Origin of the sequence: Streptomyces sp. NPDC001544 (genome assembly GCF_042894285.1) — a bacterium.
Classification (GTDB): Bacteria; Actinomycetota; Actinomycetes; order Streptomycetales; family Streptomycetaceae; genus Streptomyces.
Map to the genome: position 1 here is coordinate 56,585 of NZ_JBIAVN010000014.1, position 55,990 is coordinate 112,574.

General features: G+C 68.1%; 51 protein-coding genes and 12 pseudogenes (1 of these 63 only partly in view). 21 read left to right on the plus strand and 42 right to left on the minus strand.

Going from position 1 to position 55,990, the window contains the following annotated elements:
• From ACFY0F_RS29095 to ACFY0F_RS29115, 5 genes and pseudogenes are all read left to right on the plus strand, one after another.
• Positions 1-722: the 3' portion of an MBL fold metallo-hydrolase gene (locus ACFY0F_RS29095; protein WP_388800548.1), read on the plus strand. 58 nt of this gene lie to the left of the window's left edge; only the last 722 of its 780 coding nucleotides appear in the window; the start codon falls outside the window, past its left edge; it ends in the stop codon at positions 720-722.
• A 54-nt stretch (positions 723-776) separates the two neighbouring features.
• Entirely contained in the window at positions 777-1,781 is a 1,005-nt protein-coding gene (locus ACFY0F_RS29100) for an SMP-30/gluconolactonase/LRE family protein (RefSeq protein WP_388800551.1), read from the plus strand.
• Between the two features lie 36 nt (positions 1,782-1,817).
• Positions 1,818-2,471 carry an NADPH-dependent F420 reductase gene (locus tag ACFY0F_RS29105; protein WP_388800554.1) on the plus strand — a complete coding sequence of 218 codons (654 nt, stop codon included), beginning with the start codon at positions 1,818-1,820 and terminating at the stop codon, positions 2,469-2,471.
• Positions 2,472-2,562: 91 nt separating this feature from the next.
• Positions 2,563-3,504, plus strand: a complete 942-nt coding sequence (locus ACFY0F_RS29110; protein WP_388800557.1) for an SMP-30/gluconolactonase/LRE family protein — start codon at positions 2,563-2,565, stop codon at positions 3,502-3,504.
• A 91-nt stretch (positions 3,505-3,595) separates the two neighbouring features.
• Positions 3,596-4,681, plus strand: a pseudogene (locus ACFY0F_RS29115) (multidrug effflux MFS transporter); the annotation flags it as partial.
• 519 nt (positions 4,682-5,200) lie between these two features.
• On the opposite strand, the pseudogene ACFY0F_RS29120 reads toward ACFY0F_RS29115, so the two are convergent.
• From ACFY0F_RS29120 to ACFY0F_RS29140, 5 genes and pseudogenes are all read right to left on the minus strand, one after another.
• Positions 5,201-5,545: pseudogene (locus ACFY0F_RS29120) on the minus strand (MMPL family transporter); the annotation flags it as partial.
• Positions 5,439-6,041: a hypothetical protein gene (locus tag ACFY0F_RS29125; RefSeq protein WP_388800560.1), complete on the minus strand. Its 603-nt coding sequence runs from the start codon at positions 6,039-6,041 to the stop codon at positions 5,439-5,441. The pseudogene ACFY0F_RS29120 and the gene ACFY0F_RS29125, both read right to left, overlap by 107 nt.
• 240 nt (positions 6,042-6,281) lie before the next feature.
• A pseudogene (locus tag ACFY0F_RS29130) lies at positions 6,282-6,641 on the minus strand (aldehyde dehydrogenase family protein); the annotation flags it as partial.
• Between the two features lie 414 nt (positions 6,642-7,055).
• Positions 7,056-7,748, minus strand: a complete 693-nt coding sequence (locus ACFY0F_RS29135) for a type 1 glutamine amidotransferase domain-containing protein (RefSeq protein ID WP_388800563.1) — start codon at positions 7,746-7,748, stop codon at positions 7,056-7,058.
• Between the two features lie 33 nt (positions 7,749-7,781).
• Positions 7,782-8,642, minus strand: coding sequence for an SDR family NAD(P)-dependent oxidoreductase (locus tag ACFY0F_RS29140; protein WP_388800566.1), 861 nt, complete (start codon positions 8,640-8,642; stop codon positions 7,782-7,784).
• A gap of 186 nt (positions 8,643-8,828) precedes the next feature.
• Between ACFY0F_RS29140 and ACFY0F_RS29145 the strand changes: the two genes are divergently transcribed.
• Positions 8,829-9,710, plus strand: a complete 882-nt coding sequence (locus ACFY0F_RS29145; protein WP_388800569.1) for a helix-turn-helix transcriptional regulator — start codon at positions 8,829-8,831, stop codon at positions 9,708-9,710.
• A 31-nt stretch (positions 9,711-9,741) separates the two neighbouring features.
• Here the strand turns inward: ACFY0F_RS29145 and ACFY0F_RS29150 are convergent, their stop codons facing one another.
• A complete protein-coding gene (locus ACFY0F_RS29150; RefSeq protein WP_388800572.1) occupies positions 9,742-10,218 on the minus strand; it encodes a GMC oxidoreductase in 477 nt (158 codons plus the stop codon).
• A 231-nt stretch (positions 10,219-10,449) separates the two neighbouring features.
• Between ACFY0F_RS29150 and ACFY0F_RS29155 the strand changes: the two genes are divergently transcribed.
• Positions 10,450-10,671 (plus strand): hypothetical protein, encoded by a 222-nt coding sequence (locus ACFY0F_RS29155; protein WP_388800575.1) that lies wholly within the window; start codon positions 10,450-10,452, stop codon positions 10,669-10,671.
• A 162-nt stretch (positions 10,672-10,833) separates the two neighbouring features.
• Positions 10,834-11,088 (plus strand): hypothetical protein, encoded by a 255-nt coding sequence (locus ACFY0F_RS29160; RefSeq protein ID WP_388800578.1) that lies wholly within the window; start codon positions 10,834-10,836, stop codon positions 11,086-11,088.
• Between the two features lie 436 nt (positions 11,089-11,524).
• Here ACFY0F_RS29160 and ACFY0F_RS29165 read toward each other — a convergent pair whose 3' ends face one another.
• The 9 genes from ACFY0F_RS29165 to ACFY0F_RS29205 form a co-directional block, all read right to left on the minus strand.
• Positions 11,525-11,827 (minus strand): hypothetical protein, encoded by a 303-nt coding sequence (locus ACFY0F_RS29165; RefSeq protein ID WP_388800581.1) that lies wholly within the window; start codon positions 11,825-11,827, stop codon positions 11,525-11,527.
• A gap of 80 nt (positions 11,828-11,907) precedes the next feature.
• A complete protein-coding gene (locus ACFY0F_RS29170; RefSeq protein ID WP_388800584.1) occupies positions 11,908-13,074 on the minus strand; it encodes an OmpA family protein in 1,167 nt (388 codons plus the stop codon).
• Positions 13,075-13,093: 19 nt separating this feature from the next.
• Positions 13,094-13,789 (minus strand): VWA domain-containing protein, encoded by a 696-nt coding sequence (locus ACFY0F_RS29175; protein WP_388800587.1) that lies wholly within the window; start codon positions 13,787-13,789, stop codon positions 13,094-13,096.
• Between the two features lie 32 nt (positions 13,790-13,821).
• Positions 13,822-15,090 carry a hypothetical protein gene (locus ACFY0F_RS29180; protein WP_388800590.1) on the minus strand — a complete coding sequence of 423 codons (1,269 nt, stop codon included), beginning with the start codon at positions 15,088-15,090 and terminating at the stop codon, positions 13,822-13,824.
• A gap of 103 nt (positions 15,091-15,193) precedes the next feature.
• Positions 15,194-15,856: a hypothetical protein gene (locus ACFY0F_RS29185; RefSeq protein ID WP_388800593.1), complete on the minus strand. Its 663-nt coding sequence runs from the start codon at positions 15,854-15,856 to the stop codon at positions 15,194-15,196.
• Positions 15,853-16,662: a hypothetical protein gene (locus ACFY0F_RS29190; protein WP_388800596.1), complete on the minus strand. Its 810-nt coding sequence runs from the start codon at positions 16,660-16,662 to the stop codon at positions 15,853-15,855. Before ACFY0F_RS29190 ends, ACFY0F_RS29185 begins: the two co-directional genes overlap by 4 nt.
• A 27-nt stretch (positions 16,663-16,689) precedes the next feature.
• Positions 16,690-17,805, minus strand: a complete 1,116-nt coding sequence (locus ACFY0F_RS29195; protein WP_388800599.1) for an ATP-binding protein — start codon at positions 17,803-17,805, stop codon at positions 16,690-16,692.
• A gap of 628 nt (positions 17,806-18,433) precedes the next feature.
• Complete coding sequence (locus ACFY0F_RS29200) at positions 18,434-18,805, minus strand: fic family toxin-antitoxin system, toxin component (protein ID WP_388800602.1); 372 nt, start codon at positions 18,803-18,805, stop codon at positions 18,434-18,436.
• Positions 18,802-19,050: a hypothetical protein gene (locus ACFY0F_RS29205; RefSeq protein WP_388800605.1), complete on the minus strand. Its 249-nt coding sequence runs from the start codon at positions 19,048-19,050 to the stop codon at positions 18,802-18,804. The genes ACFY0F_RS29200 and ACFY0F_RS29205 overlap by 4 nt, the downstream gene beginning before the upstream one ends.
• Positions 19,051-19,972: 922 nt before the next feature.
• Here ACFY0F_RS29205 and ligA point away from each other — a divergent pair.
• Positions 19,973-22,066 (plus strand): NAD-dependent DNA ligase LigA, encoded by a 2,094-nt coding sequence (gene ligA / locus ACFY0F_RS29210; protein WP_388800608.1) that lies wholly within the window; start codon positions 19,973-19,975, stop codon positions 22,064-22,066.
• A gap of 135 nt (positions 22,067-22,201) precedes the next feature.
• Here the strand turns inward: ligA and ACFY0F_RS29215 are convergent, their stop codons facing one another.
• Complete coding sequence (locus ACFY0F_RS29215) at positions 22,202-23,596, minus strand: hypothetical protein (protein ID WP_388800611.1); 1,395 nt, start codon at positions 23,594-23,596, stop codon at positions 22,202-22,204.
• Between the two features lie 1,289 nt (positions 23,597-24,885).
• Between ACFY0F_RS29215 and ACFY0F_RS29220 the strand changes: the two genes are divergently transcribed.
• Positions 24,886-25,356 carry a hypothetical protein gene (locus ACFY0F_RS29220; RefSeq protein ID WP_388800614.1) on the plus strand — a complete coding sequence of 157 codons (471 nt, stop codon included), beginning with the start codon at positions 24,886-24,888 and terminating at the stop codon, positions 25,354-25,356.
• A 5-nt stretch (positions 25,357-25,361) separates the two neighbouring features.
• The gene (locus ACFY0F_RS29225; RefSeq protein WP_388800617.1) at positions 25,362-26,057 is read left to right on the plus strand and encodes a hypothetical protein; all 696 of its coding nucleotides are present in this window, start codon (positions 25,362-25,364) and stop codon (positions 26,055-26,057) included.
• 15 nt (positions 26,058-26,072) lie between these two features.
• Here ACFY0F_RS29225 and ACFY0F_RS29230 read toward each other — a convergent pair.
• A pseudogene (locus ACFY0F_RS29230) lies at positions 26,073-26,884 on the minus strand (IS5 family transposase).
• Positions 26,885-27,150: 266 nt separating this feature from the next.
• On the opposite strand from ACFY0F_RS29230, the gene ACFY0F_RS29235 reads away from it, so the two are divergent.
• Positions 27,151-27,633: a hypothetical protein gene (locus ACFY0F_RS29235; RefSeq protein WP_388800620.1), complete on the plus strand. Its 483-nt coding sequence runs from the start codon at positions 27,151-27,153 to the stop codon at positions 27,631-27,633.
• Positions 27,634-27,680: 47 nt separating this feature from the next.
• Positions 27,681-29,861, plus strand: a complete 2,181-nt coding sequence (locus ACFY0F_RS29240) for a tetratricopeptide repeat protein (protein WP_388800623.1) — start codon at positions 27,681-27,683, stop codon at positions 29,859-29,861.
• An 805-nt stretch (positions 29,862-30,666) separates the two neighbouring features.
• On the opposite strand, the gene ACFY0F_RS29245 is transcribed toward ACFY0F_RS29240, so the two are convergent.
• From ACFY0F_RS29245 to ACFY0F_RS29255, 3 genes and pseudogenes are all read right to left on the minus strand, one after another.
• Positions 30,667-31,311, minus strand: a complete 645-nt coding sequence (locus tag ACFY0F_RS29245; protein WP_388800626.1) for a transposase — start codon at positions 31,309-31,311, stop codon at positions 30,667-30,669.
• A 619-nt stretch (positions 31,312-31,930) separates the two neighbouring features.
• Positions 31,931-32,800: pseudogene (locus tag ACFY0F_RS29250) on the minus strand (IS5 family transposase).
• Positions 32,801-33,388: 588 nt separating this feature from the next.
• The gene (locus ACFY0F_RS29255; protein WP_388800629.1) at positions 33,389-33,592 is read right to left on the minus strand and encodes a cold-shock protein; all 204 of its coding nucleotides are present in this window, start codon (positions 33,590-33,592) and stop codon (positions 33,389-33,391) included.
• Between the two features lie 549 nt (positions 33,593-34,141).
• Here ACFY0F_RS29255 and ACFY0F_RS29260 point away from each other — a divergent pair.
• Positions 34,142-34,263 (plus strand): annotated as a pseudogene (locus tag ACFY0F_RS29260) (Tn3 family transposase); the annotation flags it as partial.
• Between the two features lie 682 nt (positions 34,264-34,945).
• On the opposite strand, the gene ACFY0F_RS29265 reads toward ACFY0F_RS29260, so the two are convergent.
• From ACFY0F_RS29265 to ACFY0F_RS29285, 5 genes and pseudogenes are all read right to left on the minus strand, one after another.
• Entirely contained in the window at positions 34,946-35,254 is a 309-nt protein-coding gene (locus ACFY0F_RS29265) for a hypothetical protein (protein WP_388800632.1), read from the minus strand.
• A gap of 120 nt (positions 35,255-35,374) precedes the next feature.
• The gene (locus ACFY0F_RS29270; protein ID WP_388800635.1) at positions 35,375-35,911 is read right to left on the minus strand and encodes a hypothetical protein; all 537 of its coding nucleotides are present in this window, start codon (positions 35,909-35,911) and stop codon (positions 35,375-35,377) included.
• Positions 35,912-35,921: 10 nt separating this feature from the next.
• Positions 35,922-36,743, minus strand: a pseudogene (locus ACFY0F_RS29275) (IS5 family transposase).
• A 38-nt stretch (positions 36,744-36,781) separates the two neighbouring features.
• Positions 36,782-37,084: a tyrosine-type recombinase/integrase gene (locus ACFY0F_RS29280; protein ID WP_388800638.1), complete on the minus strand. Its 303-nt coding sequence runs from the start codon at positions 37,082-37,084 to the stop codon at positions 36,782-36,784.
• Between the two features lie 668 nt (positions 37,085-37,752).
• The gene (locus tag ACFY0F_RS29285) at positions 37,753-38,112 is read right to left on the minus strand and encodes a winged helix-turn-helix transcriptional regulator (protein WP_388800641.1); all 360 of its coding nucleotides are present in this window, start codon (positions 38,110-38,112) and stop codon (positions 37,753-37,755) included.
• Between the two features lie 143 nt (positions 38,113-38,255).
• On the opposite strand from ACFY0F_RS29285, the gene ACFY0F_RS29290 reads away from it, so the two are divergent.
• Positions 38,256-39,050, plus strand: a complete 795-nt coding sequence (locus ACFY0F_RS29290; protein ID WP_388800645.1) for an enoyl-CoA hydratase/isomerase family protein — start codon at positions 38,256-38,258, stop codon at positions 39,048-39,050.
• A 201-nt stretch (positions 39,051-39,251) separates the two neighbouring features.
• On the opposite strand, the gene ACFY0F_RS29295 is transcribed toward ACFY0F_RS29290, so the two are convergent.
• Together ACFY0F_RS29295 and ACFY0F_RS29300 are read right to left on the minus strand one after the other, a co-directional pair.
• Entirely contained in the window at positions 39,252-40,193 is a 942-nt protein-coding gene (locus tag ACFY0F_RS29295; RefSeq protein WP_388800880.1) for an IS4 family transposase, read from the minus strand.
• Positions 40,191-40,322 (minus strand): annotated as a pseudogene (locus tag ACFY0F_RS29300) (IS5/IS1182 family transposase); the annotation flags it as partial. The gene ACFY0F_RS29295 and the pseudogene ACFY0F_RS29300, both read right to left, overlap by 3 nt.
• 532 nt (positions 40,323-40,854) lie before the next feature.
• Here ACFY0F_RS29300 and ACFY0F_RS29305 point away from each other — a divergent pair.
• Complete coding sequence (locus ACFY0F_RS29305) at positions 40,855-41,250, plus strand: transposase family protein (protein ID WP_388800883.1); 396 nt, start codon at positions 40,855-40,857, stop codon at positions 41,248-41,250.
• 37 nt (positions 41,251-41,287) lie between these two features.
• On the opposite strand, the gene ACFY0F_RS29310 is transcribed toward ACFY0F_RS29305, so the two are convergent.
• From ACFY0F_RS29310 to ACFY0F_RS29360, 11 genes and pseudogenes are all read right to left on the minus strand, one after another.
• Positions 41,288-42,547, minus strand: coding sequence for an amidohydrolase family protein (locus tag ACFY0F_RS29310; RefSeq protein WP_388800648.1), 1,260 nt, complete (start codon positions 42,545-42,547; stop codon positions 41,288-41,290).
• Between the two features lie 177 nt (positions 42,548-42,724).
• Positions 42,725-43,168, minus strand: a complete 444-nt coding sequence (locus ACFY0F_RS29315; protein WP_388800651.1) for an RrF2 family transcriptional regulator — start codon at positions 43,166-43,168, stop codon at positions 42,725-42,727.
• A gap of 307 nt (positions 43,169-43,475) precedes the next feature.
• Positions 43,476-43,703: pseudogene (locus tag ACFY0F_RS29320) on the minus strand (ISL3 family transposase); the annotation flags it as partial.
• A gap of 130 nt (positions 43,704-43,833) precedes the next feature.
• Positions 43,834-44,049 (minus strand): hypothetical protein, encoded by a 216-nt coding sequence (locus ACFY0F_RS29325; RefSeq protein ID WP_388800654.1) that lies wholly within the window; start codon positions 44,047-44,049, stop codon positions 43,834-43,836.
• A 293-nt stretch (positions 44,050-44,342) separates the two neighbouring features.
• Positions 44,343-44,741 (minus strand): hypothetical protein, encoded by a 399-nt coding sequence (locus ACFY0F_RS29330; protein ID WP_388800657.1) that lies wholly within the window; start codon positions 44,739-44,741, stop codon positions 44,343-44,345.
• A 178-nt stretch (positions 44,742-44,919) separates the two neighbouring features.
• Positions 44,920-45,474 (minus strand): hypothetical protein, encoded by a 555-nt coding sequence (locus ACFY0F_RS29335; RefSeq protein WP_388800660.1) that lies wholly within the window; start codon positions 45,472-45,474, stop codon positions 44,920-44,922.
• Positions 45,475-45,557: 83 nt separating this feature from the next.
• Positions 45,558-46,202, minus strand: coding sequence for a transposase (locus tag ACFY0F_RS29340; protein WP_388800663.1), 645 nt, complete (start codon positions 46,200-46,202; stop codon positions 45,558-45,560).
• Between the two features lie 224 nt (positions 46,203-46,426).
• Positions 46,427-46,744 (minus strand): transposase, encoded by a 318-nt coding sequence (locus ACFY0F_RS29345; protein WP_388800665.1) that lies wholly within the window; start codon positions 46,742-46,744, stop codon positions 46,427-46,429.
• Positions 46,745-47,176: 432 nt separating this feature from the next.
• Positions 47,177-47,539, minus strand: coding sequence for a DoxX family protein (locus tag ACFY0F_RS29350; protein WP_388800668.1), 363 nt, complete (start codon positions 47,537-47,539; stop codon positions 47,177-47,179).
• A gap of 75 nt (positions 47,540-47,614) precedes the next feature.
• On the minus strand, positions 47,615-48,100 hold the full coding sequence (locus ACFY0F_RS29355; protein WP_388800670.1) for a carboxymuconolactone decarboxylase family protein: 486 nt from the start codon (positions 48,098-48,100) through the stop codon (positions 47,615-47,617).
• A 90-nt stretch (positions 48,101-48,190) separates the two neighbouring features.
• A complete protein-coding gene (locus tag ACFY0F_RS29360; protein WP_388800672.1) occupies positions 48,191-48,673 on the minus strand; it encodes a carboxymuconolactone decarboxylase family protein in 483 nt (160 codons plus the stop codon).
• 175 nt (positions 48,674-48,848) lie between these two features.
• Between ACFY0F_RS29360 and ACFY0F_RS29365 the strand changes: the two genes are divergently transcribed.
• A complete protein-coding gene (locus ACFY0F_RS29365) occupies positions 48,849-49,787 on the plus strand; it encodes an RNA polymerase sigma-70 factor (protein WP_388800674.1) in 939 nt (312 codons plus the stop codon).
• Between the two features lie 10 nt (positions 49,788-49,797).
• Positions 49,798-50,469: pseudogene (locus ACFY0F_RS29370) on the plus strand (IS5 family transposase); the annotation flags it as partial.
• Positions 50,470-50,478: 9 nt separating this feature from the next.
• Here ACFY0F_RS29370 and ACFY0F_RS29375 read toward each other — a convergent pair.
• Together ACFY0F_RS29375 and ACFY0F_RS29380 are read right to left on the minus strand one after the other, a co-directional pair.
• Positions 50,479-51,549 (minus strand): CehA/McbA family metallohydrolase, encoded by a 1,071-nt coding sequence (locus ACFY0F_RS29375; RefSeq protein ID WP_388800676.1) that lies wholly within the window; start codon positions 51,547-51,549, stop codon positions 50,479-50,481.
• A gap of 336 nt (positions 51,550-51,885) precedes the next feature.
• Complete coding sequence (locus ACFY0F_RS29380) at positions 51,886-52,437, minus strand: TetR/AcrR family transcriptional regulator (RefSeq protein ID WP_388800678.1); 552 nt, start codon at positions 52,435-52,437, stop codon at positions 51,886-51,888.
• A 122-nt stretch (positions 52,438-52,559) separates the two neighbouring features.
• Here ACFY0F_RS29380 and ACFY0F_RS29385 point away from each other — a divergent pair, with 122 nt between their 5' ends.
• Positions 52,560-52,994, plus strand: coding sequence for a nuclear transport factor 2 family protein (locus ACFY0F_RS29385; RefSeq protein ID WP_388800680.1), 435 nt, complete (start codon positions 52,560-52,562; stop codon positions 52,992-52,994).
• Between the two features lie 68 nt (positions 52,995-53,062).
• A pseudogene (locus tag ACFY0F_RS29390) lies at positions 53,063-53,898 on the plus strand (IS5/IS1182 family transposase).
• Positions 53,899-53,925: 27 nt separating this feature from the next.
• On the opposite strand, the pseudogene ACFY0F_RS29395 reads toward ACFY0F_RS29390, so the two are convergent.
• Positions 53,926-54,231: pseudogene (locus tag ACFY0F_RS29395) on the minus strand (TetR/AcrR family transcriptional regulator); the annotation flags it as partial.
• 156 nt (positions 54,232-54,387) lie between these two features.
• Positions 54,388-54,978 carry a TetR/AcrR family transcriptional regulator gene (locus ACFY0F_RS29400; RefSeq protein ID WP_388800682.1) on the minus strand — a complete coding sequence of 197 codons (591 nt, stop codon included), beginning with the start codon at positions 54,976-54,978 and terminating at the stop codon, positions 54,388-54,390.
• Between the two features lie 85 nt (positions 54,979-55,063).
• Between ACFY0F_RS29400 and ACFY0F_RS29405 the strand changes: the two genes are divergently transcribed.
• Positions 55,064-55,963: an alpha/beta fold hydrolase gene (locus tag ACFY0F_RS29405; protein ID WP_388800684.1), complete on the plus strand. Its 900-nt coding sequence runs from the start codon at positions 55,064-55,066 to the stop codon at positions 55,961-55,963.
• Positions 55,964-55,990: the final 27 nt, after the last annotated feature.

Here is a 55,990-nt window from a genome sequence, read left to right on the forward strand (position 1 = left end):
CCCCGGCCGACACCTTCCACACCACCACCCAGCTGATCGAGACCCCGGCACGGATCATCGCGATCGACGCCCAGCTGCTGCCCGCCTACGCAGACGAGGCCGTCGCCTACGCCAAGGGCCTCAGCAAGCCGATCGACCGGCTCATCGTCACCCACGCCCACCCGGACCACTACAACGGCGCCTCCCGCTTCGGCGCCCCCGTCCACGCCCTGTCCCAGGTGACCGAGCAGATCATCGCCCGCGGCGACAGCCACCTGCCGACCGGACAGGTCATCCCGCTCGCCGACTTCACCCCGAACGTCGCCCTCGTCCCGGGCACCGAGGTCATCGACGGCGTCCCCTTCGTCTTCGAGGCCGTCTCCGGCGGCGAGGCCGCCGACGAACTCCTCATCAAGCTGCCCCAGCAGCACGTCCTGATCGCCCAGGACCTCGTCTACAACGACGTCCACCTCTACCTGGGCAACAACGACATCACCGGCTGGCAGCAGGCCTTGGACGCACTGGCCTCCGAGACCGGCTATGACACGATCCTCGCCGGCCACGGCGCCCCCACCGGGCCCGAGGTCTACGAGGACATCCGCCGCTACCTCGACGACGCCCGCGAACTGCTCGGCGACGACGGCGACGGTTACAAGAAGGCGATCGTCGACAAGTACCCGGCCCACGTCGGCCCGTTCATCATCGACATCGCCAACCGGTCCCTCTTCCCCGCCGCCGGCTGAGCCCCGCTCGTCTTCCGCCTTTCATCGACACACGCTCATCCGGAGAGATCCGTCATGTCCTCAGTACGTCTCCGCGGCCCCCTTGCCACGGCCGTCGCAACGGCCGCCCTCCTCGTCCTGGGCGGCGCCGCCCCGGCCCTCGCGACCACGGATGGCACCCTGCCGCACCACGCCCACCACCCGGCGCCCCTGCCCACCAGCTACACCATTTCCGGCGACAAGACCTACCCCGAGGGCATCGCACGCCAGCAGGGCACTCCGTACTTCTACGTCGGCAGCACCAACGACGGCACCATCTACCGCGGCGACGTCCACCACAGCGCGACCAAGGTCTTCCTGCCCGGCGGCAAGGACGGACGCGTGTCGGTCGCCGGCATGAAGACCGACCGCGCCGGCCGGCTCATCGTCGCCGGAGGCGCCACCGGCAAGGTCTTCGTCTACGACACCCGCACCCGCGCCCTGCTGCACGTGTTCGACACCGGCCGCACCGACACCTTCCTCAACGACGTGGCCCTCGCCCCCAACGGCAACGCCTACGTCTCCGACTCCCTCCACCCGGCGCTGTGGCACATCACGACCGCGGAGCTGAAGAGCCGCACCGTCGAGCAGCCCCTGCGCGTGGGAGTCGACTTGACCCGCTCGCCGATGGTCTACAACGCCGGTTTCAACGGCAACGGCCTGGTGGTCACCGGAGATGGCCGCTACGTGCTGCTCGCCGACTACAACGACTACGCGTTCTACCGCGTGGACATCCGCTCCCACGAGGTCGTACCGATCACCCTCGGCGGCGCCAAGGGCATCTCCGGCGACGGCCTGCTCCTCAGGGGCCACACCCTCACCGCCGTCACCGAACTGGACAACCCCGACGGCCAGATCGCCGTACTGAAGCTGAACGGCGACTACACCAAGGCCCGCCTCGTCAGCACGGTCCACGGGCACGGCATGCACAGCCCGTCCACGGCCGCCTTCGACGGCCGCGACCTGCTGATCGTCAACTTCCAGTTCCAGATCACCGACCCGAAGCTGCCGTTCAACGTCGTGCGGGTGCGCGCCCAGTAGCGGTGCGGCACCCGGCAGAGAGAAGGGACCACACCCATGAAGATCACCATCATCGGTGCCGGGAACATGGCCCGCGGTATCGCCACCCGGGCCCTGGCCGGCGGCCACACCGTCACCATCACCGCCAAGGACCCGGGCAAGGCCGTACTGCTCGTCGACGAACTACGCGAACAGGCCGACGGCGCCGGGCGGGTGGGCGCCGCCGACGAATCCGCCGTCGACCAGGCGGACATCGTGGTCCTCGCGGTGCCCTTCGACGCGGCCAGACAGCTCGCCACCTCCTACGGGCCGCGGCTCGGCGGCAAGGTGCTGATCGACATCAGCAACCCCGTCGACGCCTCGCTCGACGCACTGGTCGTCGCCCCGGACCACACGTCCGCCGCCGAGCAGATCGCCGAGGCCGCAGGAGCGGAGGTGCGTGTGGTCAAGGCGTTCAACACGACGTTCGCCACCACGCTCGTGGCCGGTCAGGTGAACGGCACTCCCCTGGACGTCTTCATCGCGGGCGACGACCAGGGCGCCCGGAAGGAAGTGGTCGAACTGGTCGCCTCCGGCGGACTGAACCCGGTCGACGTCGGCGCGCTCGAGCACGCACGCCAGCTGGAGGGCTTCCAGCTGCTCCATATGGCGCTCCAGCTCCGCGACGGCGGCCACGGCTGGGCCAGCACCATCAAGATCGTCGCCCCCTGAACCGGTCCATCGCCCCCATCGAGCTCCACTGCCGGCCCGCCTCTCCCCCCGGGCCGGCAGTGGTCCCGACAGTCACCAGGAGAACCACCCCATGCCCGTCCGCACCACCGTCACCACGCTCGCCGCCGCCGCGGCCCTGCTGACCTCCGTGGCGACCGCCACGGCGGCGACCGAGCCGCTCTCCGCGCCGCATGTCGCGGCCCACTTCAGCCTGGCGGCCGCGCAGCAGCCCGAGAACATCACCGTCGACCGCACCGGATCGGCGTACCTGACCTTCTCCTTCGCCCGGCAGCTCGTCCGCGTCGCCCCCGGCGGACGCACTCAGGTGCTGGCCACGCTCCCCGCACCCGCGAAGGCGAACACCCCCAACCTGGGTAAGGCGTTCGTCGGCGGCATCGCCCGCGCCGAAGACGGAACCCTCTACGTCACCTACGCCACCGGCACCGCCGACCTCACCGGCGTCTGGGCACTCCGCCCCGGTGGCCGTCCGCACCGGATCGCCGCCCTGCCCGCCGACGGGCTGCCCAACGGTCTCGCCCTCGACCAGCGCACGCAAGAGCTCTATGTCACCGACTCCGTCCACGGCGTCATCTACCGCCTCCCCACGCGCGGCGGCACCGTCACCGTCTGGGCCCGCGGTGAGGCGCTCGAACCCAGCACCTTCGCCGGCGCCAACGGCCTGAAGCTCCACAACGGAGCCGTCTGGGCCACCAACCTCGACAAGGGAACCGTCCTGCGCATCCCGGTCACGGCGCGCGGCACCGCGGGCAGGATCCAGGTGCACGCCAGCGGCATGCCCTCCATCGACGACTTCGCCTTCACCGGCCACGGCGACACCCTCCTCGCCGCCCGCGACGACAACCAGGTCGACCTCGTCCGCCCCGACGGCACCCACACCGCGGTGCTCACGGCCGCCGACGGCCTCCAGACTCCGACCTCCGTCGCGGTCCACGGCCACACGGTGTACGTCCCGAGCGCGGCGTACCTCACGAACGAGGACCCCAACCTGCTCGTCGCCCACCTCGACCGCTGACACGGCCGTACCGGCCAACTCCTCTGCGGCGGCCGCGAGCGGCAGGCAACCCCGCCGCTCGCACCGCCGACCGACGCAGTCTGGAACACAGATGGACGCAACTCCTCAGACCGGCACCCCCGCGGACGACACTCAACGACGCGAGGCGCGAGGCCGCCGCCCCCGCCACCTCCCCCTCGTCCTGGTCCTCGGCTCCCTGACCGCACTCGGTCCCCTCACCATCGACCTCTACTTGCCAGCCCTTCCCCGGGTCAGTACGGACCTGCACGTCTCACAGGCCGTCACGCAGCTCACCTTGACGGCTTTCATGGTCGGGATCGCCCTGGGCCAGCTGGTCATCGGCCCGCTCAGCGACGCCTTCGGCCGGCGCCGGCCGCTGCTCACGGGCCTGTCGGTGTACGTGGTGGCGGGTGCCCTGTGCGCCCTCGCCCCGGATCCGGCAGTGCTCATCGGCATGCGTCTGGTCCAGGGCCTGGCGGGGGCCGCCGGCATCGTCATCGCCCGGGCCGTCGTACGTGACCTGTACGACGGACTCGCCGCTGCCCGTCTGCTGTCCTCCCTGATGCTGGTCTCCGGCACCGCGCCGATCCTCGCCCCTGTGCTGGGCGCCCAGTTGCTGCGGCTGACCTCCTGGCACGGCGTGTTCGTCACCCTCACGCTCCTGGGGCTGGCCATCCTGGCGGCCACCGCCCCCGTGCTGCCCGAGACCCTGCCGCGTCCGGAACGACGACACGGCGGGCTCCCGGCGACCCTGCGCACCATGCGCGATCTGATGGGCGACCGCTCGTTCACCGGCCACCTGCTCACCGGCAGCCTCGGCTTCGCCGCCCTGTTCGCCTACATCGCCGGCTCCTCCTTCACCCTCCAGGAGATCTACGGCGCCTCCCCGCAGATGTACAGCCTGCTCTTCGGCCTCAACTCCCTCGGCATGGTCGCCACCGGACAGTTCAACGGCAAGCTGCTGCTGGGCCGTTACCCCTGGCTCCGTGTGCTGACCACCGGCCTGGCCGTGCTCGCCACCGCGGGCGCGGCCCTGGTACTCCTGGTCACCACCACGCACGCGGGTCTGCCCTGGATCGCGGTCGCGCTCTTGTTCACCGCCTGTCCGGTCGGCATGATCCTGCCCACCACCACGGCCTTGTGCCTGCAGCGGGCCCCGCACGCGGCGGGCAGTGCCTCCGCGCTGCTGGGCACCACCCAGTTCCTCATGGGTGCCCTCGCCCCGGCCCTCGCCGGTCTCGGTGGGTGGGACGCTGCGGCGGATGTCGGCCAGCGAGGTGCCGCCGTCGGCGCTGCCGACCTCGTGGTACGGGATCGCGATGACCATCGCGCTGCCCCCGGTGTGCCAGGCCGGTCCTGCCGGGGCTGCGGCGCCGCGCAAGCTGGAAACGGTGTCCAGGGCGTTCACGGTGTTCCCCGCGTCGATGGGGTTCGGGACGTACACCGGCACTGCGGTCAACGTCCCGGACGGGAATCCGTCGGTTTCCAGGGTGTGCAGGCCGTCGGTGTAGGCGCCGGCGGTGGCCAGTGCGTGGCTGCTCGGCCTGCTGATGTCGATGGTCGCGGCGGTGGCGGTCAGCGCGGCCAGGATGCCCAGGCCCGCGACCGCCGAAGCCACGCGGTGCTTGATCACGAACTTCGACCAACCGGTCCAGAACCGGCTGTCCGCCTGCCGTCGCGACGCCCGCCGCGGCCAGTCCACCCGCGGCCCGATCTTGGACAGCACCGCGGGGAGCAGCGTCAGCGCGACCAGGGTCGCGGTGGAGGGGATGAACAGCCCGGACACACCGATGCCGCGGACCATCGAGTCGGGGATGACGGTTAGCGCGCACAGGCCGAGCGAGGCCACCATGCCGCTGAACCAGACGCTGTGCCCGGCCCGCTGCACGGCCGCGCGCACCGCTTCGTCGTTGCTCATGCCGGCCGCGCGCTCCTCACGCCAGCGGGTGACCACCAGCAGCGAGTAGTCGATCGACAGGCCCAGGCCCAGCAGCGCCACGATGTACTGCACGGCCGGGTGGATCGGCGAGGACGACGGCATCAGAAACGTCAGCCCGTAGACGAGCAGTTGCATCGTCAGTACACAGCGCCAGCAGCGACCCGAACACCCAGGCCAGGACAACCAGCGCGCCGATTGCTCCGATGATCAGCTCACCGGTGACGCTGGGGTTGCCGCCGCCGGTGGTGTTGCCGGCCTCCAGGGCCCGCAGACTGGTGCCGTGTACGGTCAGACCTGGCGCCGCGGCTGTGGCAGCCCTGGTGAGGGCGTTGATCTGATCGGTGTCCATGTCGTCACTGGGCTTCGGCGGATAGGCCAGGACGATCGTGCTCGTCCCACCGGTCCCGACCAGCGTCCGGCTGCCGGTCGAGGCGTAGGAGACCAGGCGCAGGCTCGGTGCCGCCGTGGCGATGCCCCTGTCCACCGCCCGCAGTTTCGCCTGCGCTTGCGGCGAATTGACGGTCTGTCCGGTCGGGAGGTCCAGGACCACGACAGCGGGGTCCTGGGACGCGCCTCCGTAGCTCCGGGCGATCTGCACGTTGGCGGTGTAGCCGGGGCCGGTGACATGGGGGTGCCTGGTTGCAGCCGGCCCGAGAGCGACGGCGCCACCAGCATGCCCACCACCGTGATCACCAGCCAGCTGAGACCCACCACCAGCCGATGGCGGATCACCCATCCGCTCAGCTTCTCCACGATTCCCTCCCAGTGATCGGCAGCGGCGGCAGCCGCTGCTCACCTCACTGACGGAAGGTAGGGAGAGCTTCCTTACCGGACGCTTTCAGAGCCCGGCACGGACCGGCACACGCTTGTGCGGTGCCGCGTCAGGAACGTCCGGTTCCCGGCCCGACGGCGCGCGCCTCACGGTCACGCCGACATGTCCTGCTCGCCGCCTTCGGCGCCTCCGTGCACGATGCCGTCGCGCACGGCCGACCGGCTGACGGGTGACCAGTACTCGGGCGGTGCCGTCCTCGCCGACCTTCCAGCTTCCGTCGATCCGGACGGTTTCCTCACCGAACCAGCGCAAGTAGTTCGCGCCGTACTCGACCTCCGCCCGGGACTCGGCCAGTGACTTGCCCATCTCCAGGGTGATCAGCAACGCGAACTCGTCAATGCGCTCGATCAGCAGGTCGCGGGCACGCCGAAGGCTCTCGCCCCGTCGGCGCGGGGCTACCGCAGCCCACTTCGCCTGTGCCTTGCGGCATCAAGGGCGGCCAGCGCATCCCTCGCGGTCGCGTCCGACACCTCGCACAGTGTCCGCCCGGTGACCGGATCCTCCACCGAGAAGCTGCCCCCGCCGGATGCCGATCGCCATCGACCACCGATGACCAAGCCCTTCTCGACACGTCCGACGGCATCGGGTTGAGACAGAGATGTGATCACGGATTCCACGCTTCTCCCCGAGCGATCATGATGGGGACCATCAGCCGACGGATGCGGTTGGTGCCGCCGCTCCCGGACCAATGGGGGCGGGCGGCACAAACTGCGGCAGCCGGGGAAAGACCGGTTAGAGGGCAGGCTGTCGGCTTCCCGGCTGGCTAGCTGGTGGACACTGCTACTTGAGCGCGCCGATCATGGCCTCGGCCATGGGGGCGCTGGAGGCCGGGTTCTGGCCGGTGAAGAGGTTCCGGTCCTGCACGTTGTACGGCTGGTACGCCGGTCCTCCGGAGTGCTTCGCGCCCTTTTGACGCAGCGTGCCGGCCAGCAGCCATGGAGCGCCTTCGGCAGTGCCGAAGCTCTGCTCCTCCTCGTCGGTGAAGGCCGTCAGCTCCCGACCTGCGAACAGCCAGTTGCCGTTCTCGTCCACGGCGGACAGAAGGCCGGCCGGGCCGTGGCAGACGGCGCCGATGATCTTTCCTGCCGCGTCCGCCTCGGTGAGCAGGCGGCCGAGGTCGCGGTCCTGGTAGAGGTCGACCACGGGACCGTGCCCGCCGGGGATCACCACGGCGACGTAGTCGTTGATGTCGATTTCGTCCAGCTTGAGCAGCGGACCGAACTCACGCAGGGCCCGGGCGGCGTGCTCCACGTAGTGCGCACAGTCCGGCCCGGCGATCTCCGGGTCGGCACTGTGGGCGTCGAGCGGCTGCAGAATGCCGCCCGGGGAAGCGAAGTCGACCGTGAAGCCGGCCTGCACGAACCTCTCGTGGGGCGCGGCGAGCTCTTCGGCCCAGTACCCGGTCGGGTAGTGCGAGCCGTCGTTGCGTTCCCAGATGGCGGCGGCGGACATGACGATCAGAATCTTGCGCACGATGTGTTCCTTCCAGGGACCAGCGGCGAATTCTCAGGCGTCGGCGAAGTCAGTGGCGTTGGCGGTCTGCGCGGTGGCCTCCAGGTTCGCGCGCAAGGCATCGACCTTCGCGGTGGCGTAGGCGTGGGCGTCCGAGCCGAGCAGCTGGCGCAGCGGGCCCTCGCCGCTGACAACCTGGCGGATGATCGCCTCCGCGCCCTGGACCGGGTTGCCCAGCTGGCTGCCCTGGAGCTTGAGGTGGTTCTCCGTCATCTCGCGCAGAGCCGGGTACGCGTCCGTCGTCGAGGCGGGCAGCGCAAGCGAGTCGGTGGTGAGGAAATCGGTGCGGAAGTAGCCGGGTTCGACGATGGTGACCTTGACGTCGAAGCCGACCATCTCCTGGGCCAGCGCTTCGGTGAAGCCCTCGAGCGCGAACTTGCCCGCGCAGTAGAGGCCCCAGCCCGCAACCGCGGTCAGCCCGAGAATCGACGACACGTTGACCACATGACCGCTCTGCTGCTCGCGAAGCACCGGCAGCGCGGCACGCAATACGTTCCACACCCCGACGACCTGGACGTCGAGCATGTCGCGAACCTCGCGGGCACTCGTCTCCTCCACCGCGGCCAGGTAGCCGTAGCCAGCATTGTTGACGACCACGTCGAGCCCGCCGAATCGCTCCGTGGCCTGGCGCACTGCCTGCCGGACCTGCTCGTCGTCACGCAGGTCAACGGTCAGCGGCAGCAGCCGCGAAGTGTCGACGCGGTCACCGAGGGCTGCCAGCAGCCGCTCCGTGGAACGGGTCGTAGCGGCGACATGGTCGCCGCGCTGGAGCAGCTGCGTGACCAGCTCCAGGCCCAGACCGCGGGAAGTACCGGTCACGAACCAGGTCGCGGGCCGATCCGTCGGGAAACTCATGGGGGGGTCCTTTGCTCATGATTTCGGGGATGCGCCTCCGGGCTGTTGCCGTAGTGGCGTGCCTCAACAGTGACCCGCCGCAAGGCCCTCCGGGGGCCCATCTCGCGCCCTGTGGAGGCGCGGTCTCCGGAAGCTAGGACTCGCCGGTCCACCCAGGTCCGCGCCGGCTCAGAGATACTCGAACCCGTGAACAGGACCAACCAGGAACTCGCCGATTTCCTACGGCGCGCCCGCGGCCAGGTCGACCCCGCCCGCGCCGGCCTGCCCCCCGACGGACGCGTCCGCCGCGTACCCGGACTCCGCCGCGAAGAAGTCGCCCGCCTCGCCGGCGTGTCCACCGACTACTACGCCCGCCTCGAACAAGGCCGCCGCATCACTCCCTCCGCCGCCGTCGTCGAAGCCATCGGCCGCGCCCTGGGCCTCGACGCCGCCGGACGCGCCCACCTCAACGACCTCATCGGCATGACCTCGGCACCCACCCCCCGCCGAAACCACGACGTCCAACGCGTCCGCCCCGGCCTCTATCAGCTCCTCGACGCCCTCGACGGCGAACCCGCCCTCATCCTCGGCCGCCGCACCGACATCCTCGCCGCCAACCGCATGGCCAGGGCCCTCTTCACCGACTTCGACCAGCTCCCCGCCGCCCACCGCAACTACGCCCGCTGGATGTTCCTCGACGACGACGCCCGAGCCCTCTTCCTCGACTGGCCCGACCAAGCCCGCGCCGCCGTCGAAAGCCTCCGGTTCGAAGTCGGCCGCAATCCCGACGACCGCGCCACCACCGACCTCGTCACCGAACTACGCGAACACAGCCGCGAATTCGACCAATGGTGGGAACAACACCGCGTCCACCAGCGCACTCACGGCTCCAAACGCCTCCGCCACCACCTCGTCGGAGACCTCACCGTCGAATACGAAACCCTCACCCTCCCCGGCGACCCCGAAACCACCCTGTTCATCTACACCACCGAACCGGAATCACCCTCACGACGAGCCATCGACATCCTCGCCAGCTGGACCGCAACCACCCCCACCCTCGAACCGAACCCCAACATCACCGAGCAGTAACGCCCATCCGAGTTCGCCGGCAACAACAGCATCACGGGTCGATATCGACCTGCGACAGGCCGCCGGATCGGCCCTTGCGTCGTTCGCCGACCAGCTGCTGATCAGGCGCAGCGCCCTGTAACCGCCCCGGAATCACAAGGGGTTGTTCACTCACACGGTCAACGACCATGGACCGCGCCCAAGTCTGGGCAGCGCCGATCGCGGGCACAACAGATGCGTTGGCGACCATGAAGTTCTCCACGCTGTTCACCGCAAGTTCCGGCCCCACCACCGTCTGCGGATCATTATCGATGCGGCAGGTGCCGACCGGCTGCCACTGCGTCTGCGCGTCCCGCCGAATCGAGTCCGCCACATCGCTGCCGTCGGCGCCATCCGGCGCAGAGATGTGTGCCGCACTCACCTCTCGCGCGGCGTCGTAGCTGATCTCGTCCATTGACGAGAGGTCGAGCAGCACCCGCACCGCCGGGTCGCTCGTGAAGTTCTCGAAGCAGTGGCCGCCGCTGCGCACCGCGACCGGCGCCTGGCCCGCACCGCTTCGGCCACCGCACCACCTGATCGGTCGAGCCGACCACGCGGATCTCGTCCGGCCGTCCCACGCGGGAGCGGCGAGGGCTCCGGAGGCGTCAGCGCTGGCAAGCAGCACCCGGCCTTCCTCGACCTCGGATCGAGATCGGAGCAGGTGCCCGCCGCCCTGCACTAGGCCTTCGCCGAGATTGACGTCGTCGAGCGGGACCCTGGCATGCTCGCGGAAGCCGACGAAGCCCTGGACGGCCTGCCTGACACGACGGTGCTGCCGCTGCTGGAGGACTGCACGGCCACGGACGTCACCATCGTCGTCATGGGAGACGGCAGCCTCTGGACGGCCCGATCGGCATGGACGGTCGCCCCCTACCGGGAAATCCTCACTGGATCCGCCTTTTTGAGACCGCCCGAAATAGTCACCTCTTCAACTTTTACGTGAGGTTCGCGAAATAGAGTCCACGGATACGCCGAATTGCCATTCAGGTAATCGGATTCACAGATCTAAATAATCTCCAAAAAGAAAAATCCGGTGCGTAAAAATCATGTAACGGAAGTAGTGTTGTAAGTAAAGGCCGCGCTGCGGAACGAAGAGGAGTCTGCCATGGGAGGCCTGGTCGCAGCACTAATAGTTGTCTACGTGTCAATCATCATCGGCCTAGCCGCCTCAAAGGGGAACGCCATGATCCTCTGGTGGCTGGTCCTGCCACTTGTCCCCTTCCTGCTTGTGGCCGCCCTCTTCACCTTGATCTTCGGAGGGTTGTTCGGAGGAGCCGCTACATCGGCAGTCAAGCAGGAAACCGGCTGGGGAGCTGACGGTTCGAGGGCATATCCTTACCACGTCCGAATTAAAGAGTAGATGCCTTTGTCTCCATCTCAGGTCACCCACGAAGCGCCCCGCCGCGGAATCGTCGGCAGGGCGCTCGCGCGTTCATTGCATCCAGACGTCAGGTCCGCCACCTCGCCACTCCACCCATCCTGAGCAGGCCACGTCCTCCGGCTCGGCGTCGTCCAGGCCGGCACGGCGTAGGAACTCGGCGATCTCGAGCAGCACGTACACCATTCCGATGAACGGTCGCAGACGCGGACACGCCGGTCGCCGCCCTCGGCGGGCGGGTATACGAGGACGCGTGGAGTTTCGAACATGCTCAGGGCTACTGCGGAAGTCTGCCATGCCCCGAGGAGCCCGGGGATGAGGAGACGTGGGAGCCCAGGGAGCACCCCGGCCAACGTCCCGGCGAGCAGGAACGGTCCGAACGGGATCCTGCTCGTACGGTCGGCCCGGCCCGCAAGCATCAAGCCGATCCCGGACAGCGCGCCGAAAGGTACCCGGCGAACGTCCCGACCAGGATGATCGCCCAGCTGTACCAGCCCAGGACAGCGCTCAGGACGAGGGCGAGCTTGACGTCGCCGAATGAAATCCTTGCTGAGCAGGAAGAGCACGAAGTAGCAGGCTGCTCCCACACCGTTAGGCCGGTGTCGCGCTCGTCGGCGGGCAGGGAGAAGCCGGGCGCGAACCGGTGTCTGGGCAGCGTCTCCACCGCCGCCCGCCAGTCCGCGTCGGTCAGGACGTTGTCCGCGGCGAGGGTCTTCAGCATCGCCTCGCGCAGCCGTCGCGAAGTTGGACAGGTCGGCTCCGGGTGGAATACGGAGCCGACCGCAATGCCCGTTCAGGTGATCAGTGAAGGGTGCAGGTGATCACAACCCTCCTGTTTGCCTGGCGTCCCTCCTCGGTACTGTTGCTCGCGACGGGGTCTTGGAGTCCGCGGCCTATGGTCTTCAGCCGTGAGGAGGAGACTCCGTGCGACTGGAGGTACTGGCTGACGGCCCGGGCCCGCGCCCAGGACAGAGCCAGTGCCTTGTCAGCTGAGCCGCCGGGGACCGTAGCCGCATACCCGGCCACCTCGACGGCGGCCGTCGGGTAGGTGCGGGTGAGAGTGGCGACCGCCTTGTCGAGGTCGCGCCGCGCGGTAGTACGGAGGGTGGCGCGGTCGCCGTCAAAGAGGACGCCTGCACGGAGCGGCACGATCACCTGGTGCTTCTTCGCCCAGTCAGCTGGGGCCACTTCGGTGCTGGCCCCGGGGAAGGAGATGAGACGGTCGCTACTCCACTCGACGAGATGGCCTCCGCAACGGTGGAAGAGCTGGCGGAACATTTCCCGCAGCTGAACCTCTCTCAACGAGTCGAGGGGCCCGTCAGGGGTCTGGGTGGCGCCGACCATGTGAACGTTCCAGCCGCGACATTCGGTGATCATGCCCTGCCGCTCGAGAGTGTCCAGGGTGGTCGTCGTATCACCCAAAGTGATGGGATCGGTCAGCTGGAGCGGGGGCGTGTCCTGCAGGCCGCTCCCGAATAGGACGATCTCGGTGGTCCGCGGGTGATAGGGGAGGGCGTGGAGGTTGTCGGCAAGGTGGCGGATGCTGCTGAGAACATCGACGCGGCCTCGAGTGGGTGCGGCCCGCTGCGCCGAGATGATGGCGTCCTTGAGGTCGCGCTGGACCTTCTTCCGATGCGTGGTCTTGATCAACTCGTTGGGTCCGTCGCCGGCGACCTGCTGGTTGAACATCGTCGTCTGGGCCTGACTGCCGGTGAGCTCGTTGAGGATCACGTGCGCCCCGCTGTGGCCCGCTTCCTCTGCGATGGTCGACGCGTCCGCCGTCTGCTGCTTCTCCCACTCGGCATCGTGACTGGTCGGGTTGGTCCCGATGACCAGGCCGATCACGGGCGTGTCGTTGCTGCCGTCGTCCGCGCTCCGGGAGGTTGAGGCCGCGGTGGCAGTGTGGCTGGTCAGGGCCAGGAGGAGCGCCATCAGGGCGCCGAGGAGGGTGAGGATCTTGGCTTTCACAAGGGTCTCCTTAGTGGTGTCAGGGGGAGAGGGTCAGGGGCCGCAGCTGGAGCCCGAGGGCACCGGCCAGAACGGAACCGCAGGCCAAGGCGAGTGCCTGGTTCTCAAAGGACGGCAGCCGTGTGATGGAGGCGAAGGGCAGGGCCTGCCAGCCGACGTCCTGGTCGCCATCGCCGACGATCAGAACGTGCACAGCGCGCTCGGGAAGGAGGGCGAGGGCTTCGGCGAGGCCCTCGCCGCAGTCCTCGGCATCTGTGATCAGCAAGACGGCCTGGACCTCGTCAGGGGCCGGTGCAGGGAGCATCCGGGCCGCGCGCTGCAGGGCGGCAGCCGGCGCCGTCCATCCCAGGGACGGCCTCCGGTTCAGGGCCCGGCGCAGGGTGCGCATCTTCCGGTTCACGAGCACCGGCCCCACGGCGAGGTATGCCGGGGCGGTGCCGCCCCAGTGCACGACCCCAGCCTGTCCGCCGCCCTGACGGCTCATCCACTCGATCACTGCGCGTGCTGCCGCGTAGCGGACGGCGTGCGGGTCGGTGCCGCTGGTGGAGCCGGAGTCGTCGATCGCGATGATCACGGTCAGGCGGCGGAACGCATCCTCGATGGCAGCCGGCGCCCCAATGACGCCGGGCAGGCGGACAGGGGCAGCTTCGGAGAGGGTCGGAGGCTTGGGGGGTGCCGGCAGGGGGAGGGTGCGGCCCTTCACTCGGGCGGACACCCCACGTAGCCTGACGGTCCGGGTCCAGGCGGTCATGCGTCCTCCTCCTCGTAGTCGGTCTCGTCGTAGACCACGTGGAGTCCGGCGTGGGGGGCAATCAGCCCGGACTGGAGAGCCGCCCATCGGCGGTCCAGGTCGTCGCAGTTGACCCGGGCGGGGGCGCTGAGGGTGCTGTCGGCCGCGAGGGCGGGGTACTCCTGCAGCTCCTTGGCGCTGACGGGCAGCTCGGTGTCGGGCAGGTCTTCGTCGAGGACGGGGTCGGAGGTCGGCTCGGGCAGGCCGTGCACGATCTCGCGTAGATAGAGGTAGGCGGCCCGAACGGTGTCACCCGCTATCGCGTCCACGGCGCCGCGGGCGGCCGTGACCATGCCGCGGTGCGCGGCGACGATGGCGTTGACCTTCGCGGCAGCGTGCCCTGCCTGCTTGCGCTGGCGGTGGAAGCGCCTCTCCACTCGTGCGAGCTGCCACTGCTGGTGGCGGTACTGGGCGCCGAAGGGGTGTGCGCTGTGTACCGAGATCGCCGTCGCGACGAGGAACAGTCCGAGCTGCAACGCGACGAACCACAGCGTCATCGCCTGGATCCCGTTCGCCCGCAGAAACGCGCTACGGATCGCGGCGACACCGAAGGCGAGCATCAGTGCCCCGCCGACCCCGGCGGCGGTGATCACCTTGACGTGGCCCTTGATCCGCTGGTCCGCGTCCCGGTGTTCGCGGATGGCCTCGCCCAGGGCGTGTGCGGCCGCGACCATGCCGGTCACGACCGGAGCTGCCGCCACCTGCACCTCACTGAAGGGGAGCCAGGAGACGAAACGGTGATCGCTCACGCCGAGCACGGCCATCGCGACCGACGTCAGGGCAAGGTCGCCCAGGACGATGAGCGTGAGGAAGCAGATCGCCGGCCAGCGGGAGCCCGGGCGCCGCAGACCGTGATCGGCGATCGTCTGGTTCAAGGAGCGGCGTTCGGCAAGCTCCTGTGCGGCGCTCGTGATCGCCGAGCTGGCCCGGTTGAACGCGGAGTCGAAACGGGACTTCGCCTTCTCGTAGCGAGCCTGGATCGGGATGAGCCGTTCTTCCAGCCGGATGCGGATGGCGGCCGTGTGGGGCACGACTGTCTGGAGCGCGGCCAGCAGTCCCCACAGGACCTTGTTCGGACCCCACCGGGCCCCGCCGGCGGCGGCGACGCTGTCGCGCGCGCCCATCTTCGCGACCGTGAGGTCGTCGTAGTGCGTTGCCAGTTCGTTGCCCGGCCGCGTGCTCAGGGGGAACCAGCGCCGGCGGGTGAGCCTATTGGTGTTGATCATGTGAACCCTCGTGTGTGCGTGAGGCGATTAATTGGCCTCCAGCACACCCGACCGGTTCATGCCGTGTCGTGGCATATATTCCACTTTGGCTCACGTGGAGAGATCAGACAGTTGGTCTGCTTGCGGACTGCCGTCCGCTGACAGACGAGAGGCAAACGCGCAGTGTCACCGACTCCGGCGCCCATGGCGTCGGCAGCGGCCTCAACTGCCGCCAGTCGTAGGGAGGATGTCCGAGCTGGGGATGCCGGCGGTCGTAGACGTTCGCCATGAGCCACGCGAGTACACAGCACAGCGCAACCGCTTTGCCGGCAGCTGCTGCCCCGCCGGACCGCTGACTGAAGGCGCCGCCGACCACAGCCGTCCAGGACCAGTAACCGAGCAAGGGATAGACGACCAGCTGGTGGTAGATCTTGGTGGGAGCGATCGCCTGGCGGGTGGTGTAGAAGCCGACCCGGAGTTCTGCACGCCACTGCCACAGGCCGAAGAACAACCATCCGACAAGGCTGGCGATGCCGAACGGGGCAGAGGCGGCGCCACGCGGAGGCGCGCCATCCAGCAGCCACGCCCCCAAGCCGATGGCGACCGCCAACAGCGGGTCCCCGTACGCGACGGCCGTGAACTCGCCGCGAGGGATGAGCCAACGACGCTCCAACAGGCGAGCCAGCAGGAAGAACCCACCCGGCATCACGATGAAGGAAACAGCCCCGGCAACCCACGCACCATGAGAGAGCACCGAGCCGAGTACGGGTACGTATCCGTCATTCATCGGTCGTGGCGCCTTCCGAAGCGTCTTCTCCGCCGAACACCACCAGCCATCTCCGTCTCTCGAGGTCCCGCGAGCAACTCGTCGAGCTCTGGGTCGTTGAAGAATTCTGCTTGGATCATGGCGAAAGCGTGCAGCGGGGCTAGCCTTGGGACGCGGACGTCTTCGCCGCCCTGCTGGACAATCGCGCGGACCACGTCGTGCTCAAGGCCAAGGAACCTCAACCGAATATCCTCGACGACTGGAAATTTCTCGTCAGCGAATTTAGAGACCGTACCAGCAGCGACGTAGCTTTTACTGGCGATTGCGTTCCTCTCGCTGTGCTGCGTGAGCGAGCGCCATATACGCAAGTCGCTTTCTCTTTTGAGTAGTTGGCCGATCAGAGGCGCGGCATCGTTGAAGGCGCCACCTGCCGCGAAGGCTGGAGCCTGCCTTCCATCGCGGGCGGCACCCACCACAGCGCGTATCTCCTCGTCGGGAGCGCTCTTGGACAGTACGGCGAACGGACTGAAGTAGTAGTAAGACGCTAGAAGCAGAAGCACCCGATTGTCCTCCTGCTCGTTGCTGTAGACCACCAGCCTTGTCGATGGCGAGGAATCCGATATTACGCGCTCGGCGGTCAGCCCTGTCGCTTTTCTTCTGCCGTAGTGCAGGTCGATAAAGGCGAGGTCGAACGTTTCTCCCTTCAAAGCGTTCTTGACGTTTTCCGGGTATTGCACCCACTTAGTGCGGCAGTCCTGCCAGTCCTGCACTGCATGCGTAACTTGCAGGTTCGTGGAGAATAGGTCATCGACGACGAGCAGTTTCATTTTAATTTGCCGCTTCCTGTGTATCGGCTAATCTGGGACGGATTTCCACCGCACGCAAGCGCAAGTGCCAGTGACCGGTCCAGGATGGTGCTCGATCCTGCCCTCATAGCGGCGCAGGTGACTTTCGAGGACCCGCAGACTCCCGTGCGGATCCACCACTGCCCCTGAGGGCATACCCGGCCCGTCATCCTCGACCCGCACGGCCACCCACGACCGCGTCCGGGTCCCCTCAACCTGGACGTTGACGCCGACGTGTTGGGCCCCCGCCGTCCACGCGTTCGTGATCAAGTCGGGCAGCACCCGGCGAACGAGCCCGTAATCGGTTCCACTCAGGTTTTGAGCCACGTTGAGCGCCACGGTCTGCTGCTGATCATGCGGCATGATCTTCTGGATCCGTCCTACCAGAGTCGAGACGCTGCATGGCTGCTCGGGAAGACCTAGCAGGATCATCCGGGCCTCCTCAACGAGGAGCGCCAGCTCGTTGACCCACGCCCGGGTCTCGGCTCCGGCGCCTGGGTCAGCGGCGACCTGCCTCATTACGGCGCGCACCCCGTTCTTCACGAGGCTGTGCAACGTGATCGCATCGTCCCGACGGACGGCAACGACCTCGACGAGACATGTGGCAACTGCTGACCGAAGGAGCGCTTCGACGATGAACGTGTATGGCCACAGCAGCAGGAAGGAGGCAGCCAGCAAGGACGCACCGAGGACGCCCATGGGAGCATTTTCCCCCTCGACGTACAGCGGCCAGGCGAACAGCGCGAAACCCAAGACGGACAGACCGGGCGGTATGAGCGGACGCAGCCGGACGAGCTGCCGCGCCGGCGGCGCATCCGGGTTGTACCAGCCAGCATCAATCATCGCCTGGGACATCGCTGTCCAGACGTGCACGGTGGACACGGCAAGGCCGAATACGTAGACGGGCGCAGGCAGCGGGCGGACAGCCACCGGTCCCACGTACAACAAGAGCGCCGCAAGAATGCCACCGCACTCCAGAACGCCCGAAAGATCAACCGTTGCCCGTCCCTTCGCCCCGCTCAGGTGCCGTCCGAGCCACCTGAGCGCGGCAAAGCGGCTGGCTACCAATCGATCCAGTACGCCCGGTCGGTAGTGCGCCCACGTGGTGATTGCTCCCAGGGTCACCGGGAGCAACTGTGCCGAAGCCCGTGGGACCGAGTAGGGCGGGAACCAGGCCAGCAATGCCCACAGCGCGCAGACACACAGGCCCCGCACGGCCGCTCCCCACTGGTAGGCCTCGCCGTTGTACCGGAGGGCTGTCGCGTAGGCCACAGGGTTCCGCAACGCTGGATCAAACATGATCGAAGCACCACTTCAAGGCTTCCACACCTCTGCCAAGAAGTGGAATCGGCCGGAACCGGACCACTGGCCTCGACGTTGTCGTGCACTCCGTACCGTGTCGGTACAGCGCGCGGCAGCAGGCAGGCGGCTTGTCATAGGCGCAGTGCGGTCCGAGGCCGTGGCCTAGCGTCGGTCACGGGTCATGTCGTCGTGGACCAGCACGCGGGACAACTCCACCGTTTGCCTGATCGCCGGAAGTGGAGACGGCGTGCAGCCGGAGAGCCCTTCTGCAGGGCCACGCGCCAGCACACGGCGCCGTCCGCGCGGACCACGGCCCGACTGTTGCCGCCGGTGTCCACTGCATTCGAGGGGCGGGCTGTCGCTCTGCTGACGGATCACGCCGACACGGGCGGCCTGATCGAGCACGCGCGCTTCGATGTCCTGATCGCCCGCCGCCCCTGACCCCTCTGGTTCAGGGTTTCCAGGTGCGTAGGAAGGAAGCGATCCGGTCAGCGGTACAGCGCGGGTTATTCAGCTCGTGGGCAAGCGCGGTGAGCTGTTCGCGGGTGGGACTGACCGGGATGTTGCTGGCCTCGAGATACATGACGGCGACGGCGCAGGCGACGGTGAGGTTGGAGCGCTCCAGCCAGCGACAGCGGCCCAGGTTGTGCACCAGAGCGGCGGCGCGGGCGTAGGCGCCGTCGTAGACCGGGGTGTCGAGGAGTTCACCGCGGTGGCGGGCGACGGCGGCGATGGGCACGCCGTAGTCGTCGGCGGCCGGATCGCGGTGCCCGGCCCGTTCCGCCACCTCGAGGATCCAGGATTCGTCAACGTGCAGGATCACGCGGCGGCGCCCGGCTGCGGATCGGCGTACGGGGCGTCGAGCTGCTGCTCCAGATCGTCGAGGAAGGAGCCGTGCTCATCGATGAGCCGCTGGGCCGCAGCCATGCCGGCGGCGCGGGCACCGGTGGTGTCCTCGATGATGAGACGCTCCACGTACTTGTTGAAGTCCAGCCGACGGGCACGCGCGGCGGCCTTGCCGGCCTCCAGCACGTCCTCTTCCAGCCGGACCTGCGTCTGCTTCTTCATGGAAGTCACATCTCATGGTAGCAGGGTGGTAGCAGGAAGGCGAGGTGGCGTGAATGCGAAGCTCTGGCCGCGTCGCCTCCCCGCGTCACCGCGGGGAGGCGACGTACGGGCCAGGGACCCGCGTCACCTCACCTTGCCCAGGTCCGGCCGGACGGGGACAAGAGCCATCCCCGGGCTTAGCGGGTGGCCAGTTCGCTGGGCAGGCGTGCAGTCTTGATGAAGGTGCTGAGCTCGTTTCCCCAGGGCACGACGCGCGCGAACCCTTCGGCGAGATCCGTGCTGGGTCGTACGGGCTGCGGGAGGTGTCGGTCGCAGGTAAAACCCAGCATTCGGGCTTGAGCCCGCCACAGGCGGGCGTCCGGGCTGATTCCGACAGCGGCGTGGTGGGCGGCGAGAAGGTGGGCAGCGAGGGGGTCCTCTCCGCCGGCGGCGAACCGCCACCAGTAGCTGCCCCTTCGGGTGGTATTCAATGCCCGCCGGGGTCGAGGCCATGGGAAACCGCACAGAGTTTCGGGGCTACCCCCTGACCCGCCAAAGTCGCTGCGGCTCGCCAACCGGCCAGCCGCACCGACACCTTGGAGGCCGCCCGTGTCCCCTGCCCCCGACAACCGCACCGCCCTCGCCGTCGCGCTCTTCGGCTCCGGTCTTGTGGTCCTCGTCGCCGTGCAAGCGCCCGCGACTCGTCCCTGCACTGTCCCTGGGCCTGGGCGCATGGGCCGCGCTGTACCTGTTCCTGCGACTGTGACGCCCCACCGTTCACGACGGCCGGGGAGGATGCGCGGCAGAGGCGAGCCGCCTGCGTGTCCTCTCCGACCGGCCGGGCCAGCGCCCGCTCGTTGACAGGCGGACTCCGGTGGGTGCCCACGACCGCCGGAAGCCTCTACCAGTAGCAATGTCAGTGGTGGCAGGCAGGATGACGGGCATGACCACACCAGTTGCGCAGATCGTGGATGCCGCTGCCTACGCGCAGGCGGTCGAGACCGTGGTGAAGGGCGCGGCCGCCTACTACGCGGACGGCACTTCCCCGCTGGACGATGACAGCTACGACCGGCTGGTGCGGGGCATCGCCGCGTGGGAGGCCGATCATCGTGATCAGGTGCGGCCCGACTCGCCGACCGGGAAGGTCACCGGCGGTGCCGTGGAAGGCGACGTGCCGCACACCGTGCCCATGCTGAGCCTGGACAACATGTTCTCGCCCGAGCAGTTCACGGCCTGGACCACCTCGCTGGCGCGCCGGATCGGACACGAGGCGGAACGCTTCTGCGTCGAGCCGAAGCTCGACGGGCTCGCCATCGCCGCCCGCTACACCCGCGGGCGGCTGACCCGGCTGATCACGCGCGGCGACGGGACGGCCGGGGAGGACGTCTCCCACGCGATGGGAACCGTCGAAGGCCTGCCCGAAACGCTGTCCCAGCCGGTCAGCGTGGAGGTGCGCGGCGAAGTCCTCATGACGAACGCGCAGTTCGAGCACGCCAACGAGGTGCGCACCGCGCACGGCGGGCAGCCTTTCGCCAACCCCCGGGGCGCGGCCGCCGGCACTCTGCGGGCCAAGGACCGCGCCTACACGGTCCCGATGACATTCTTCGGCTACGGCCTGCTGCCGCTGCCCGACACCGACGGCGCCCTGGCCGACCGGCTGGGCAGCCTCGCCCACAGTGAGCTGATGACGCTGGCCGGCCAGCTGGGCGTGAACACCACCGCCGGTACAGCGGTGCCGGGCATCACCGTAGCCACCACCGGCGAGGTCCTGGCCCGGGTGCGGGAGATCGCCGCGGCGCGCGCCGGGCTGCCGTTCGGGATCGACGGCATCGTCGTCAAGGCCGACCTGGCCGCCGATCAGCAGGCGGCCGGCTCTGGTTCACGGGCGCCGCGGTGGGCGATCGCCTACAAGCTGCCCGCCGTCGAGAAGATCACCCGGCTGCTCGAGGTGGAGTGGAACGTGGGCCGCACCGGCATCATCGCCCCGCGTGGCGTCCTGGAACCGGTCGAGATCGACGGCTCCACGATCACCTACGCCACCCTGCACAACCCGGCCGACATCACCCGCCGCGACCTGCGTCTGGGCGACCACGTGATGGTCCACCGCGCCGGCGATGTCATCCCGCGCATCGAGGCCCCGGTCGCCCACCTGCGCACCGGCGACGAGCAGCCGATCGTCTTCCCCGAGGTGTGCCCGCGGTGCGGCTCCGGCATCGACACCAGCCAGGAACGCTGGCGGTGCGAGCAGGGCCGCAACTGCCACCTGGTCGCCTCGCTCTCCTACGCCGCGGGCCGTGACCAATTGGACATCGAAGGCCTGGGCACCACCCGCGTCGTGCAGCTGGTCGAGGCGGGCCTGGTCGCGGATCTCGCCGACCTGTTCACCTTGTCCCGCGACCAGCTTCTCGGGCTGGAGCGGATGGGTGAAACCAGCACGGACAATCTGCTGGCCGCGCTCGCCACGGCCAGGACACGGCCGCTGTCGCGGGTGCTGTGCGCGCTCGGCGTCCGTGGCACGGGCCGCTCGATGTCCCGCCGTATCGCCCGGCACTTCGCCACCATGGACAACATCCGTGCCGCCGACGCCGAGGTCCTGCAGCAGGTCGAGGGCATCGGCGCCGAGAAGGCACCCGCGATCGTCGCCGAACTCGCCGAACTCGCCGGGCTGATCGACAAACTCACAGCGGCCGGGGTGAACATGACCGAACCCGGCGCCACTCCCCCACCGGCAGCCGGCGAGGACACGTCCGGGGCCGCCGCGGGCTCGGGTGGCGTCCCGGCCGGCGGTCCGCTCGCCGGGATGACGGTGGTGGTCACCGGCACGATGACCGGACCGCTGGGGCAGCTCAGCCGTAACCAGATGAACGAACTCATCGAGCGGGCCGGGGGACGCTCCTCCTCCAGCGTGTCGCAGAAGACCGCTCTCGTGGTCGCCGGGGAAGGCGCTGGATCCAAGCGGGCCAAGGCCGAAGACCTCGGCGTCCGGCTGGCCACACCCGACGAGTTCGCCCTGCTCGTGGCCGACTACCTGGGCTGATCCAGGCCAGCGGACAGCCGCACGCCGCATCGACCGCCTGCTCTAACGCGCGGGCTGTTGGGCATGGGCCTCCCCGGCCGAACAGCCGGGGGCCCATGCGCGTGGCTGCCAGGCAGCGGTTTTCGGTTGTGCCTGTCAGTGGGTCTTCTCCGGTGGCAGGGCCAGGTCGAGGTACGCGGTGAGGCTGGCGCTGTCGAGCGTGCCGTCCATCGACAGGGAACGCAGCAGGGTGTCGGCCACGGCGTCGCGGGGGATGCCGAGACGGCTCTGGGCCTCGCGGACGATGTCGCCGATGGCGTACTGGCCGTAGTCGGGGTGATGGCGAATGAGCCAGTCCAGGGTCTTGGCGACGGGGGTGGTCAGGGCGTAGAAGTGCGTGCGGCCGTCGCCTTCGTCGCTGTCCCAGCCGTGCTGTTCCGTCAGTTCGTCGAGGACGGCGTGACGGATGGTGGCGGCCAGGTGGTCGGTGGGGATGATGTCGTCCAGGCGCGTGGCGACGTGCAGTGCGAGTTCGTTGGAGATCTCCCGAACGTCCGGCTCGCTGCGGTGGCGCAGCACCCAGCGCTTACGGGTCTGCGGGCGGCCCCACAGCAGGGCCTGGAACTTGGCGGTGAGGCGTTCACGCAGGTCGCTCACGCCGGCGGGCAGGGCGTCGGGGGCGGGCCCGGCCACGGCGGCCGCGACGTTCTCCGGGGAGCGGCTGCGCTGGGTGACCCAGTCCTGGGCGACCGGGCGGGACCAGGCGCTGCGGCCGCTGACCGTGGCCTGGGGCAGGGGGACGTTCCCTTCTCCGCGGGAGGCGTACGAGCGCAGGGTGGAGGCGGCGATGCCGGCCAGGCCCGCGAACTCGGTGACGCCCAGCAGCTGGTCGGCGGCGAGTTCGGGAGCGGAGAGCTGGACCACGCACTGGTTGAGGGGGAAGTCGCCTTCGCGGTCGGTGCGGTGCTGCGCCCAGAGTGCGAGGTGGTCGCTCCATCGTCCGGCGAGCGGTGCGTCCGGGTCGAAGGCGGTGACCTTCAGAATGTGGCCGACGTTGGGGTGGGCGGTGGCGTCCAGGAGCTGGTCGGCGGTGACGGCGATCGCGGCCGGGGCCGGGGTGCGGACGAAGTCCTCGTCGGCCGCATCCCAGATCTGTCCGGGCCGGTACCAGGTGGCTCCGTCCCACCAGTAGCCGCCGGCCCGGAACAGCAGCGGGCCGCCGTGCCATGCAGCGTGCAGTTCGTTGGCGTCCTCGTCGCGTACGAGCAGGACTGTCCGGCCGTGGTCGGGGTGGTAGCGCACGCACCAGGCGAACTCGTTCCGCTGGGGGTCGGTGGTGTAGGCGCGCCATCCGCCTGCGGAGCGCTCGAGGTCGTAGCGGCCCCACATGCCGCCACCGCGGTTGCGGCCGACGGCTTCGAGCTCGCGGGGGTCGTCGAGGGGGATGTGGGAGTCGTCGACGAACGGCAGGTCGGGGACGGGGTGGTCGGTTCGCAGGCCGTTGGCCAGGGGGCGCAGCGTGTACACGAGGAGTGTTGTGTCCTTTCCCACTGTAGCGCTGTAGATATCTACAGCGTACCGCTTCGGCTTCTACAGCTAACCCAAGTCATCAGGATTGGCGAGAAGTTGCCACATCGCGTCCAACCGCACGGCACATCGTGGAAGGGTGCGCATAGGGCGCCGCGCTGCTGGTCCGCGACCTGCCGGGCCACCCCCGGCTTCCTCGGCTTGGACTGTGCTCTCTGGCTGGAAAACGCACAGCCGGATACATCGTCAACTGCCCGGGACCACCTCGCAGGCGCAGGGAGGAGACGCCGACCGCACGCACTCAAGCCCGGTTCTCACCATCCCCGCAGACGCGGGCAGCAGCGGCCGTCACCGAGTGCGCCGACGACGCCGCGACGGGCTGGGACCATCTCCGCGGGCGCGGGGAGCAGTTCACGGAGGAGCCCCTGGGCGTTTTCGTCTTGGGACCATCCCCGCACGCGCGAGGAGCAGCCGGGCCGGGCGTCGTTCTTGATGAACGTCACGGGACCATCCCTGCGGGCGCGGGGAGCACTCATCAGCGCGGTACTCGAAACGAGCGACCGGGGGACCATCCCCGCGGGCGCGGGGAGCAGAGCCGCTGTCCGCCAGCGAACTGCATGTCGACGGGACCATCCCCGCAGGCGTGGGGAGCAGACGCCGACCCCGACCGGTCGCCCGATCATGTCGGGACCATCCCCGCGGGTGCGGGGATGGTTCCTACGTCGTGCCCGCGGGCGGCGACGTGAAGGCCTGCTCCCCGCGCCTGCGGGAATGGTCCCTGGTCGGGGTCACGGCCGTCCACTCAATGGCGCTGCTCCCTGCACCCGCGGGGATGGTCCCCAGGAGTCGGGCGGCAACCTCAAGGCCGTCAACTGCTCCCCGTGTCTGCGGGGATGGTCCCAGCACGGCGAACAGGTCGCGCGGGGCGTGACCCTGCTCCCCGCACCCGCGGGGATGGTCCCATCACCGTGGTCGGGGTCACCGCGACCGACACGCTGCTCCCCGCACCCGTGGGGAGGATGGTCCCGGCGTCTCCCGCGTATCCGTCGCCAACACGGCCTGCTCCGCGCGCGTGCGGGGATGGTCCCGACAAGCTGGTCGACACCAGCACCAAGAACGGCTGCTCCCCGCGTCCGCGAGGATGGTCCCGCGGCATCGTCGAGGGGGTCTGGGCCTACATGCTGCTCCCCGTGCCCGCGGGGATGGTCCCCAGCTCGGGGCGCCGGCCACCACGCGGCCGCGACTGACGGAACAAACATCAGGAAATCGGGAAGATGGCCACATGTTCGTGGCACCGTGCCTAGCATCAAGGCATGACCTTGCTGGGCGCGGCATTGTGGGGGCTGTTTGGTGGCTTCGCCGTCGAGTCGCTGGAGTTCTGGACAGCCGTGCGGCGCCACCAGCGCTGGCCCTGGGAGAATCCGGGCGACGGACCAACCCTGGGACTTCTGGCCTACATCCTCGCCACCACCTTACGGCTCGGCGTCGGGGCGGGTGTGGCCGTCGCAGCGCGCACATCCGAGCAAAGCGCCACCGCCTGGTTGGCGATGATCGTCGGGGCTGGGACGCCTCTGCTGCTGGAAAAGGCGACGGCCCTCATCCCCCTCGTCCTGCAGGTCGGCGTCACCGCGGTCACCGCGACCTCCCCGCGCGAAGGGGAGAGTGGCGAGGCCGCGTTCTTTCTCGAGCCGCAGCGCCCGCGCTCCGCCGGGCGCAACCGCCCTGACACGTCGGCCCCGGACAGCGAGACCGCCCTGGCCGACGGCGAAGGCCAAAGGAGTTGATGGTCGTGCGCGCCAACTCCCTACCTGGCCGGGTCGTGGCCATCGTTTCGCGCCGTGCTCCCGCGTTCCAGCCGCGTCCAAGCGAACAGACCGGTCTGGCCTGGGCCGTACAGGCGGCGTTGCCGGGCACGCGTCGCCAGGAGCCGACCGAGGCCGCCTCCACATCCGAGGCCGGAGCGCTTCCAGGTTCACGCGTTGGCCCACCGTCCGATCTCGTCGTCACGGTCGAGCCGTGGCGCTGGCATCAGACCCGGGCCGCTTCCCCCAGCGTCGGTAACGCCCGGTCTATGAAGGTCATGTCGACCCTCGTCGGGCTCGTCGCCGCCTGTCTCCTGGCAGCGGGCGGCTTCACGTTGACAGCCCTGGCGCCCGGCGAGACGACGGCGCCGGCCGGGCCGCCGTCGCCCACCGCGACCCTTGGACCTACCCAGACGGTCGTGCGGTATTTCGATGCGATCAACAAGAGGGACTACGGGACAGCCTGGTCGCTGGGAGGCCGCAACCTCGGTGCGAACTATGACACCTTCGTGGCGGGCTTCGCGCACACAGAAACAACCTACGTCACCATCCTGTCCGTCACAGGTGACGTCGTAACCGTGGAGCTGAACGTCCACACCACGGATGGGAGCAAGAAGAACTATCACGGCACGTACACCGTCAGCGACGGCGTGATCACGGCAGCCAACGTGAAGGTCGACTAGGGAACGTCTTGCCGATCATGTGTCGAGCCAGATGAGTGTGCTGGCCAGGGTGATCGCGGCTCGGTAGCGGCCGGGTTGTTTGTCGTAGCGGGTGGCGATGCCGCGCCACTGCTTGAGGCGGTGGAAGCAGCGTTCGACGACGTTGCGGCGCCGGTAGACGGCCTTGTCGAAGCCGCAGGGCCGTTCGCGGCGGCGTGCCCGGCCTGCGAGTTGGTCGATGCGTTCGGGGATGGTCGCTTTGATTCCGCGTCTGCGCAGGTAGGCGCGGAAGGTGCGGGCTGAGTAGCCCTTGTCGGCCACGACTCGTTCGGGCCGCCGGCGGGGGCGTCCCGGCCCGGGCCGGGCGACGCGGATGGCGTCGATGACGGTTTCGGCCTGGGTGCAGTCGTTGCGGGTGCCGGCCGTGACGGTGAAGGCCAGCGGCCGTCCCCGTCCGTCGCAGGCGAGGTGGATTTTGCTGGTCAGCCCGCCGCGGGAGCGTCCGAGTCCTCGTTCCTCGAGCCCCCTTTGGTGGCCGTGTGCTGATGAGCTCTGACGATCGTGGAGTCGAGCGCGACCAGCCAGTCCACCTCGGCCTGGCCCTGGGCTGCGGACAGGAGCCGGTCGAAGGTGCCGTCGGCCGTCCAGCGGGCGAACCGTCCGTGGACCGTCTGCCAGGGCCCGAACCGTTCCGGCAGATCCCTCCAGGGCACACCGGTGCGGAACTTGAACACGATGCCTTCCAGCACCTGGCGGTGATCGCGCCATCTGCCCCGGGCACGGCCCACCGGCGGCAGCAACGGCTCGATCACCGCCCACGCGGCCTCAGATATCTCCCCATCCCTCACGACCAGTCCAACGATCGGATGATCGGAAAGACACTCCCTAGGGCCACCCCTGTCTTGATCAATATCGATGAGTTTGGGAGTCGCTGGACCCTCATGGTGGGTCGATGAGGGTTTCTTGAACGCCAGTGGCCTAACTCGCTAGGTCTATGTCTGCTCGGACGCCGAGCTCTGCAACGTCTTTGTCACGTGCGGCATTTGCCAGGTCGGGGCCCGGGCGGTGTGGGTACGGTTGAAATGCCATGTGTCAGGCTGGTCAGGGGGTAGTGATGACGGGTGTGGAGATCGCGGTCGGGTACGTGTTCGCGTGGTTAGTGGGCAAGGCCAGACGGGTGGCAGTACGGGCGGATACGGAGGTCGACCGGGGGCTGGATGCGGGCATGGACCGGCTGCACGAGTTGATCAGCGCAAAGCTGGGGCAGGATCCCGCGCTGGAGCGCGCTCGGGAGGAGGCTGATGCCGGGCAGGAAGTGCCGTCGGAGCGCACGCGACGCCGGCTGGTGGACTCCTTGGAGGACGCGGCTGAGCACGACCCGTCCTTTGCTGAGGCACTTGAAGACCTGGTGAGGAAACTGCAGTCTGCCGTCGCTGCGGGGAGCGGCGGGGTGTCGGCGACCGGCGACGGGCAGGCCATCGGCGGAAGTGTGGGCATTCGCGCGGATCGTGGGTCGGCGGCCGCGCTGAGGATGGGGAACGTGACCATCGGATCCACTGAGAACCCTCCTCCGCCGCCGGGTCCGGAGCAGGGCTGACCGAACCCGGCATCACTACCCACCCCTCCACCACCTCGTACGGTGCTGTGCGTGACGCGACCATCACCTCGGCCTATGGCGGGGTTAGTGCTTTGACTATCGGCGCGGTTCACCAGCATCGTCATGCCGCGTTCCGCAAGCCGGCCGCTTGGCCGCACCAGGTTGGGGTGATCCCGCGACGGGCGGACTGTTTCCAGGTTCGGGCCGAGATGGGGCTGTTGCAGCGGGCCGTGACAGAAGGTGGGACGGCGGTAGCCAGCCATGTCCTGGCCGGGATGGGCGGGGTGGGCAAGACCCAGTTGGCTGCCGACTACGCTCGCTACGCCCAGGAAAGCGGCACGGTTGACGTGCTGGTATGGATCGCTGCCGGCAACCGCACGGAGGTCGTTTCGGGCTATGCGCAGGCCGGGGTCGAAGTGCTGGGCGCCGATCCGGCCGATCCGCAAGCTGCGGCGCGGGAGTTTCTGGCCTGGTTGGCGCCCAAGACCGGCGCCAAGCCATGCCGGTGGCTGGTCGTGCTGGATGATGTCGCTGACCCGGCGGACCTAGCTGGGTGGTGGCCGCCGGCCAGCCCGCATGGCTGGAGCCTGGTCACCACCCGCCGCCGCGACGCGGCCCTGATCGGCAACGGGCGTCGCCTGATCGAGGTCGGACTGTTCAACCGATCCGAGGCAATGGCCTACCTGGCCAGCGTGCTGGACGCCCATGGTCGCACCGAGCCGGAGGAGGAGCTAGGCGCCCTCGCCGACGCCTTGGGTTGTCTGCCGCTGGCCTTGTCTCAGGCGGCTGCGTACGTCGTCGACGCCCACCTGGCCTGCGCCGACTACCAGGACCTGCTGGCCGACCGGGCCACCACGCTCGCCGATGCCGTTCCCGATGCCCTGCCTGACGACCAGACCGTCACCATCGCCGCAGCCTTGTCCCTGTCCATCGACCGTGCCGACAGCCTCCGTCCGGTAGGTCTGGCCCGGCCCATGCTCCACCTGGCCGCCCTCCTGGATACCCACGGCATCCCAGCCGCCGTCCTGACCGGCGAGCCCGCCCGCGCCTACCTCACCGCACACTGCATCCCCACCGTCTGTGGAGATAACCCGCCACAGAGCGGCCTGGTCACCGACAGGAACGCAGTCGGCGCTCTACGAGCCTTGCACCGTCTGCATCTCATCGATCACACTCCCGACTCCCGCTGCAGAACTGTCCGCATCCACCGGCTCGTTCAACGCGCCGCCCGTGAAACCCTCACTCCCTGCCAGCGCGACCAAGCTGCCCGCACCGCCGCCGACGCTCTCCTGGCTGCTTGGCCAGCCATCGATCGTGACACCGCTCTTGCCCAGGCCCTGCGCGCGAACACGACCGCTCTTACCGCCTGCGCCGAAGACGCCCTGTACCGGTCGGATGCGCATGCAGTGCTCTACCGCGCCGGTGAAAGTCTCTTCGATAGCGGCCAGCTCACTGCGGCCCTTGGCTACTTCCAGTGCCTCACTGACGCCACACGCCGCCGCCTTGGACCCGACCATGCAGACACCCTCGCCGCCCGTTCCTACGTGGCCCATTGCCAGGGTCATGCGGGTGATGCGGCAGGGGCTGCCGCCGCGTTCGCCGACCTGCTCAACGACTACCTGCGAGTGCTGGGCGAAGACCACCCCAGCACCCTCCGCGCCCGGCACAATGTGGCCTGTTGGCAAGGGGAGGCGGGTGATGCGGCAGGAGCTGCCGCCGCGTTCGCCGACCTGCTCAACGACTGCGTGCGAGTGCTGGGCGAAGACCACCCCGACACCCTCAGCTCCCGCGCCTACGTGGCCCATTGGCAGGGTCATGCGGGTGATGCGGCAGGAGCTGCCGCCGCGTTCGCCGACCTGCTCGACAACGAGCTACAGGCGCTAGGCGAAGACCACCTCGACACCCTCGGGACCCGGTTCAACATCGCTTATTGGCGAGGAAAGGCCGGTGATGCGGCAGGGGCTGCCGCCGCGTTCGCCGACCTGCTCGACAACGAGCTACAGGCGCTGGGCGAAGACAATCCCAAAATTCTCCGGACCCGGTTTAACGTGGCCTATTGGCAGGGGGAGGCGGGTGATGCGGCAGGGGCCGCCGCCGCGTTCGCCGAACTGCTCAACGACTACCTGCGAGTGCTGGGCGAAGACCACCCCGACACCCTTGCCGTCCGGCATCACCTCGCCCGGTGTCAGGGGCAGGTTGGAGGAGGGGGCAGCCCAACAGTCGTGTAGTGGGCGTTCGGAGGCGACGAACATCGAGAGGCGTTCAGTTCGGGCTCTGACTCAACTTCCGTGCAGCGAATGCTAAGAGTTAGATGCTTGCCATTTCATGTTGCCTTTGCCGATGGTGGCTGCCCATGCTGTGCCTGCCGGATGCGCTGGGCAAACATACGGGTGACAGAGTTCAGAACCTTGGGATCCGCTGCGGCTGGGCCGTCTGTGTTGATGTTCACGTGGCAAAAACAGTATCCAGGCGGAGGGTGATCGAAGTGCTGCAATGGTTCTTGCCGATGCAGTAGGAGGCTGTGAACGCTGCGTCGACGTCCGGGATCTGCGCGGGCCCAACTTGGGCGCTTGCCATCTGAGACCTGCTCTCCGTGTACCTGTCGATAGCCTGAGCCCGGGTCCGGAAAGATTGGAGACCGAACCCAACTGTGCCTTCGAGATCAGTCGCAGCGTAACCCTGAGTGCCGTAGGCCAAGCTACCGCCGTCTTCGGGATTGGCGCCGTGGAGACGCAGCGTGCCAGATTTCTCCCAACCCGGAGGCACATCACCCGAGTCCGTTAACACGACTTTTACTTGATCTTTACCTAGGGCTCTGACGACTTGAGACGAAGGCGAACCGCTCTGGGTGGGGCTGTGTTCTTCAGCGTCGGTCCCGGTCACGCACCCAAAAGGAGTGAAATGGCTCCAATCGCGCATAGACCCCTAACTGCCCCCTTGTCCCGCATCAGTTCCCCTTCTACGGCAAGCGATCATCCTGACGATCATATGGGCCCCGAGTGGGCTCAGCAGTCAGAGGGTCGCAGCTGCTCGTCACGACAGCAGGACTCTTTTCCGAAGGAGCTGGAACCCTGCGCGGCCGAACATCTGGCGCTTGAGCATCTTGATCCGGTTGACATGACCTTCGACGACGCCCGAGTTCCACCGCAGGGTGAGGCCAGCAATGACGGCGTCACGGTCTCTGTCGATGCCGGCGGCGAGCTTGTGCAGGCTGGGCAAGTCGTCCTGCCGGACAGCGTCGAGCCAGTCCGGCAGGCGCTCGCCCTGCCTTCCGGTAAGCATGGTCGCAAAGGACCGCACGTACCGGGTCAGAGCATCGAGTTCGGGGCAGCGCGTCCGGATGGCTTTGAGCTGGAGCTGCTCGGTCTCGGTGAGGGTTTCCAGGTGCCGGAGGATCCACCCGGCGACGGCCCGGGGCGTGGGTGGCCGTGCGATCACCGACTGCGGTGATGTGCGCTTGTCGTGCAGATACGCGCGAACCCGCTGGTAGCTGCCCTTGTAGCCGAGCGGGATGATCTCCTCCCAAAGCTTCCACGCGTTAGTGCAGCCCTCCCTCCAGCGGTCGTCCAGGTAAGGCTTGTAGTCGTCGAGGACGGAGGGCCGGTTCTGCCACTGACCGGTGAACAACTCCTCAGGCGCCGCAGCCGGGGCTAACTGCTTGACGGTGCGGTAGGTCATCCCGAGTTGTCGCTGGACCGAGCGTCGGCTGTGTCCTGCCTTCACGTACCGTCCGGCAGCGCCGCGCCTTAGAGGAGCCCGAGATTCTCGTCGATGAAGGACACGCAGCCCGAGACGGAGATGAAGTCGCCGACGGCCAGGAGCGTGGCAGCCGGCGGCAGCCGGCGTCCAGGATGCGGCGGTGGAGAGTGGACCAGGATGCGTTGGCACGCCGCGGACCCGGCGGCGAAGGCCAGTAGCAGCTCCGGCCGAGCTCGCCATCGTCCAGCGACGGGTTCAGCTGAAGGAATCCGTCGTCGGCGAAGGAAAAGGGCAGGTAGTGGCAGTACCCGGCGATCAGAGCGTCGACGTTCAACTTCCGGCAGTGGGGCCCGGATCCGGGGCCCCTTCAACCTGGTTGGCCACCACCTCCGGCCGCGTACGGCGAATGAGGTCGACCGGGCTGTCCAGGTCCGGGGCGAAGCGGGCCCGCTATTTCGTGGCCGGTGGTCCGATGACGCAGATCCGCTGGCCATCTTTCCGGACAGCTTCGACCGCAACGTCTTGCTCAGCGCCCATCCGGGGCGCATCGACACCACCCACCGTGTGTGCCTCTTAGGGGCCGCTTTCTCCCGTTGTTTCATCCCGGTATGCGGATTTGATCCGGTGATGTCATGTCGCGCCAGGAGATGGTGTTCTCTCCGGTGAGGCGGCGGGCCATGAGGTCGGTCATGGCGAGTTGGATCATGGCTTCGGAGCGGGCTGGGAGGGTCTCGTAATCGCGGGCCAGGCGGCGGTGGAGCATGAGCGAGCCGTAGGTCCGTTCCACGGCCCAGCGTTTGGGCATCGGGGTGAAACCCCTGGTCCCGGGGGTGCGGGCGCTGATCTCCATGTCGATGCCGAGGGTGGCGGCGTGCTCGACGAGGTGCTTGCGGTAGCCGCCGTCCACCCAGGCCTTGCGGATCGTGGGGTGGTCGGCGGCGACCTGGTCGAGCAGGCGGGTGCCAACGTTGGAGTCCTGGACACTGGCCGCGGTGACCAGGACCGCGAGGAGGAGGCCGAGCGTGTCGGTCGCGATGCTGCGCTTGCAGCCCACAATCTTCTTGGCGTTGTCCGTGCCCTGGCTCGCGGCGGGGGCGCTGGTGGAGGTCTTCACGCTCTGTGCGTCGATCACGCAGGCCGAGGGCTCGGTGTTACGGCCCTCCTGTTCGCGGACCAGCTCCCGTAACAGGCCGTTGAGCTGGGCGAAGATGCCGTCCTTCTGCCACTTGGCGAAGTAGCCGTAGACGGGGTTCTAGTGGGGGAAGTCGTGCGGCAGGTAGCGCCACTGCACCCCGGTGCGGTCCACGTACAAGATCGCGTTCATGATCTCGCGGAGGTCGAGCTCGGCGGGCCGGCCGAATGCCAGCGCCCGGCCATGGCGCTCGTAGCGCCAGGCGGCCAGGACTGGCTCGATCAGCTCCCAGCGGGCATCGGACAGATCACTCGGATACGGGCGACGGTCAGCCATGACCTGGAGATACCGCCGTTCAGGGGCGTGCGCCCAGGCGTGCGTGCGGCCGCCTCGAAGCACGCGACGGACCCGGACGTCCTGGAATGAGACAGGCGCAAGCCGTCCTCCGCCCCAGGCGTCACACCATTTGTCTCGGCGTCCACCACCAGCCCGACAGCCCCACCAGCACCAGATCACCGGACGGCGGAAACGCTGCCATACCTCAATGAACAGGTGAAAACGACCTCTTAGAGGGCGATCTTCACGCCGAAGAGGGCGGCCCCTGCCCAGGGCGCGGGAAGCGGGGCCGCCGGGTCCTGCTGTCCTGTCAGTGCAAGGCACCACAACGCTACAGTCCGGCCGCCGTTCTCACCCGTCCCGTTACGGCGGCTGGGTGAGGACAGTGGATGCTCGACTAGGTTTGCTCCGATCAATCCCAAATGGCATTCATCGGCAGCTCAACCCACAGGGGCCGCAAGCAGTCTGAGCGGCGTTCCGCCTGGCGGCATTACCCAGGGGGCAGCCGCCGTCTGTCCAGCTGGAGCTGCCACGGCGCCTGGAGAGCGAATGCTCAGAGGCGCCGTGCAGGTCGTGGCGGGCGCGGGATTAGGCGGGGGTGATGTTCTCCGCCTGCGGGCCCTTCTGCCCCTGGGTGATGTCGAAGGTGACGGCCTGGCCTTCCCGGAGCTCGCGGTAGCCGTTGGCGTTGATGTTGGAGTAGTGCGCGAAGACGTCGGGGCCGCCTCCGTCCTGCGCGATGAAGCCGAAGCCCTTTTCGGAGTTGAACCACTTGACGGTTCCGCTGGCCATGCCGGTACCTCTCGGTTTGTTTCGGGTCCGCACCGCGCGGGCCCGGATGTGATCGCCCTGGTCCTGCACAGCACAGCAAAACGCCCGCACCAGGGCGCGGGCAGGTACTGCGAACCACGACAACTGCTGGTGACGCTACACCGCAGGGCGGTCCCTCTCCACCGGAAATGACCATGACCGGCAGGACTGTAGGCCAGCCAGACGTTCCTCAGTTGGCTCGGGATAACGATGTAGCGGGAACCCGGACGCCGTGACACATGCCAAGGTGGTTGGTGCCAGCGACCGGGGGTGTGTGGGGCGACGCCTGCGGTGCCCCCGGCCCGGCACGGCCACAAGGAGCGCCTCATGCGAATTGGCCGACTACTGGCCCCAGCAGCGTGTGTTCACCCCTAGGAAGGGTGGACGTCAGCGCAGGTTGGGGAAGACGGCGCCTGCTCAAGGTGAAGTGGCCGTCGACCTCTCCCGGGACAGCGCTGGGCGGTGACGACATCCGGCCAGGCCGCAAACGCCCGCACCAGGCGGATCGCGAAACCCTGCACATTCTGCGCTGGCCCAAACGCGCTCGCCCGGAAGATCTTCCACGGCCGGGTGGGCAGCTCTACCAGCGCTACAAGGACGGCATGGAGGATCAGATCGGCGCCCTCGGGCTGGTTCTCGCCGCCCTGTTGCTGAGGGTGGCCCCTGAAGGATCCGCAGCCGCGCCGCGATGCTGCGTTCGGCAGCCAGCCGCTCGCGCAGCAGTCCAGCGGCCGGTTCGGCGTCGTCGAAAGAGCCCGTCGGCACAGTTCGGCCTGCTACGGGGTGGGGAAGCCGACGGGGCGCTCAGCGGCTTCGTCAAACGTCCCTTCGCCCACTCCTCGGCCGCCTGAGGGTCGGCGAGCACCGCGTGCAGGGCGCCCCGGACCTCCTGCCGGGTGGCGTCGCTGATGCGCTGCCCTGCCTGTGCTGTCAGCTCGCCAGCCTGCCGGACCAGAGCGAAGGTGAGTTGGGTGCTGCTGCCTCTCAGCCGCTCACCGTCCAGATCCCGGTGGGCCTGCCGCAGCGCCTCACCCAGCTGCAACAGTCACTGCACCTCCTCCGTCACGCACCAGCAGATTGCTGGCCCACGCAGCCTGGGTGGGGCGGCGCAGCCGGCGGATCCTCTCGGCCAGCTTGAGGTCAGCGCGGCCTGACTTCACCCGTTCGTCCGGGCAGCGGTGAACTCGCTCGGCGACAGACCGTAAAGCTCATCAGCGACAGCATCCAGATCCACCTTCCCTCCCACCCGCCAGGCCCGATATGCCCTCTATCGCGACCGCCACGGCGCACCGTGCCTGTCCGGCAGGATTCACCGGTGTCCACTATCGCAACCAATCACAGGCGTACGCCGATGGCCGATGCCGCGCTTTTGGTGATCGTCAGCCGTACAGCCGTTGCTCCCAGGCTTTGCGCCCGGTCAAGGCGGTGGCATGGACGTCTAGTTCGGGTCAGCGCGCCGGGGTACACGCGCTCGTAAGCCGTGTTGTAGGCGCTGACGAGGGCGGCGACGCCGAGCAGCCACGGCGCGGGGACGTGGTCGAGGTCAAGCCCAGCGAAGGCGCCTTCGTAGCGGATGCGGCCGTGGAGGAGGCCGCGTTCGAGCAGGGTGTGCCAGCCGCGCCCGATGCGTTCGACCTCGGTCATGCCCTTGGCGGTGTCGATGACGGAAGCGACGTCGAACCGGCGGGGCGGATGCGGGCATAGAGCTTCGCGTCCCGGCTGGTTGAACCGGGCTTGCCGCCCCGGCCCTTTAGACACCGTTTCTTATGGCGCGTCTGAGCATGCCCGTTGGAGGGCAACGAAGGCCGCACTGGCGTAGTCGGCAGGGAACAGACGCAGGATGGTGGCCCGGTTCGGCGTCGTGATGACGTAGCGCCGCGCCTGGTAGGAGAGATCTCCCCAGCTTTCTCGGGCATGGGCGCGCATGAGGACCTGGCCGCATCTCGTGCAGGTGATCCAGGGGACAAGGACGAGACCGTCCAGGTCCTCGGCCATATCCATTGCCTCGGGGACGGTGCTTCCGTCGCCTTCGATCAACTTCATGGGGCCCGGTATGCCTTCAACACGGCACTGAAGGATCTGGGGTGTGAGGGCCTCCCGCTCGCCCCAGGTCTCTGCGAGTACGGAGATCTGGGCCCTGACCGTCTCACTGATCAGCACCTTGTGGCCGAGGATGCCGGAGACGAGCAGGCCTAGCCCCGCCTCCTGCTCTCCGATGTCCCAGCAGTCTTTGACTTCCTGGGCTTCGGCCTGCGGCAGCAAGGCAGCGAGCCGGTTCCAGATGACGGTGTCGTCGGTCACCTGGCAGACGCTACCGGCCGGCGCTGACACCCAGACGCCGCAGGCAGGTGAGCATGACCGCGATCGCAGTAAAGCCAAGGAAGTGTTCGAGTTTCCGCTCGTAGCGCCGATGGAGCCGACGGCACCCGGACAGCCACGACATGCTCCGCTCGACCACCCAACGATGACGGCCGAGGCGGGTTGAGCTCTCGACCCCGCGGCGTGCGATTCGCGGGACGATGCCGCGTTTCCGCAGCCATTTCCGCAGGTGGTCGTAGTCATAGCCCTTGTCACCATGCAGCTTGGCAGGCCGTCGACGGCGCGGTCCCCGGCGGGATCGAATGGGCGGAATGCCCATTACCAAGGGTTCCAGGGCCTGGCTGTCGTGCAGGTTGGCGCCCGAGACGGCGACCGAGATCGGCAGGCCGCTGCGGTCGCAGATCAGATGGATCCTCGACCCCTTCTTACCCCTGTCGGTCGGATTCGGTCCCGTCAGTGGCCCCCCTTGACGGCGCGGACGCTCACCGAGTCGAGGGCGCACCGGGACCAGTCCAGCTCGCCCTGGGCACCAAGCTCGTCAAGGATGACTCGGTGCAACCGGGCCCACACCCGATCCCGGCTCCACTGGGCAAACCGGCGATAGACCGTCTGCCAATGGGCTCCGAAGACCGGGGGGAGCTGGCGCCAGGTGCAGCCGGACGTGGCAACGAACACGATCGCCGCCAACACCTCCCGGTCGTCGGCCCGCCGCCGGCCACCACCCTGCGGCCGCTGCACGACTGTCGGCGGCACAACCCGTCGAAGACAACTCCCATAGACCGTCTGGAACCAGGTGCTCTACAAGTCTCTCCACGAGGGCTTAACGCCCCGCCCCGCCAAAAGAAACGGTGTCTAAGCCTGAGTGGTGTTGAGATCGAGATGGCCAAGGAGCTTCGCGGCGATGTGGATCGGCAGTCCGCCGTTGACCGTCTCCGTTGAGAAGATTCGGCGGAAGTCATGCGGTGTGAACCTCAGCGGTGTCCCGTCGACATCGACGATGTCGGCCCTTAGCGCATGGTCGGTGAGGAGCTCGCGGATCCGGTTGGGAGAGATGACCTGCAGCCGGTGCTGCGAAGGGCACTGGAATAATGATCCGGCGAATGATCCGGGCGAGGACGGCGACCAGGTCCGGGTCAGCGGGGATGACGCGCTCACGGTCGGTCTTGGATGGGCTGATCTGCAGCAACGGCACTGTCTCGCCAGTGGGTGCCTGGTACTGGCGCAGGCTCAGGTGAGTGAGCTCCAGGAGTTCCTCGATCCTGGCCCCGGTGCGTCGCAGGACCTCGATGCTCGCCCAGGTCCAGAAGGCGTTGTTCTCCTCGCATTCGGCATCGAACCGGGGACCGGGCTTGTCGACCGGGGCGAGGAACAGTGCGGTGGGGCGCCAGTGGCTGCCGTTCCGGCCGGTGCGTCGATAGCGTGAGTCCTCGATGGTGCACTCCTCACCCGGCTCTGCTGAGCGGGCTGCCTGCAGCAGGAGTGTGGGAGTGTGGCGGGCTTCAGCCGGGTCTCGGCAGCGCGGACGAGCTGCGGCAGGACGGGAACCAGGGTGCGGGTGCGCTGCTGCATCCGTGCCTGCCGGTGCCGGGTTTCCTTGATGTAGCCGCGGATGTCGGCCTCGCTGATCGGGGACGTGTCCGCCTCCCACAGCGTCACCACCGACATCACCACGGCGATCGCTGTGAGCGTGCGCCGGCCGAGGGCAGGGCCCGGCAGGTCCTGCTCCAGTGCCGTGCGGATCGCGGACTCGGAGTACGGCCGGCCCGCCGCGAAGAGCCTGCCGCTGGTGTGCCACCGTTCGTGCACGAGGTCTGTGTGGGGTGTCAGCTGTGCGCACGCTGCTCGTCGTAGTGGGTACGGGCGGCTTCGACCGTGTTGAGGTGATCGACGACCCACCCCAGCATGGCTCGCAGTGGTGACTCAAGGCTCCGGCCCAGGCGGGTGATGCGGTACTCGATCGCCACCGGTTCCGTGGACAGAACCACTCGCTCCACCACGCCGTTGCGCTCCAGCCGCCGCAGGCAAGCGGTCAACGACTTCGGTGTGACGGCGGGCATGTGCTGCCGTAGCTCGCTGAACCGCCGGGGGCGGTCGCACAATGCATGCAGGACCAGCAGGGACCACTTGTCGAAAAGCTGGTCGAGCAGGCGGCGTCCCTCGTCATCGAGTTCCATCTCGGCCATGTCGGTTCCCTTCGTGATACCTCGTTCCTTTGAGGTATATCACCGCCACGAGGTATACACAGGATACCTAGTAAGTGCGTCCAGCGAAGGCGGAACTCATGACCCACGCGTACTCGGCCCTGACGGTCTCCGTCACCGACGGGGTGGCCCAGGTCACCATCGACAACCCTCCACTCAACCTGTTCGACTCCACCCTTCTGCTTGATCTGGACCGGTTCGCGGACTCGATGTCGGCCGACGATGACGTCCGGGTGATCGTTTTCGACAGCGCGGACCCGGACTTCTTCGTCGCCCACGGCGACATGACGATGGCCGACGACCCGGCGTCGTTCGGAGCACTCCCCGTCGCGCTGGAGGAAGATCGGTCGCTGAACCCGATGATGCGGTTGCACGAGCGCATCCGCTCGCTGCCGCAAGTCACCATCGGCAAGCTGCGTGGGCTGGCACGTGGTGGCGGTGCGGAACTGCTGTCCGCGATGGACATGCGATTCGCGTCGCTCGAGCACGCCGGGCTGGGGCAGATAGAGTGCGGGATGGGGATCATTCCCGGCGCGGGAGGCACCGCGTACCTGCCCGGTCTCGTAGGCCGCGCACGCGCCCTGGAGATCATCCTCGGCTGGCAGCTGATCGATGCCGCGACCGCGGAACGGATCGGATGGGTCAACCGGGCCGTGCCGAGCGCCGAGCTCGACCACGTCGTCGACACGCTCGCCGCCCGCATAGCCGCTCTGCCGCACGGCGTCGCTCGCGCCGCGGTCGAAGCGGTCGACGCCGCGGCGGAGTCCACCACTCATGGCCTGCGCACGGCGAACGAGCTTTTCGGTCGCCTCATCGCCGAACCCGTCGTAGGTCGTCTCACCAAGGCCGCACTGGACGCCGGCGCGCAGACCCGCGACGGGGAACGCCGCCTCGAAGCCATCGTCGGCGAACTAACCTAGCCTCAATACCGGTAACTTTACGGCTTTGGCATTCGTCTGACCCTTTTGGGTTTGGTGGCCTCGATGACGGTGATGGCCGGAACACCTGTGCGGTCTGCAACGCGGTGGGCAACGCGTTTGAGGGGCCAGTTGGCGACTTTGCGTTTGATGACACGGGGGTTGCTCCGGCGGCGTCGCGGTGGCAGGAGGTGTTCGAGTCGTTCAGTGGGGGTGGCTTTGACCGCGCGGGCGAGGCGGCCGGGGGGAAAATGCCGCCTGGTCGGTGACCTGGCGGCGCACGACGCGCAGTGAGCGGGTGAAGGAGATCCGGTCGCGGTCCCGGTCGGCTTCTCGTGCGGCCTGGTGCATCAGGTGCCGGATGGCGTGGTGGACGAGCAGGAAGCCGTAGAGCTCCTGCTCGGCTCCGTCAGGGTGCTGCGAACGCAGTACCAGGTGAGGCCCGCCGAGGTAGGTCTTGATTTCGTCGAGGGGGGACTCGAACTCCCAGCGCTGGGCATAGAGGGCGGCCAGTTCCGCGGCCGGGGCCTTGTCCGGGTCGAGGATCGTGGTGATGAGTCGGTAGGCGCCCTCATGGCCGGCGATGGTGTATTCCACCGCGCGTACCGGTACCCCGCGACGAGTGTGGTGGATGTCGGTGCGGTCGAAGATCTCAGTGAGATACGAGCCGTCCGGCAGTTGCTCGACCACCGGAAGTACGAGGTCTTTGCGGACTCGCCACAGCAGGTCCGCCCCCGGGGCCGCGGCTGTGCACCACAGGTCCACGCCGTAAAGGCCACGGTCGGCCAGCAGCAGCATCCCCGGCCGCAGGGACCCCAGGATCTCCCGGGCCAGAGTCTGCTCTCCGGTGCGCAGAGCTCCGATCGCAACATCGAAGACGACGTGGGTGCCGCACTCCACCAGGCCGACCATGCGCAACTGTGGGTAGCCGACGTCCTGTTCACCGCGGCCGGAGCGGGGCGGACGGCCGAACGCCTCCACGTTCGCTTTCGTGTCGGGCAGGTCGAACGTGGTGCCGTCGATCGCGGTCAGCCGCCAGTCGCGGTAGAAGGCGCCCTGAGTGTCCGGTGTGGCAACCGGACGGCACACCCGCGCGAACAACGTGTGGGCCACCTTGCTGGCAGATCGGACTATCCGGACCGGCATCAGGAGGTTCGTGTGGTAGTAGACGGACACCAGGAGCACTCGTTCGGCCAGCGGCAGCCGCCACGGACGGCCCCAGCCCTGACCACCGCGAGTCCGAACCGCCTTCAATAACCGTCCGAACTGATCCATCCGCAGGCCGGTGTATGTCTCCACCTACACTGTCTCAGCCGTCAACACCCCACCCCTGGAGGGGAAATGCTAGGCAGTGAGGCGTCGAGCTCCTGATCGTCGATCATGGTCGTGTGGTGGGGAACTTGTCTCGTGCAGCGATCATCATCGACCGGAGGATCACGGGCCTGTCGGCCGACGTGATTGCTGAACTCGTCTCCGAGGTGAGCCCGTTGTGGCATGAACGCCACCAGGCCAAGCTTGCGTCCAGGCCACGGAAGCGGGCGGTGGGCGCCGGAGCCAAGCACCGGCTGGCCTTCGTCGACCGGCTCCTGGCCACCCTCGTGCACCTGCGGCACGGAGTCATGCACGACGTGCTCGCCTGCTTGTTCGACGTGGACCGCTCCCTGTCACCCGCGCCATCGGCGAGGTACGACCGCTGCTCGCCGAGCGAGGCTGCACGGTCAGCCCTGCCCTTCGGCTGCGGACTCTGGCCGAGGTCGTCAACCATCTCGGCGCCAGCAGGAAGACCGGCATCGTCGACGGCACCGAGATCCGGGTCCGCCGACCGGCCGCCGGACGCAAGGACCGGGACAAGTTCGTCTCCGGCAAGAACAAGCAGAACGCCGTCAAGACCATGGTCGTCCCGGGCGGCGACGGCCGGGTGCTCTTCTGCAGCCCGACCATGCCCGGAAGCGGCGTGGACATCACCCACGCTCGCCAGTTAGGGCTGGTCAAGCTCTTGGCCGACGGTCCCGCCGTGGAGATCCTCGCCGATGCCGGCTACCAGGGCCTGGGAGCCCAGACCGGCGGACGTGCGGTCACACCTCCGCGTGCCCTGGCCCGCCACCTCGGCCGCCGCGAGCACATGAGCGACATCGTCCAAGCCGTCGCCGGCCTGCTGTCCCACCAGCAGACCGCGGACCTGACGTCGGCACGGCAGGTGTGAACACCGAGCCCCGCCGCCATCCTCGACGCCTCACTGCCTACCGTGCACGAGCTCGTTGGCGCTTGTCGACGGCGATGCGGCCGTTCAGGATCACCATGCTGAGGTCGCGAAGGTTGCCGATGTCCGCAGTGGGATCAGCGTTCAGCACGAGCAGGTCGGCGCGCTTGCCGGGGGCCACCGCGCCGAGGTCGGGGCGGACACACTGCCGCGACGCGCCGCTGGTGCCTGCCGCCAGCACCTGGGTGGGCGCCATCCCGGCCGCCACCATGAGTTCGGCCTCGTCCAGGGTGTTGGCTCCGAACAGGCCTCGACCGCTGAAGGTGTCGCTGCCCAGCGCGATGTGCACGCCGGCCTCAGCGACCTTCTTGAGATTGCCACGGGCGTCCGGGTGGACATCGTCGATCCAGAGCGTGGGCGTGTAGGTGATGCCGTGTTCGAGCATCAGGTCGATGAGCGAGTGGTCGGTGAGGGGCTCGACGGTGACACCGTGCTCCAGGCCGTCCGCCCCAGCCTCGATCGCCTCGCGTGCCGCGGCTTGCTGGGTGGTGTGGACGGTAACCCGAAGGCCCCGTTCGTGCCCGGTCTCGATACCCGCCCGAAGGAGATCGAGGGGAAGCCGTTCCAACTCGACACCATCCGGAAAGGCAGGATTCTGCCAGAGGTACTTCGGCCCGCCAGCGTGCGCACACGCGCCTTCCGACAGGAATTTGACCGCGTCCACCTTGCGGTCGGCGAGGTGGTGCACCAGGTCGCGGATCTGCTGCACGCTGTCGACCTCACCGGTGAAGCGCTCGCGCGCCCAGGGGTTGCCGCTGAAGACAGTGGCGGCGGGATGCCCGTCGCGTCCGGTGATACCGCAACCGGTCGCCAGCAGTCGGGGGCCCCGCAGCGCGCCCGCGGCGATTTTCGCCCGCGTGTCCAGAATTCCGCCCGTCGGATCGCCCACCGACTTGATGGTGGTGATTCCGTGGTCGAGGAAGAGCCCGAGCTTTCCGGGAAGCTCATGCTCCTCGAAGACCCTCATCGAATCCGGATCGGAGACCGCGCGCACGTCGTAGAAGTGGATATGAGTGTCGATCAGGCCCGGCGTGACCCATCCTTCGGTCGCATCCACCTCCTGTCTGCCCCTGAGCGGCTCGGCCGAGACGGAAGCGATCTCTCCGCCGTCGATGGCGACGTCGTACAGACCGGCGAGAGCCTGGCGGCCGTCGAAGACATGTGCGCGACTGATCACGAGGTCGTAGGTCGCGGGGCCACGAGCCCCCGTGCTCTCAATTGCTTCGGATTCCGGGGGCATCGCTCTCACTCCTGGTGCGATTCCGAGTAGGTGTTCGGGCCGTGGTGCACGCGGATGGATCGTGGAGCCGCTGACAACGGGAGCCGGAAGGGCCCGTAGCACTCACCCGGAGCAAACTGTAATCAAACCGGTTACAGAAGTTCTGCATCGTGATGCAGGGTGCGTACGCGCGCCTGATCAGTGATCCCTCGGTTCGTTACCGGGGGTCAATATCTGCTGCAGCAGGCCGGCGATCGTCGTCCTGGCGAGCTGTTCCTCCAGAGCTCGTTCCGCGCTCTGGAACTCGACGTCAAGCAGGTCGCCGATGGTGCGTCCGATCTCGCACGCCCTGCTGGGCGGACGGGTGTGCCGCGAGAAGATCTGCCCCTCCTCGACGGCGGCGTACGCGTCATAGAGCGTGATGTCCCGCGGGGCGCGGGCAAGAGACCACCCACCCCCCCGACCCTCGGTGGACCACACGAGGTGAGCGTCTCGCAAGCGGCCGAGGATGCGCCGCACGAGGACTGGGTTGCTCTCAAGGCTGTCCGCGATCTCCGCGGAAGTCAACGAGCCCTCATGCCGGTGCGCCAGCATCGCGAGCGCGTGAATTGCGACCGCGCTCCTGCTGCTGAGCCCCGCCATCTGCTGCTCCTGCCATCGCCACCGCTTAACTGCAACCAGACTAGTTGCCGTTAAAGGGATAGTCAACCGAGTTGTCTCAAAACTCAGTGCGGGCCGCGCTGTGACCCGGGATGAGGCTGCCGCCAGCGTCGGCCTATCCCCCAAGCTCGCCGCCTTCCACCTCGACAAGCTCGTCGACGCCGGACTGCTCCGGGCGCGGTATGAAACGTCCGGCGGGATCCGCAGGGTCGGCGGGCAAGCGAAGGTGACGAACCCACCTACGCCCAGGTCACTGTGAGCATCGCCGACCGTCGCCACGAACTCCTGGCAACCTCCTCCTGGACGCCGACCGTCGCCCGTCGATCGGAACGTCGGCCACGGTTCGCCAGTGACAGCCGTGCACCGTTGCGACGAGGCCCCGCGCACCGGGCAGACCGTGGTGTCCAGCGGCGTCCAGGCCCGCACCGCGATCCGCTCGCCCTCGTCGGCCGCACCCTCCACGACCAGCGGGGCAAGGCCGGAAAAACAGTGTCTGCACAAGCTCGTTGACGTCCATCACATCTACGACCTTCACCACTCTCCGTCACCACCGAACGTGAGACCGGGCCGCTCACCGTTCAGACCCGTCTTGGGCCCTTGTCCCTCCGGCCGCGTCCAGTTTCCGTCGAAGTCGGGCAAGCGCGAGGTCAGTCAGCGGCTGAGGTGCTGCCGGCGGCAGCTTGCCGGCAGTGGGAGCGGCTCCGGCCGGAGAGCTTGGAGCACAGCCGGTCTGCGGCTGCGTGGTCGTGGTAATGCACGCGGTAGTAGCTGACCAGGCCGGCGAAGCACGGCGGGAGCTGTCGGTCCGGCGCCTTTTCGCACTGGTCGGCGGACCACTGCTCGCGGTCGATGTTGTACTTCATGATGCGCGAGCCCAGCCCCATGGTGCAGGCGTCACGCCCCCCATTGGCCACCGGAGCGTTGCGGCACCAGGCGAGTCCGGCGACGTAGGCCTCTGGGTGACGCGCGAGTCGTGGCGCTGAAGGAAGTAGACCGGTGCGTAGCAGTAGCAGCCGCCTCTGGATGCGGCCGGCTGCTCCGGGCAGGGATACAGCGGCTCGGCGGTCAGACGGTCGGACGGAAGGTTGGCCATCGCCTTGGGATCGCTTTCGTCCGGCTCGAAGAGCTGCATGAAACGGCTTCCCGGTGCGCGCGTTCAGCGATCCCGGAGCGGGCGCGTCAGGGCGGCGTCGGTCCCGCGCCGGGTTATGGCACGTTCGCAGCCACAGCACAAATCGGCGACATACCGCCTGACCATCGCATACGACACATCGGCGCCATGTTCCTCGACCAGCCGGTGGAAGATACGCGTCACCGTGTGCCGCTGCTTGCGTGGCGCATCCAGGTCCGCCCGCAGGATCCCGTCGATCACCGCCTTGTACGGGTCGAGCGCCGACGGCCGCGGCTTGCGGGGCTCCGGCCAGGCCAAGTCCAGGGCCTTGCGAACCGTCCGCCATGCCACGTTGTACTTGCGCTCCAGCTCCCGCATCGTCATGCCGGCCCGGTGGTCCCGACGGATCGCCGCGTACAGCTCGACCTTCGACATCTGCGGCATGACCAGGCCCTTTCACCGGGAACACCCCGATGCTGTCCTGGCAAGTACCCGGGTGCTGACAAAACTCGTGAACATCACCCGACCGTGGAGACGGGCGCCTCCCAAACCCGTGTACAACCGCCGTCACGACTCGGGTTCTGGCTCAGGTTGTGTGGTGCGACCACGCTGAGTGAGTGGATCAGCTCGCGGTTGACCGATCCCGATGGCGGGAACGAGCCCCGGGTTGGTCCCCCGCCTCGGCTGCAGACCTCTTGCTAAGGAACTGCTTCGCTGCCTCAACCGCTTCTCCGTTGAGTTCCTCGACGGAGACTCCCCAGCTCTCCTCCCAGCCGTCTAGGTTGTGCGCGCAGTGCACAAGGGTTTCTAGCTCTTCGGGGTAGCCGAGGTCGTAGGCAATGTCTGCCCAGATGAGGTGAGTGCCGACGGCGGGATCCAGGGATCCGTCGGCGATCTGACCGGCGATCCAGTAGGCCATGGCCCACTTTGCAGCCCGAGGGTCCGCGGGCGGGTGGAAGAGCAGTCCCAGTTCCTCCAGTACTTGGTCGAAGAGCTCTGGCGCTTCGGGCTCTTCGCTCCGAAGGAGTCCAGCCAGCATTGCGAGGGACGGGCTCTCGACCCCCGCTATCAGTGCGTCCAGACCTGCCTGAATGAGCCGGTCCGACCCGACATGCCTGCCGAATGCCCTCTCGCGCGCGATGTGTCTGAGCTGATTGAGGGCGTCATCGCTGGTCATCAAAGTCTTCTCCGTCGGCATCTGGGAGGGGAAGGCTGACACATCCGACGTGGCCGCTGCCATCGAGTTCCTCCCGTCGCTGATCAGGCCATGAGGACGCGCTTCCGCAGAAGGGCGAAGCCCGCCCGGCCGAACATCTGGCGCTTGAGCATCTTGATCCGGTTGACGTGGCCTTCGACGACGCCGGTGTTCCAGTGCAGGGTCAGGCCGGCGATGACGGCGTCGCGGCCTCGGTCGATGCCTGCGGCGAGGGAGTGGAGGCTGGGCGGGTGGTCCTGCCGGACGGCGTCGAGCCAGTCCGGCAGGCGCTCGCTCTGGCGCTCGGTGAGCATGGCCGCGAAGGAGCGGACATGCCCGGTGGGGGCGTCCACTTCGGCGCAGTGGGCCCGGACGGTTTTGAGCTGGAGCCGTTCGGACTCGGTGAGGGTGTCCGGGTGGCGGAGGATCCATCCGGCGACGGCCCGGGGCGAAGGCGGCCGGGCGGTCACCGGCCGCGGTGAGGTGCGCTTGTCGTGGAGGGAGGCGCGAACGCGCTGGCAGCTGCCCTGGTAGCCAAGCGGCACGATCTCCTCCCACAGCTTCCAGGCGTTGGTGTAGCCCTCGCTCCAGCGGTCGTCCAGGTAGGGCTTGTAGTCGTCGAGGACGGAGGGCCGGTTCTGCCACTGGCCGGTGAACAGCTCCTCCGGGCTTGCGGCGTCGGCGAACTGCTTGACCGTGCGGTAGGTCATCCCGAGCTGCCGCCGGATGGAGCGCCGGCTGTGTCCTGCCGTCAGCAGGGCCTGCCCGGCGGCGTGCCGGGCCCGGGTCCGGTCGGCGAACCGGTGCCCGCGCGGCCAAGGCGAAGCAGACGGGTCCGCGGCTGGGACCGCCTCGGGTCCGGGTTCAGAAGCTGTGGGGGCCAGAGCGCGGAGGCAGCCACGGTGCTGGGCGACGCTCCGTTCGGCGGCTGCGCTCAGGTTGTGCCAGAGGTGCCACCGGTCCGCGACCTGGACACCTGCGGTGCACCGGTGGTGGCGCCCTCGGCGAAGAACGGTGCAGCGGCCCGGCACACGACCTCGACGCCGGGCCGCTGGGCGAGCCAGGCGGCCAGGCTCGATGCCTCCCGGTCTGGGAGGAGATCGATCGGGCGGCGGGTTTCGACGTCGACCAGGACGGTGCCGAAGTGGCGGCTCTTGCGGGTGGCGTACTCGTCCACGCCGACCACCCGCGGCGCGGGCGCCTCGGGCTCGGGAAGGGCGTCGATCAGGCGCAGGACGGTGCTCCGGCTCACGGACACGCCGAGGATGGCAGTCAGTCGGGCGCCGGCCCGGCCGGCCAGGGCGAGACCGACCGCAGCCAGAGTCGAGCGCAGCCGCTCGGCGCGCTGTGCCGACGGGTCAGGCCGGGTATCTGCTCCGCAAAGGTCCGGCGCGAGCACACGGTGTTCCGGCACCGGAACCGCCAAACCCGAAGCTGGAGTACGACGCTTCGTCCGGCGCTCGGTACGTCGGCGGGAAACCGCAGGTAGGAGCTGTGAACCCGGGTCGACCAGGCCCCGCACCCCGGACCAATCTGACACCAACGGGGGATCGCAGCCAGTTGGAGCGGTTGAGACTGAGCCAGGCCAGGGGTTGGTGTTCCCTGCCCGAGCGGGTCGGCGCGATTGGGTGACCGCGTCAGCCGGCCGCGGCCTGCTGGGCTTGTGCTTTTGTCAGGTCATCGGTCAGAAGCGGCCCACCGCGATGAAGGCCGCGATGGCGAGGTAGACGACGTTGACCGCGACGAGCTTGTACTGGCCGAGGCGGCCATGGGTGACCATCGCGCCGATCATCAGGGCGATCCAGCAGGCGGCGGTCACCGGGACCATGACCGGCGCTGTGCCGAGAGCCTCGGGCAGGACCAGGCCGGCCGCGGCAAGAAGTTCTAGGGCTCCCAGAGCCTTGATGGCGTTGGCGCCGGATCCCGCGGTCCATTCGGCGCCGTGGATGGTGGCGAGCTTCGCCTTCGGGATGAAGGACTTCGTGAGGCCCCCGGTGAGCGCGACCAGGGCGAGCAGGCCGGCAGCGATCCACAATGCGAGGTTCATGACTCTCCTTCGGCGCGGTCGTTGGTGCCGGCCCGGGGGGGATCCCGGGCCGGGCGGTGGTCGGCGTGCTGGAAGTCAGTTGGCCAGGTCGGCGAACTGGCCGGGCTGGTAGGAGCCTCCGGGGTTGCGCACGATCACGTTGAGCCGGTTGTTGGCGTTGATCATGGCGATCAGGGAGACCAGCGCCGCGATCTGGTCGTCGTCGTAGTGCTCGCGCACCCGGTTCCAGGTCGCGTCCGACACCGGCTGGCGGGTGTCGGCGATGCGGGTGCCTTCCTCGGTCAGCGCCAGTGCCGCGCGTTCGGCGTCGGTGAACACCGTGGACTCGTGCCAGGCGGCGACCAGGTTGAGGCGGACCGCGGTCTCGCCGGCGGCCGTGGCGTCCTTGGTGTGGTAGTCGACGCAGAAGCCGCAGCCGTTGATCTGGCTGGCGCGCAGCATCACCAGGTTCTGGGTGGCCTGAGGCAGCGGCGAGTCGACGATCGCCAGGGCGACGTTGTAGATGCGCTTGGCGATCTTGGCGCCGAGGGCGTTGTCCAGCAGAGCGAATCGGGGTTCCATAGGTGTTTGTCCTGACTCGTGGGTGTAGGTGCCGCGCGGGTCCTTCGCACGGCGGATGACGGATCGCGTATTGCGGGGGTCGGCCGCCGGCTAGCCGAGGCGGCCGGGCTCGTAATCGCCGCCGCGCTGCCGGACGATGACGCTCATGCGGTTGGTCGCGTTGATCAGGGCGATGAGCATCACCAGATCGGCCAGCTGGTTCTCGTCGTAGTGCTGGGCGGTGGCCGTCCAGGCCTCGTCGCCGACGCCGCCGGCCGCGTCGGCGATGCGGGTGCCTTCCTCGGTCAGGGCCAGCGCCGCACGTTCGGCGTCGCTGAACACCGTGGACTCGCGCCAGGCCGCGACCAGGGCCAGCCGGGTGGCACTCTCTCCGGCGACCGCGGCGTTCTTGGCCCATACGTCGGTGGCGTAGCCGTCGCCGTTGATCTGGCTGGCCCGCAGCAGCACCAGCTTCTGGGTCACAGCAGGCAGGCTCGATTCCTGGAGGATCGTCCTGCTCGCGGTGCCGAAGTGGCCGGCGGCCTTGGCCGCGGTCGCGTCCGGGTTGCCGAGCAGGCTCAAACGAGCGGTCATGATGTGTGCTCCTCGCGTGTGGTCGTTGCCGCAATCGACTAGGAGATGCCGGTGGCCGGAGCGCCGTGACAGCACAGTGGTGTGACCCATATCACTGTCGGCGGGTGTCACGCGACCTGCGGGGCCGGCATCTCGTGTGTGGCAATAGGAAGATCCGGAACGGATGGAGCCGGTGATGAGCGAGCGCAGTGACCGAACCATGGAAAGCGACAAGCCGCAGGTGGAAGGCGGGCGTGCCGATCAGGCCACCGAGTCGTTCATCGCCCACCGGAACCTGTTGTTCACCGTCGCCTACGAGATGCTCGGCTCGGCCGCCGACGCCGAGGACGTCCTGCAGGAGACCTGGATGCGGTGGGTGAAGGTCCACCAGGACGCTGTGCAGGACCCGCGCGCGTATCTGGTCCGGGTCACCACCCGGCAGGCGCTGATGCGGCTGCGTGCTCTTCGCCGGCGCAAGGAGTCCTACGTCGGTCCCTGGCTGCCCGAGCCGCTGTTGACCGCGCCGGACGTCGCCGAGGACGTTGAGCTGGCCGAGGGGGTCTCGATGGCGATGCTGCTGGTGATGGAGACGCTCAATCCGACCGAGCGCGCGGTGTTCGTGCTGCGGGAGGTGTTCGGTCTGGACTACGACGAGATCGCCCAGGCCGTCGACAAGAACACGGTCACGGTCCGGCAGATCGCACTCCGGGCCCGGAACCATGTCGCCGCGCGGCGACCACGTGCTGCCGTGTCCCAGGCCCAGAACCGCGCGGCGCTGCTGGCCTTCCAACGAGCGGTCGAAACAGGGGACCTGCAGACTCTGCTCGATCAGCTCGCCCCGGACGTGGTGTTCTTGAGCGACGGCGGCGGAGTCGTCCAGGCCGCGCTGGAGCCGGTCGTGGGCGCCGATCCGGTCGCCGCCCTGTTGACGGCCGGGCTGGGCAGGATCGCGGGCACCGCGTCGGTGGAGTCGGCGCAGATCAACGGGCACCTGGCACTGATCATGCGGATCGGCGGGCAGGTCGAGGGCGTCCTGGCGGTGCGGACCGAGGACGGCCTGATCACCGGGCTGTACTTCGTGCGCAACCCCGAGAAGTTGTCGCGCCTGGAGCAGGAGACCGCGCTGCGTCGCTGAACTCCCACCCGTACTGCGGACCGGCGTCGCCTGGCGCGACGTTCCGGCCGAAATGGTCGGCTGCTCCGGGTGACGGCCTGACGCCGCCTGCAGGACTGGACCGAGGCTGGCGTCTGGCCGCGCCTGCACGCAGCCCTGCTGACCGAGCTGCGCCGCGCCGACCTGTTGGATCTGCAACACTGTGCTGTTGACGGCTCGCATGTCCGCGCTCTCAAAGGGGGATCACGTCGGCCCATCGCCGGTTGACCGCACCCGTCCCGGCTCCAAGCACCACCTGATAGTCGACCGGCGCGGAACCCCGCTCGCCGTCACGCTCACCGGCGGCAACCGCCACGACGTCACGCAGCTGCTGCCGCTGCTCGACGCGGTCCCGCCGATCCGGGGGCTGCGAGGACGGCCTCGCCGCAAGCCGCGGCACCTGTATGCCGACCGGGGCTACGACTTCGACAAGTATCGCCGCCTGCTGTGGAATCGCGGCATCAAGCCGATGATCGTCCGACGCGGCGTAGCCCACGGCTCAGGGCTCGGCAAGGTCCGTGGGGTGGTGGAACGGGCCTTCGCCTGGCTGCACCAGTTCAAACGGCTCCGGATCCGCTACGAAAGACGCGTCGACCTCCATCAGGGCCTGCTCGAACTGGCCTGCAGCCTCATCTGCCTCCGTCGCCTGCGCACCTCACGATGAGACGAGCGGTCAGTCGAGGATGATCGGATTGGTGAGTGCGGCGACGTGCCCGTTGGGATGACGGACCTCGATGCGGACGAACGCCGACTGCCTCGCCGTCGTGTCCCACTGCACGACTCCCGCCCCGCCACCGGGGAGAGGTGCTCGATGGACCTTCCCGTGATCGGTGTGAAAGCTGACGGCCCCCACCGGCACACCGTGTACTGCCACGTGCACTTCCACCTGCCCACCATGAGTCGCGAGTCGTTCTCCCACCCCGGCAACGCGACCATCGGCATTGGCGGTGAACGACACGTCCACATCCGCCGACTCGGCGATCCAGCTGCGTCCGGCACGGATCCCGGCCAGGACTGCCTGCGAGCCCAGTTCCTCGGCGAAGACCACGGTGTGAGGGATGCCGATCTGACCTTCCAAGTGGGTGTCGCTGTTGCCCATCGCCGGCCGCCACGAGCCCGTGCGGATGTCCGCCGCGAGGCTCCGCCCCCACTCGGCCAGGGCCGCCTCGTTGTCGGCGTTCCAGGGCCGGTCCGAAGTCCACAGTCCGTTCCACACCTCCACCACGTCGAAGCCCTGGACCGGAAACATGAAGTCGCCCGACGCGTAGGGCGCATGCGGGTGCGCCGCAACGCACAGGCCCCCTGCTCGGTGGACCTGGTCCAGGCACTTGTCAACCAGTCCGTCCCTGACCTGGTAGTTCCAGTCGACGACCTCACCGGGATTGAGGCCGAGCGCGAGCCAGTGCCCGGTCTTCGTGGTCACCTCTTCACCGAGAAGGATCAGGAAGTCATCTGCTGCAAGATGTCCCCAGGCACCCGGGGCCGCGGCCGAGTTGTGCTCCGTCGTCGCGATGAAGTCGAGCCTGGCCGCACGCGCCCGAACGGCCAGCTCTTCGGGGGTGAGTTCCCCGTCCGAGCGGACGGAGTGGACATGACAGTCCCCGCGGTACCAGGCCGCCCCGCGTCCAACCGCCCGCGCCGGCGGGAAGCTCAAGCTCGACAAGGTTCTCTCTCCCCCCAAAAAAAGTCCTGTCGAGCCAACGCGCGGGCAGGCGAACCCGTTCCATCGCCCGCTGAGCACCATCTCAGTCGAGACGTCAGACCGAGATCCCATTCTGAAACGATCAGTTAGAGGTTCCGCGAGTAGGGGGCGAGCGGTCACGGTCGGCGGCGAGGAGCGGGTCGAGATATTGGATTCCTACGGCGTACCCGAGGAGTAGGCCCGGTTCCTGGTCGGTATCTTGCGTGCCAGCCGGGCGGGCGAGTCCGGCGTCGTCGCCCCTGCGCTGGTCCGAGGTCTCCAACGTGGGCTGACCCCGCTGCGTACCGTCCCCGGTCGAGGCGCTCACCGGCCAGTAGCACTTCCGAGGGGCTGTCGGGGCCGTCAAGGTGGGTCGGTAGGGCGATCTCCGCAGGGTGGCTATACGCAACGCCGCGGCGACAGTCCGTCCAGCACCATGTCGACCGCCCTGTCTACGACAGCCCGGTCGCCCCGGGCGTTGGCCAGCGCCCTGATCAGTACGTAGATCTCGTCCACCGTTGCGTCCGCGCGCACCTCGCCGGCTTTCTGGCCCCGGGACAGCAACACCTCGACGGCGTCCTGCAACGCAGAAGCTGCAGCTTCCACCTCGTCGGGGGCGCCCGCCGCAGCGGCGGACTCCTCCAGCAGCGCGAGGAGCGCGAGCTTGGCCGGTGCCCTCGAGACCATCTCCCGGAACGTCGTCCGGAAAGCAGCTCCTGCCTCGCTGTCCTCGCCTCGCGCACGCGCTGTCTCGGTGAGCAGGGTGAGGTGCCGCACGATCGTGGCCTCGATCAGCAACTGCTTGGTCGGGAAGTGCCGGAACACGGTGCCGATCCCGACGCCGGCCCGGCGTGCGACCTCCTCGGTCGAGCCGGCTTTGCCGAACTCGCCGAAGACCTCTTCTGCTGCGGCCAGCACCCGGTCCCGATTCGCCTGCGCGTCGCTTCGCATCCGGCCATTCTCCCTCTCCCGGTGATCCCCTCGCGTCGGTGGGATCCGTGATCCCTCTAGTAATCGGAGTCTTCACTCCGTATATTCCGGAGTGAAGACTCCGATTAGAAGGGCCGACCATCATGCGAACCCCCGAAGAGACGTTCCGCGCCATGCTCGACGGCGCCTGCCGGCTGAACAACGGCGACCGCAGCCAGGTCGACAAGCTGGCCGAGTTCTACGCCGAGGAAACCTACGTGCGACACCCGATGGCCCCGCTCGGCGACACCCCGCTGCTCAGCCGCGAAGCACTCCGGCAGCACTTCGCCACGACAGTGTCAGCCGGTTTGGCAGGCGTCCGGGTCGAGGACGTACGCGTCCACCAGACCGCTGACCCCGAGGTGGCCATCGGCGAGTTCACCTACCGCGGCGACGGGGGCTGGGCCGCGCCGGGCATCATCGTCTTCCGGATCCGCGACGGGCTGATCGTCGAGTCGCGAGACTACATCGATCACCTCGGGCTCGCCCGTGCCACCAACACGGTCGACGCCCTCTGCGCGCAGCTGACAGACGCATAGATGTGGCCGGTGATATGACGCGGGCACCGCGTTCCGCCTTGATACGGGTTGACGAAGCCAATGCCTGAATACGGACTACGCGGTGCCCGCCGTCCAAGCAATCCTTGTGGGTCCAGTTCGAGACCCTTCTGCCCCCGCACGTCGACACGCATCCGTGGGGATGCCACAACCCCTGGATCCCGGACCGGGTTGTCTTCGACAAGCTCGTCGCCAAGATCGTCTTCGGCGGCTGGTATGAGAAGCACGCCGACGCCTCGTGCTCGGCGACCACGATCAGGGCGCGGCGCAACGCGTGGATCACCGCCGGGGTATTCGATCGGCTGGAGCAGATCGTGCTGGCAGCCTACGACCGGATCGTGGGCTTGGACTTGGCCGACATCACCGTGGACGGCCAGATCACCAAGGCCCCCTGTGGCGGCGAGGCTGCCGGGAAAGCACCGGTTGACCGGGAGAAACCCGGGATCAAGTGGTCCAGGTTGACCGACGGCAGCGGGATCCCGCTGGGCTGTGTCATCGCCGGAGCCAACCGCAACGCCTCCCTGTTGCTGCGCCCGACCCTGGAGAAGCTGGGTCGTTTCGAGCTCGCTCTTCCCAAGGTGATGCGGGTCCGTCTTGACGCCTGCTACGACTCCAAGATCACCCGCGACCTGCTCGTCGAGCTCGGCTGTGAGTGGCAGGTCCAGCCCAAGGGCGAGGCCATCCCGATCAACCACACCCGCCGCTGGGTCGTCGAGCGCACCAACTCCTGGTACAGCCGCGGCTTCAACCTGACATGCCCGAACGACGCGAGGTCGCCATCAACGCGCTCCTCGCCTTGATCACTGCGATCATCATTATCAGACGCCTCGTCCGCGAGGCGTGGACCACCTACCGCTGGGACACCCGACCGCGCCGATGCCCCTGACCGCTCACCCTCTACTCGCGGAACCTCTTAGCTCGGGCAGATTGTGGCCTCGATGTGGGTCTGTTGGGCGGCGAGGATCTCTTCGAACGCGGCGCGGCAATCCGCCCCGAGGGGACGGACGTCGCGGGCGAAGCGGGCCAGGGCCGGGAAACGTTCGGGATCGGCGCCCAGAATCGCCACGCGGAACAGCTCCATGCCCTGTTCGTACTCTCCGGGGGTGACGGTGCTGACCCCGGCCTCGGAGGCGATCAACACGGCGATGAGAACCGCGATCCGGTGGTAGCCCGGGATCTCCTCGTCGGGCAGTCCCGACGCTCACAGGGCCTGCAGCACCGTGGGCTGGGGCTCCGTGATGCGTATTTCCGTCACTCCCAGAGGGACGACTTCTCCAACCCGCCAAGGTCGACGCCGGCTACATAAGCCATCTGTCTTGCCGCTCCGAACATTGAGAAGCGCCTATGACTCTCAGACAGAAATTCGATATGCCAGCTATCCGACCGGTCTCAGCGCCCGCGCGAGCGCGTCGACGGTCACACCGACGATCGCCCGGAGTTGCTCCGGGCTCGACCCGGCCCTACCCATCACCGCGAGAGACTGGTTCACGGCCGCTACGTGTACGGCGAAGTCCTCGGCGTTCTCGTCGGACATTCCGCCGGCCTTCAGCGCAGTGCGCAGGCGCGGGCACTGTAGGCCGAACAACTCTTTGACATGCTCTGCGACGCTCGGGCTCAGCGCCGGACTCGCCATGACCGACTGGGCCATCAGGCATCCGTCGGGCACGGCCGGGTCGGCGATGCGCGCCAGGGTGACATCGAAGAACGCACGGACGGCGGCGACGGGATCCTCGGCCGCACACGAGAGGGCGGCGTCGAACTTGTCGCCGTAGCGCGTGGCATAGCGATCCAGGCAGCGAAGGAAGAGCGCATCCTTGTCGCCGAACGAGGAGTAGATCGAGCTGCGGTTCAGGCCGGTCGCCCGGGACAGGTCGTCGAGCGAGGTGTCGGCGTAGCCGGAGCGCCAGAACTGGATCATCGCGGCGTCTAGCACCGTATCCATGTCGAACTGCTTCTTGCCTGCCATGCGGCCCATCCTCCCATCTTGGACTGATCAGTTCAAGACGTGTTAGCGTCGAATCACGGTCCACCCGCCTCGATGGAGGATTCCCATGACCAACCCCGTCCCCGCCCTGCCCCTGCATGACCTGGCCGGATTCACGCACCGCTGGGTCGACGCCGACGGTGTTCGCCTGCACGCCGTCGAAGGCGGTCGGCCGGACGGACCAGCCGTCGTCCTGCTCACCGGGTTCCCGCAGACGTGGTGGGCCTGGCGAAAGGTCATGCCTGCTCTCGCCGATCGGTTCCGGGTCATAGCGATCGACCGGCCGGGCCAAGGCAATTCCGAGCATCCGGAGATCAGCTACGACACGCACACGGTCGCCGCGCACATCCAGGCCGCCGTGAACGCTCTCGACGTGCGGGACTACTGGCTCGCTGGGCACGACATCGGCGCCTGGGTCGCCTTCTCCCTCGCCCTGAACTACGAGAGCCGACTGCACGGGGTCGCGCTGCTCGACGCCGGAATTCCTGGTATCACCATGCCGGAAGCGATCCCTCTCGACCCGACTCTGGCGTTCAAGACCTGGCACTTCGCGTTCCACGTGGTGCCCGTTCTTCCCGAGACGCTGATAGCCGGTCGCGAGCGGGAGTACATCAGCTGGTTCCTGAAGACCAAGTCCCTCGCGCCCCACGCGTTCGAGGAAGCAGAGCTCGACCACTACGGCGCGGCCCTCGCCGTCGATGGCGGCCTGCGCGCCGGCCTCGCCTACTACCGAGACGCCGCCGAGTCCGCGCGCAAGAACCGCGCGGCACTCGAGCAACGGCGGCTGACCGCGCCTGTCCTCGGAATCTCCAGCAGCCACGGCTCGATCCCGGATATGGCGTCCTCCATCAGCCCGTGGGCCGAGAACGTGACCGGCGTCATCGTGCCCGACGCCGGTCACTACATCCCCGAGGAGCAGCCCGAGGCCGTCGCCGCCGCCCTCACCGACTTCTTCAGCGGCCGTTAGTGCTCTAGCAGGAGGGCGATCCCCATT

What these genes read in the sequence shown, in the direction of transcription:
- ACFY0F_RS29100 (WP_388800551.1), top strand. Translation starts at nt 777, where the DNA reads ATGTCCTCAGTACGTCTCCGCGGCCCCCTTGCCACGGCCGTCGCAACG.
- ACFY0F_RS29105 (WP_388800554.1), top strand. Translation starts at nt 1,818, where the DNA reads ATGAAGATCACCATCATCGGTGCCGGGAACATGGCCCGCGGTATCGCC.
- ACFY0F_RS29110 (WP_388800557.1), top strand. Translation starts at nt 2,563, where the DNA reads ATGCCCGTCCGCACCACCGTCACCACGCTCGCCGCCGCCGCGGCCCTG.
- ACFY0F_RS29140 (WP_388800566.1), bottom strand. Translation starts at nt 8,642, where the DNA reads ATGAGTTTCCCGACGGATCGGCCCGCGACCTGGTTCGTGACCGGTACT.
- ACFY0F_RS29155 (WP_388800575.1), top strand. Translation starts at nt 10,450, where the DNA reads ATGCTCGCGGAAGCCGACGAAGCCCTGGACGGCCTGCCTGACACGACG.
- ACFY0F_RS29160 (WP_388800578.1), top strand. Translation starts at nt 10,834, where the DNA reads ATGGGAGGCCTGGTCGCAGCACTAATAGTTGTCTACGTGTCAATCATC.
- ACFY0F_RS29165 (WP_388800581.1), bottom strand. Translation starts at nt 11,827, where the DNA reads ATGCTGAAGACCCTCGCCGCGGACAACGTCCTGACCGACGCGGACTGG.
- ACFY0F_RS29180 (WP_388800590.1), bottom strand. Translation starts at nt 15,090, where the DNA reads ATGATCAACACCAATAGGCTCACCCGCCGGCGCTGGTTCCCCCTGAGC.
- ACFY0F_RS29185 (WP_388800593.1), bottom strand. Translation starts at nt 15,856, where the DNA reads ATGAATGACGGATACGTACCCGTACTCGGCTCGGTGCTCTCTCATGGT.
- ACFY0F_RS29190 (WP_388800596.1), bottom strand. Translation starts at nt 16,662, where the DNA reads ATGAAACTGCTCGTCGTCGATGACCTATTCTCCACGAACCTGCAAGTT.
- ACFY0F_RS29205 (WP_388800605.1), bottom strand. Translation starts at nt 19,050, where the DNA reads ATGAAGAAGCAGACGCAGGTCCGGCTGGAAGAGGACGTGCTGGAGGCC.
- ligA (WP_388800608.1), top strand. Translation starts at nt 19,973, where the DNA reads ATGACCACACCAGTTGCGCAGATCGTGGATGCCGCTGCCTACGCGCAG.
- ACFY0F_RS29220 (WP_388800614.1), top strand. Translation starts at nt 24,886, where the DNA reads ATGACCTTGCTGGGCGCGGCATTGTGGGGGCTGTTTGGTGGCTTCGCC.
- ACFY0F_RS29235 (WP_388800620.1), top strand. Translation starts at nt 27,151, where the DNA reads ATGACGGGTGTGGAGATCGCGGTCGGGTACGTGTTCGCGTGGTTAGTG.
- ACFY0F_RS29245 (WP_388800626.1), bottom strand. Translation starts at nt 31,311, where the DNA reads ATGACCTACCGCACCGTCAAGCAGTTAGCCCCGGCTGCGGCGCCTGAG.
- ACFY0F_RS29255 (WP_388800629.1), bottom strand. Translation starts at nt 33,592, where the DNA reads ATGGCCAGCGGAACCGTCAAGTGGTTCAACTCCGAAAAGGGCTTCGGC.
- ACFY0F_RS29265 (WP_388800632.1), bottom strand. Translation starts at nt 35,254, where the DNA reads ATGACCGAGGTCGAACGCATCGGGCGCGGCTGGCACACCCTGCTCGAA.
- ACFY0F_RS29285 (WP_388800641.1), bottom strand. Translation starts at nt 38,112, where the DNA reads ATGGCCGAGATGGAACTCGATGACGAGGGACGCCGCCTGCTCGACCAG.
- ACFY0F_RS29295 (WP_388800880.1), bottom strand. Translation starts at nt 40,193, where the DNA reads ATGCCGGTCCGGATAGTCCGATCTGCCAGCAAGGTGGCCCACACGTTG.
- ACFY0F_RS29310 (WP_388800648.1), bottom strand. Translation starts at nt 42,547, where the DNA reads ATGCCCCCGGAATCCGAAGCAATTGAGAGCACGGGGGCTCGTGGCCCC.
- ACFY0F_RS29315 (WP_388800651.1), bottom strand. Translation starts at nt 43,168, where the DNA reads ATGGCGGGGCTCAGCAGCAGGAGCGCGGTCGCAATTCACGCGCTCGCG.
- ACFY0F_RS29325 (WP_388800654.1), bottom strand. Translation starts at nt 44,049, where the DNA reads ATGAAGTACAACATCGACCGCGAGCAGTGGTCCGCCGACCAGTGCGAA.
- ACFY0F_RS29330 (WP_388800657.1), bottom strand. Translation starts at nt 44,741, where the DNA reads ATGCCGCAGATGTCGAAGGTCGAGCTGTACGCGGCGATCCGTCGGGAC.
- ACFY0F_RS29335 (WP_388800660.1), bottom strand. Translation starts at nt 45,474, where the DNA reads ATGACCAGCGATGACGCCCTCAATCAGCTCAGACACATCGCGCGCGAG.
- ACFY0F_RS29340 (WP_388800663.1), bottom strand. Translation starts at nt 46,202, where the DNA reads ATGACCTACCGCACGGTCAAGCAGTTCGCCGACGCCGCAAGCCCGGAG.
- ACFY0F_RS29350 (WP_388800668.1), bottom strand. Translation starts at nt 47,539, where the DNA reads ATGAACCTCGCATTGTGGATCGCTGCCGGCCTGCTCGCCCTGGTCGCG.
- ACFY0F_RS29355 (WP_388800670.1), bottom strand. Translation starts at nt 48,100, where the DNA reads ATGGAACCCCGATTCGCTCTGCTGGACAACGCCCTCGGCGCCAAGATC.
- ACFY0F_RS29360 (WP_388800672.1), bottom strand. Translation starts at nt 48,673, where the DNA reads ATGACCGCTCGTTTGAGCCTGCTCGGCAACCCGGACGCGACCGCGGCC.
- ACFY0F_RS29365 (WP_388800674.1), top strand. Translation starts at nt 48,849, where the DNA reads ATGAGCGAGCGCAGTGACCGAACCATGGAAAGCGACAAGCCGCAGGTG.
- ACFY0F_RS29375 (WP_388800676.1), bottom strand. Translation starts at nt 51,549, where the DNA reads ATGGTGCTCAGCGGGCGATGGAACGGGTTCGCCTGCCCGCGCGTTGGC.
- ACFY0F_RS29380 (WP_388800678.1), bottom strand. Translation starts at nt 52,437, where the DNA reads ATGCGAAGCGACGCGCAGGCGAATCGGGACCGGGTGCTGGCCGCAGCA.
- ACFY0F_RS29385 (WP_388800680.1), top strand. Translation starts at nt 52,560, where the DNA reads ATGCGAACCCCCGAAGAGACGTTCCGCGCCATGCTCGACGGCGCCTGC.
- ACFY0F_RS29400 (WP_388800682.1), bottom strand. Translation starts at nt 54,978, where the DNA reads ATGGCAGGCAAGAAGCAGTTCGACATGGATACGGTGCTAGACGCCGCG.
- ACFY0F_RS29405 (WP_388800684.1), top strand. Translation starts at nt 55,064, where the DNA reads ATGACCAACCCCGTCCCCGCCCTGCCCCTGCATGACCTGGCCGGATTC.